Source organism: Streptosporangium sp. NBC_01639, from assembly GCF_045209755.1.
Classification (GTDB): Bacteria; Actinomycetota; Actinomycetes; order Streptosporangiales; family Streptosporangiaceae; genus Streptosporangium.
The window spans coordinates 8652359-8707815 of sequence record NZ_CP109272.1 but is presented as its reverse complement, the minus strand read 5'-3'; the positions used below and the strand labels follow the sequence as shown (position 1 = coordinate 8707815).

Annotated in this window: 59 protein-coding genes (2 of these 59 running past the window's edge); 36 read left to right on the top strand and 23 right to left on the bottom strand. The window is 68.4% G+C overall.

Going from position 1 to position 55457, the window contains the following annotated elements; genetic code table 11:
• Positions 1-499 carry the 3' portion of an amidohydrolase family protein gene (locus OHA77_RS39510; RefSeq protein ID WP_406314447.1) on the top strand. 455 nt of this gene lie to the left of the window's left edge, so only the last 499 of its 954 coding nucleotides appear in the window; its start codon lies off the left edge, out of view; it ends in the stop codon at positions 497-499.
• A gap of 181 nt (positions 500-680) precedes the next feature.
• On the top strand, positions 681-2126 hold the full coding sequence (locus tag OHA77_RS39505; RefSeq protein WP_406314445.1) for an amidohydrolase family protein: 1446 nt from the start codon (positions 681-683) through the stop codon (positions 2124-2126).
• 91 nt (positions 2127-2217) lie between these two features.
• Here the strand turns inward: OHA77_RS39505 and OHA77_RS39500 are convergent, their stop codons facing one another.
• Complete coding sequence (locus OHA77_RS39500; RefSeq protein ID WP_406314443.1) at positions 2218-2880, bottom strand: TetR family transcriptional regulator; 663 nt, start codon at positions 2878-2880, stop codon at positions 2218-2220.
• 427 nt (positions 2881-3307) lie between these two features.
• Here OHA77_RS39500 and OHA77_RS39495 point away from each other — a divergent pair, with 427 nt between their 5' ends.
• A complete protein-coding gene (locus tag OHA77_RS39495) occupies positions 3308-5050 on the top strand; it encodes a CocE/NonD family hydrolase (protein WP_406314442.1) in 1743 nt (580 codons plus the stop codon).
• Here the strand turns inward: OHA77_RS39495 and OHA77_RS39490 are convergent.
• Together OHA77_RS39490 and OHA77_RS39485 are read right to left on the bottom strand one after the other, a co-directional pair.
• Entirely contained in the window at positions 5020-5178 is a 159-nt protein-coding gene (locus OHA77_RS39490; RefSeq protein WP_406314441.1) for a hypothetical protein, read from the bottom strand. The two genes, OHA77_RS39495 and OHA77_RS39490, sit on opposite strands and share 31 nt — an antisense overlap.
• 15 nt (positions 5179-5193) lie before the next feature.
• Complete coding sequence (locus OHA77_RS39485) at positions 5194-6411, bottom strand: cytochrome P450 (RefSeq protein ID WP_326822757.1); 1218 nt, start codon at positions 6409-6411, stop codon at positions 5194-5196.
• Positions 6412-6702: 291 nt separating this feature from the next.
• Between OHA77_RS39485 and OHA77_RS39480 the strand changes: the two genes are divergently transcribed.
• Positions 6703-7161: a MarR family transcriptional regulator gene (locus OHA77_RS39480; protein ID WP_326822756.1), complete on the top strand. Its 459-nt coding sequence runs from the start codon at positions 6703-6705 to the stop codon at positions 7159-7161.
• Between the two features lie 46 nt (positions 7162-7207).
• On the opposite strand, the gene OHA77_RS39475 is transcribed toward OHA77_RS39480, so the two are convergent.
• Positions 7208-7570: a hypothetical protein gene (locus OHA77_RS39475; protein ID WP_406314439.1), complete on the bottom strand. Its 363-nt coding sequence runs from the start codon at positions 7568-7570 to the stop codon at positions 7208-7210.
• Positions 7571-7599: 29 nt separating this feature from the next.
• Here OHA77_RS39475 and OHA77_RS39470 point away from each other — a divergent pair, with 29 nt between their 5' ends.
• From OHA77_RS39470 to OHA77_RS39460, 3 genes are read left to right on the top strand one after another with little or no spacing between them, the layout of a single operon-like run.
• The gene (locus OHA77_RS39470) at positions 7600-7779 is read left to right on the top strand and encodes a hypothetical protein (RefSeq protein ID WP_406314437.1); all 180 of its coding nucleotides are present in this window, start codon (positions 7600-7602) and stop codon (positions 7777-7779) included.
• Entirely contained in the window at positions 7776-9827 is a 2052-nt protein-coding gene (locus tag OHA77_RS39465; protein ID WP_406314435.1) for a WD40 repeat domain-containing serine/threonine protein kinase, read from the top strand. The genes OHA77_RS39470 and OHA77_RS39465 overlap by 4 nt, the downstream gene beginning before the upstream one ends.
• The gene (locus OHA77_RS39460; protein ID WP_406314434.1) at positions 9824-10012 is read left to right on the top strand and encodes a hypothetical protein; all 189 of its coding nucleotides are present in this window, start codon (positions 9824-9826) and stop codon (positions 10010-10012) included. The genes OHA77_RS39465 and OHA77_RS39460 overlap by 4 nt, the downstream gene beginning before the upstream one ends.
• 88 nt (positions 10013-10100) lie before the next feature.
• On the opposite strand, the gene OHA77_RS39455 is transcribed toward OHA77_RS39460, so the two are convergent.
• A complete protein-coding gene (locus tag OHA77_RS39455) occupies positions 10101-10427 on the bottom strand; it encodes an STAS domain-containing protein (RefSeq protein ID WP_406314432.1) in 327 nt (108 codons plus the stop codon).
• A 6-nt stretch (positions 10428-10433) separates the two neighbouring features.
• Positions 10434-10838 carry a hypothetical protein gene (locus tag OHA77_RS39450; RefSeq protein ID WP_406314430.1) on the bottom strand — a complete coding sequence of 135 codons (405 nt, stop codon included), beginning with the start codon at positions 10836-10838 and terminating at the stop codon, positions 10434-10436.
• Between the two features lie 528 nt (positions 10839-11366).
• On the opposite strand from OHA77_RS39450, the gene OHA77_RS39445 reads away from it, so the two are divergent.
• Complete coding sequence (locus OHA77_RS39445) at positions 11367-12551, top strand: Ig-like domain-containing protein (protein ID WP_406314428.1); 1185 nt, start codon at positions 11367-11369, stop codon at positions 12549-12551.
• 73 nt (positions 12552-12624) lie between these two features.
• Here OHA77_RS39445 and OHA77_RS39440 read toward each other — a convergent pair whose 3' ends face one another.
• Positions 12625-13509, bottom strand: coding sequence for a radical SAM protein (locus tag OHA77_RS39440; RefSeq protein WP_326822750.1), 885 nt, complete (start codon positions 13507-13509; stop codon positions 12625-12627).
• A gap of 276 nt (positions 13510-13785) precedes the next feature.
• Here OHA77_RS39440 and OHA77_RS39435 point away from each other — a divergent pair, with 276 nt between their 5' ends.
• The 5 genes from OHA77_RS39435 to OHA77_RS39415 all read left to right on the top strand — a co-directional run bounded on the left by OHA77_RS39435 (position 13786) and on the right by OHA77_RS39415 (position 16262).
• The gene (locus OHA77_RS39435; protein ID WP_406314425.1) at positions 13786-14481 is read left to right on the top strand and encodes a hypothetical protein; all 696 of its coding nucleotides are present in this window, start codon (positions 13786-13788) and stop codon (positions 14479-14481) included.
• 153 nt (positions 14482-14634) lie between these two features.
• Positions 14635-14778, top strand: a complete 144-nt coding sequence (locus tag OHA77_RS39430; RefSeq protein WP_406314423.1) for a hypothetical protein — start codon at positions 14635-14637, stop codon at positions 14776-14778.
• 86 nt (positions 14779-14864) lie between these two features.
• Positions 14865-15191 carry a DMT family transporter gene (locus OHA77_RS39425; protein ID WP_406314422.1) on the top strand — a complete coding sequence of 109 codons (327 nt, stop codon included), beginning with the start codon at positions 14865-14867 and terminating at the stop codon, positions 15189-15191.
• A gap of 122 nt (positions 15192-15313) precedes the next feature.
• On the top strand, positions 15314-15874 hold the full coding sequence (locus OHA77_RS39420) for a GNAT family N-acetyltransferase (RefSeq protein WP_406314420.1): 561 nt from the start codon (positions 15314-15316) through the stop codon (positions 15872-15874).
• A 70-nt stretch (positions 15875-15944) separates the two neighbouring features.
• A complete protein-coding gene (locus tag OHA77_RS39415) occupies positions 15945-16262 on the top strand; it encodes a DUF952 domain-containing protein (protein ID WP_406314419.1) in 318 nt (105 codons plus the stop codon).
• Positions 16263-16431: 169 nt separating this feature from the next.
• Here OHA77_RS39415 and OHA77_RS39410 read toward each other — a convergent pair whose 3' ends face one another.
• From OHA77_RS39410 to OHA77_RS39400, 3 genes are read right to left on the bottom strand one after another with little or no spacing between them, the layout of a single operon-like run.
• Positions 16432-17235: an ABC transporter permease gene (locus OHA77_RS39410; protein WP_406314417.1), complete on the bottom strand. Its 804-nt coding sequence runs from the start codon at positions 17233-17235 to the stop codon at positions 16432-16434.
• A 4-nt stretch (positions 17236-17239) separates the two neighbouring features.
• Positions 17240-17983, bottom strand: coding sequence for an ABC transporter permease (locus tag OHA77_RS39405; RefSeq protein WP_406314415.1), 744 nt, complete (start codon positions 17981-17983; stop codon positions 17240-17242).
• Positions 17984-17999: 16 nt separating this feature from the next.
• A complete protein-coding gene (locus OHA77_RS39400; protein ID WP_326822742.1) occupies positions 18000-18920 on the bottom strand; it encodes an ATP-binding cassette domain-containing protein in 921 nt (306 codons plus the stop codon).
• Positions 18921-19118: 198 nt separating this feature from the next.
• Here OHA77_RS39400 and OHA77_RS39395 point away from each other — a divergent pair, with 198 nt between their 5' ends.
• The 5 genes from OHA77_RS39395 (at position 19119) to OHA77_RS39375 (ending at position 22262) form a co-directional block, all read left to right on the top strand.
• On the top strand, positions 19119-19709 hold the full coding sequence (locus OHA77_RS39395; protein ID WP_406314413.1) for an NUDIX domain-containing protein: 591 nt from the start codon (positions 19119-19121) through the stop codon (positions 19707-19709).
• 105 nt (positions 19710-19814) lie between these two features.
• Complete coding sequence (locus OHA77_RS39390) at positions 19815-20222, top strand: YciI family protein (protein WP_406314411.1); 408 nt, start codon at positions 19815-19817, stop codon at positions 20220-20222.
• Entirely contained in the window at positions 20219-21364 is a 1146-nt protein-coding gene (locus OHA77_RS39385) for an RNA polymerase sigma factor (RefSeq protein WP_406314409.1), read from the top strand. Before OHA77_RS39390 ends, OHA77_RS39385 begins: the two co-directional genes overlap by 4 nt.
• Before the next feature lie 131 nt (positions 21365-21495).
• Positions 21496-21762, top strand: coding sequence for a hypothetical protein (locus OHA77_RS39380; protein ID WP_326822736.1), 267 nt, complete (start codon positions 21496-21498; stop codon positions 21760-21762).
• A 53-nt stretch (positions 21763-21815) separates the two neighbouring features.
• Positions 21816-22262, top strand: a complete 447-nt coding sequence (locus OHA77_RS39375; protein WP_326822735.1) for an SRPBCC family protein — start codon at positions 21816-21818, stop codon at positions 22260-22262.
• A gap of 986 nt (positions 22263-23248) precedes the next feature.
• Here the strand turns inward: OHA77_RS39375 and OHA77_RS39370 are convergent.
• Complete coding sequence (locus OHA77_RS39370; protein ID WP_406314406.1) at positions 23249-24190, bottom strand: AraC family transcriptional regulator; 942 nt, start codon at positions 24188-24190, stop codon at positions 23249-23251.
• A gap of 101 nt (positions 24191-24291) precedes the next feature.
• Between OHA77_RS39370 and OHA77_RS39365 the strand changes: the two genes are divergently transcribed.
• The 4 genes from OHA77_RS39365 to OHA77_RS39350 all read left to right on the top strand — a co-directional run bounded on the left by OHA77_RS39365 (position 24292) and on the right by OHA77_RS39350 (position 26553).
• Positions 24292-25092 carry a phytanoyl-CoA dioxygenase family protein gene (locus OHA77_RS39365; RefSeq protein WP_406314405.1) on the top strand — a complete coding sequence of 267 codons (801 nt, stop codon included), beginning with the start codon at positions 24292-24294 and terminating at the stop codon, positions 25090-25092.
• Positions 25093-25181: 89 nt separating this feature from the next.
• Positions 25182-25517, top strand: a complete 336-nt coding sequence (locus OHA77_RS39360; RefSeq protein ID WP_406314403.1) for a hypothetical protein — start codon at positions 25182-25184, stop codon at positions 25515-25517.
• Between the two features lie 20 nt (positions 25518-25537).
• Positions 25538-25807: a hypothetical protein gene (locus OHA77_RS39355; RefSeq protein ID WP_406314401.1), complete on the top strand. Its 270-nt coding sequence runs from the start codon at positions 25538-25540 to the stop codon at positions 25805-25807.
• A 278-nt stretch (positions 25808-26085) separates the two neighbouring features.
• On the top strand, positions 26086-26553 hold the full coding sequence (locus tag OHA77_RS39350) for a hypothetical protein (protein WP_406314399.1): 468 nt from the start codon (positions 26086-26088) through the stop codon (positions 26551-26553).
• A 140-nt stretch (positions 26554-26693) separates the two neighbouring features.
• On the opposite strand, the gene OHA77_RS39345 is transcribed toward OHA77_RS39350, so the two are convergent.
• The gene (locus tag OHA77_RS39345) at positions 26694-27164 is read right to left on the bottom strand and encodes a hypothetical protein (RefSeq protein ID WP_406314397.1); all 471 of its coding nucleotides are present in this window, start codon (positions 27162-27164) and stop codon (positions 26694-26696) included.
• A gap of 247 nt (positions 27165-27411) precedes the next feature.
• Between OHA77_RS39345 and OHA77_RS39340 the strand changes: the two genes are divergently transcribed.
• A complete protein-coding gene (locus OHA77_RS39340) occupies positions 27412-28524 on the top strand; it encodes a tyrosine-type recombinase/integrase (RefSeq protein ID WP_406319952.1) in 1113 nt (370 codons plus the stop codon).
• Here the strand turns inward: OHA77_RS39340 and OHA77_RS39335 are convergent.
• A complete protein-coding gene (locus OHA77_RS39335) occupies positions 28510-28680 on the bottom strand; it encodes a hypothetical protein (RefSeq protein WP_406314395.1) in 171 nt (56 codons plus the stop codon). The two genes, OHA77_RS39340 and OHA77_RS39335, sit on opposite strands and share 15 nt — an antisense overlap.
• Positions 28681-28857: 177 nt before the next feature.
• Between OHA77_RS39335 and OHA77_RS39330 the strand changes: the two genes are divergently transcribed.
• A complete protein-coding gene (locus OHA77_RS39330; RefSeq protein WP_406314393.1) occupies positions 28858-29163 on the top strand; it encodes a DUF3817 domain-containing protein in 306 nt (101 codons plus the stop codon).
• A 51-nt stretch (positions 29164-29214) separates the two neighbouring features.
• On the opposite strand, the gene OHA77_RS39325 is transcribed toward OHA77_RS39330, so the two are convergent.
• The 4 genes from OHA77_RS39325 to OHA77_RS39310 all read right to left on the bottom strand — a co-directional run bounded on the left by OHA77_RS39325 (position 29215) and on the right by OHA77_RS39310 (position 36037).
• The gene (locus OHA77_RS39325; RefSeq protein WP_406314391.1) at positions 29215-30261 is read right to left on the bottom strand and encodes a DUF4037 domain-containing protein; all 1047 of its coding nucleotides are present in this window, start codon (positions 30259-30261) and stop codon (positions 29215-29217) included.
• A 229-nt stretch (positions 30262-30490) separates the two neighbouring features.
• Positions 30491-31228, bottom strand: a complete 738-nt coding sequence (locus OHA77_RS39320) for a GNAT family N-acetyltransferase (RefSeq protein WP_406314389.1) — start codon at positions 31226-31228, stop codon at positions 30491-30493.
• A gap of 5 nt (positions 31229-31233) precedes the next feature.
• A complete protein-coding gene (gene purB / locus OHA77_RS39315) occupies positions 31234-32664 on the bottom strand; it encodes an adenylosuccinate lyase (RefSeq protein ID WP_406314388.1) in 1431 nt (476 codons plus the stop codon).
• 127 nt (positions 32665-32791) lie between these two features.
• The gene (locus OHA77_RS39310; RefSeq protein ID WP_406314387.1) at positions 32792-36037 is read right to left on the bottom strand and encodes an efflux RND transporter permease subunit; all 3246 of its coding nucleotides are present in this window, start codon (positions 36035-36037) and stop codon (positions 32792-32794) included.
• 114 nt (positions 36038-36151) lie between these two features.
• On the opposite strand from OHA77_RS39310, the gene OHA77_RS39305 reads away from it, so the two are divergent.
• From OHA77_RS39305 to OHA77_RS39285, 5 genes are all read left to right on the top strand, one after another.
• Positions 36152-36625, top strand: a complete 474-nt coding sequence (locus tag OHA77_RS39305; protein ID WP_326822715.1) for a MarR family transcriptional regulator — start codon at positions 36152-36154, stop codon at positions 36623-36625.
• Positions 36626-36644: 19 nt separating this feature from the next.
• Positions 36645-37418, top strand: coding sequence for an SDR family NAD(P)-dependent oxidoreductase (locus tag OHA77_RS39300; RefSeq protein WP_406314385.1), 774 nt, complete (start codon positions 36645-36647; stop codon positions 37416-37418).
• 88 nt (positions 37419-37506) lie between these two features.
• A complete protein-coding gene (locus tag OHA77_RS39295; RefSeq protein WP_406314383.1) occupies positions 37507-38673 on the top strand; it encodes an MFS transporter in 1167 nt (388 codons plus the stop codon).
• Between the two features lie 213 nt (positions 38674-38886).
• Positions 38887-40593 carry an ABC transporter ATP-binding protein gene (locus OHA77_RS39290; protein ID WP_406314382.1) on the top strand — a complete coding sequence of 569 codons (1707 nt, stop codon included), beginning with the start codon at positions 38887-38889 and terminating at the stop codon, positions 40591-40593.
• The gene (locus tag OHA77_RS39285; RefSeq protein WP_406314380.1) at positions 40590-42320 is read left to right on the top strand and encodes an ABC transporter ATP-binding protein; all 1731 of its coding nucleotides are present in this window, start codon (positions 40590-40592) and stop codon (positions 42318-42320) included. The genes OHA77_RS39290 and OHA77_RS39285 overlap by 4 nt, the downstream gene beginning before the upstream one ends.
• A 74-nt stretch (positions 42321-42394) precedes the next feature.
• Here the strand turns inward: OHA77_RS39285 and OHA77_RS39280 are convergent, their stop codons facing one another.
• The gene (locus OHA77_RS39280; RefSeq protein WP_406314377.1) at positions 42395-43408 is read right to left on the bottom strand and encodes a GlxA family transcriptional regulator; all 1014 of its coding nucleotides are present in this window, start codon (positions 43406-43408) and stop codon (positions 42395-42397) included.
• 99 nt (positions 43409-43507) lie between these two features.
• Here OHA77_RS39280 and OHA77_RS39275 point away from each other — a divergent pair, with 99 nt between their 5' ends.
• A complete protein-coding gene (locus OHA77_RS39275; protein ID WP_406314375.1) occupies positions 43508-43903 on the top strand; it encodes a hypothetical protein in 396 nt (131 codons plus the stop codon).
• Between the two features lie 678 nt (positions 43904-44581).
• On the opposite strand, the gene OHA77_RS39270 is transcribed toward OHA77_RS39275, so the two are convergent.
• Both OHA77_RS39270 and OHA77_RS39265 read right to left on the bottom strand, forming a co-directional pair.
• Complete coding sequence (locus OHA77_RS39270) at positions 44582-45235, bottom strand: NADPH-dependent F420 reductase (RefSeq protein ID WP_406314374.1); 654 nt, start codon at positions 45233-45235, stop codon at positions 44582-44584.
• 406 nt (positions 45236-45641) lie between these two features.
• Entirely contained in the window at positions 45642-46391 is a 750-nt protein-coding gene (locus tag OHA77_RS39265; protein ID WP_406319951.1) for an SDR family oxidoreductase, read from the bottom strand.
• A 94-nt stretch (positions 46392-46485) separates the two neighbouring features.
• Between OHA77_RS39265 and OHA77_RS39260 the strand changes: the two genes are divergently transcribed.
• Positions 46486-47094, top strand: coding sequence for a TetR/AcrR family transcriptional regulator (locus OHA77_RS39260; RefSeq protein WP_406314373.1), 609 nt, complete (start codon positions 46486-46488; stop codon positions 47092-47094).
• Between the two features lie 424 nt (positions 47095-47518).
• On the opposite strand, the gene OHA77_RS39255 is transcribed toward OHA77_RS39260, so the two are convergent.
• Positions 47519-48304: a TetR/AcrR family transcriptional regulator gene (locus tag OHA77_RS39255; protein WP_406314372.1), complete on the bottom strand. Its 786-nt coding sequence runs from the start codon at positions 48302-48304 to the stop codon at positions 47519-47521.
• A gap of 121 nt (positions 48305-48425) precedes the next feature.
• Here OHA77_RS39255 and OHA77_RS39250 point away from each other — a divergent pair, with 121 nt between their 5' ends.
• Positions 48426-49949, top strand: a complete 1524-nt coding sequence (locus OHA77_RS39250; protein ID WP_406314370.1) for an FAD-dependent monooxygenase — start codon at positions 48426-48428, stop codon at positions 49947-49949.
• A gap of 99 nt (positions 49950-50048) precedes the next feature.
• Positions 50049-50513 carry a nuclear transport factor 2 family protein gene (locus OHA77_RS39245; RefSeq protein ID WP_406314368.1) on the top strand — a complete coding sequence of 155 codons (465 nt, stop codon included), beginning with the start codon at positions 50049-50051 and terminating at the stop codon, positions 50511-50513.
• A 314-nt stretch (positions 50514-50827) separates the two neighbouring features.
• Here the strand turns inward: OHA77_RS39245 and OHA77_RS39240 are convergent, their stop codons facing one another.
• Positions 50828-51913 (bottom strand): DUF5937 family protein, encoded by a 1086-nt coding sequence (locus OHA77_RS39240; RefSeq protein WP_406314366.1) that lies wholly within the window; start codon positions 51911-51913, stop codon positions 50828-50830.
• Positions 51914-52012: 99 nt separating this feature from the next.
• Here OHA77_RS39240 and OHA77_RS39235 point away from each other — a divergent pair, with 99 nt between their 5' ends.
• From OHA77_RS39235 to OHA77_RS39225, 3 genes are all read left to right on the top strand, one after another.
• Positions 52013-53287, top strand: coding sequence for an MFS transporter (locus OHA77_RS39235; RefSeq protein ID WP_406314365.1), 1275 nt, complete (start codon positions 52013-52015; stop codon positions 53285-53287).
• 81 nt (positions 53288-53368) lie between these two features.
• Positions 53369-53758 carry an MFS transporter gene (locus OHA77_RS39230; RefSeq protein ID WP_406314363.1) on the top strand — a complete coding sequence of 130 codons (390 nt, stop codon included), beginning with the start codon at positions 53369-53371 and terminating at the stop codon, positions 53756-53758.
• Positions 53759-53929: 171 nt separating this feature from the next.
• Positions 53930-54205, top strand: a complete 276-nt coding sequence (locus OHA77_RS39225; protein ID WP_406314361.1) for a helix-turn-helix domain-containing protein — start codon at positions 53930-53932, stop codon at positions 54203-54205.
• A 163-nt stretch (positions 54206-54368) separates the two neighbouring features.
• On the opposite strand, the gene OHA77_RS39220 is transcribed toward OHA77_RS39225, so the two are convergent.
• On the bottom strand, positions 54369-55457 hold the 3' end of the coding sequence (locus OHA77_RS39220) for an RHS repeat-associated core domain-containing protein (RefSeq protein ID WP_406314359.1). The gene runs 4947 nt beyond the window's last position; the window shows 1089 of its 6036 coding nt (coding positions 4948-6036); the start codon falls outside the window, past its right edge; the stop codon is at positions 54369-54371.

Below are 55457 nucleotides of genomic sequence, written 5' to 3'. Positions count from 1 at the left end.
CGCCGTCGTCTTCGTCCACCCCACCTCACCGCCCCACGCTGACGACCTCGCCCTGGGCCGGCCGCGGCCGATGCTGGAGTTCCTCTTCGACGCTGCCCGCACCGCGAGCGACCTGCTCTTCCGCGGCGTTTTCACCCGCCATCCGCGCATTCGCTGGATCCTGACCCACGGCGGGGGAGTGCTGCCGCTGCTGGCCGACCGCATGGACCTGTTCCGTGCCCTGCTGGATGGCGGACCCCGGGACGCGCCGAGTGCCACGGAGCAGCTCGGCCGCCTCTGGTACGACATGGCCGGAACGCCCTTCCCGCGCCAGATCCCGGCCTTGGACGCGGCGTTCGGCACCGGACGCCTCCTGTATGGCAGCGACCATTGCTGGACGCCCGCCGAAGCGGTGCTCACCCACGTCAAGTCCGTCGACTCCGTGGCGCAGCCGTCCACCACCCACACCTGGCGAGACCTCACCACCCGCAACGCCCACCACCTGTTCGCCGCGACATAGCCGCACGAATGTCGAAAAGTAAGGCCAGGCCGCAGCAGAGCGACCGCCGAAACCCTCTCGATATCCCATTGAGTGAAAAATGCCCCGAAGCGGGACAAAACGGAACAAGCATGTTTGTGGCAGTCCGGCGTGCACGCCGTAACGCGCAAGGCCGGGTGCCGTGATCACCTGAAGGAGCGACATGAGCAGGTACGTTGAGCCGTCCTCGATCAACGGACGCGTGTTGATAAGAGACGTCACGGTGGCCGACCCGCTGGACGGGCGCCGCACCCCCGGTCAGGACGTGGTCGTCGAAGGAAACAAGATCAAATCGGTGACCGCGACCGGGGCCCCGGTCGCGGGCGCGCACGTGGTGGAGGGAGGAGGCCGGTTCGTTGTCCCGGCGTTCATGGACATGCACACGCACGCCCTGAACACCCCGGAGGACGTCGACGGCGCCTATGCGCTGATGCTCGCCAACGGCGTCGTCGGCTTCCGACAGATGTCGGGCAGCAGGGCGCTGCTGAAGTCCCGGCACGAGGGCACGCTGCCCCAGCCGACCGGTGCGCCCGCGCTCAAAGCGACCGCTGGTGACCTGCTGACCCCACTGAACGCCGGCACGGTCGATGGCGTGGTGCAGGCCGTGCGGGAGCAGCATCGGGATGGCGCCGACTTCATCAAGGCCGGTGCTACCACCCGCACCACCTTCATGGCAGCCCTCAAGGAGGCGAACCGGCTCGGCATCCGCCTGGGCGGCCACCTGCCGGCCGATCTCGACCCCCGCGAGGCCGCGCGCGAAGGGGTGTGGTCGGTCGAGCATCTCGGCCCGGGTGTCACCGTATTCGCCGCAGTCTCCTCCCGAGAGGCCGAGGTCCGTGCCATGAACGCCACCCGGAAGCTTCCGCCGATCCCCAAGGTCACCTTCCCCGGTGCCGACAAGCTGGTGATGAAGCTGGTCAAGGGCATGGCCGTGAACCCCGCGACCGGCACCTCCGAACTGGAAGCGCATGCCTACGAACTCGCTGACGGCTCCTACGACCAGAACAAGGCGGAAGAACTGGCCGCCTTGTTCGTCGAACACACCACCTGGCAGTGCCCGACCCTGATCCGGGTCCACACTCAGCAGTTCGGTGACTCACCCCAGCACGCCGAAGACCCGCGACGCCGCTACATGGCCCCCAGGGAACTGCGCGCTTGGGACAAATCAGCGAAGAAGTTCTCCAAGCTCCCCGACGGCACCCGCACCGCCCTGCGCAACCACTGGACCGCGCAACTGCGGATGACCAAAACCTTCGCCGACGCGGGAGTCCCGATGGTCGTGGGTACCGACGCGTGCGGCGCCGCAGGCATTATCCCGGGCTTCGCCCTCCACGACGAGTTCGACCACCTCGCGGAAGCCGGACTCGACCCGCTGACCATCCTGAGGATGACGACGACCGAGCCGGCCCGGTTCCTGGGCGAGGAAGGCGCTTTCGGCCGGGTCATCCCCGGCATGCCCGCCGACCTGGTGCTTCTGAAAGAGGATCCCCTGGAGGACCACACCGCCCTCCGCAAGATCGCGGGAGTGATGAGGGACGGTAGCTGGTGGTCCCGCGCTGACCTCGACGCCGTTCTGCAGCGCGTCGCCGCCAAGCCCGGCGCCCACTGATCGCAGACCTCGTCCGCACGCCTCCAGCATGGAATTCCCCGCCCATCGCCGCCTGTTGAGACTGGGGACGCGCGTTGGGGAAACACCTCCGTCAGAGCCGGGGTGTGCCGCCACCGGGCGCGAGCAGCGCCTGCAACGCGGTGGCCGCGGTGGCCACGATCGAGTCCAGGCTCTCGTTCGCGACGGTCGGTACGCGGACGATGCGCCGGGCGACGATGATCCCCATCAGCATGGCCGAGGCGATGCCCACCCGCAGGCGCATGTCGTGGTCATCCTGCAGGTGCGCGTGGGCCCCCTTCAACAGCCGGGCCTCGATGAAGTCGCGAAGCTGCACGGCCGCCCGTTCCTGAGCGATCGCACCGCGCAGCATGGCCAGCAGCGGCTCGGATGCCTGCGGATCGCCTTCCCAGGCACCGAGGAAAGCGCGTGTGACGCGCTCCCCGATGCCGTCTTCGGGACCTTGCCATGCGTCGGTCATGCGCGCGAGCGCGGCCGGTGGCACGGACATGACAGCGCCGAAAAGCTCGTCCTTCGACGTGAAGAACTGCATGACCAGGGCAGCGTCGACCCCCGCGTCCGCTGCGATCCGGCGGATCGTCGTGGCCGTGAAACCGTCGGCGGCGAAGCGAGCCCGCGCTGCGTCGAGAATGGCCTGTCGCGTTTCACTCTGACCTGGCCGGCGGCCGCGCCGCCGGCGCGAGGAGGCGTCACCGTGGCCTGACGACATGCCCCCGGACGCATCGTCTTCCCGCATGGTGTCAACCCCCGGTGATATCGAGCAGGTTTGTGCCGTTGACGCACCCCAGAGGGGCCCATCGCCGCATGGACGGCCCTGGCGTGGAGCATATCAACGCCCGTTGACTTCGCCGGCCCGTCGGGCGCGCCCGTTCCCGTGGAGCCGATCTCCCGACCGCCGGTCCAGGCCGGCTCGGCGCAGCCGTACGGCGATCGTGACGCATCACACCCTCCACTGATATCAACGCGTGTTGATATCAGTGCCTGGCGGACATACGCTGTGGACGCCGGTGACGTCTTGACCTGCCCGAACAGCCCGAAAGCGCACGCGACCCCGCATGACGGCCGCGCGTGCGCACCGAACACCGGAACGCGGACGTCTCGGCCTCCGGAAGAAACGGCCCGATACGGAGCCGGTTACGGGACGAAAGACAGAGGAGCTCCCCATGAGCGAGGACCAGAAGGTGTACATGCCGTCCCACCCACTGGAGCCGGGTGACAGGTATGGCGTTTTGAGCGGGTTCGATCCAGGTACCCGAACCCTGCCGGCGGGTTTCCAGATCGCGCCCGCGTTCCGCCCCATCCCGGTCGACATCGTGCTGGAAAAAGACATCGCGGTCACCCTGCGCGACGGTGTGACGATCCATGTCGACGTGCTCCGTCCCGCTGGGGCGGACAAAGTGCCGGTCATCGTGGCCTGGAGCCCGTACGGCAAGGGCCAGGGGACCTCCGCCAGCGTGATGGGCGTGTTCGGACTGGTCGGGCTGGACAACGAGATCGTCTCGGGCCTGGAGAAGTTCGAGGGGCCGGACCCGGCCTACTGGTGCGCGCAGGGATATGCGATCTGCAACCCGGATGTCCGAGGCGTGGCCGACTCCGGAGGCGACAGTGTCCTGTGGGATCGCCAGGAGTGCCGCGACTGCCACGATCTGATCGAGTGGCTGGCCGTCCAGGAGTGGTGCACCGGCAAAGTCGCGATGAGCGGGACCTCCTACCTCGCGGTCTCGCAGTGGTTCACCGCAGCCGAACAACCGCCGCACCTGGCGGCGATCAACCCGTGGGAGGGTGTGAGCGACGTCTACCGCGACCTGGTGATGCGGGGCGGCATGCCCGACACCGGGTTCGCCAGGCAACTGCGGGACTACAGCTTCCGGGGCAACAACCGCAAAGAGGACATCATCGCGGAGGCGGAGCGCTACCCGCTCATGAACGAGTTGTGGGAGAACAAGATCCCGCGCTTCGACCGGATCACCGTGCCGGCCTACGTCGTGGCCAGCTACTCCAACACCCTGCACACCGCAGGAACGTTCCGCGCCTGGCGGCGGATGGCCTCACCGGACAAGTGGCTGCGCATCCACAACAGCCAGGAGTGGCCCGACTACTACGCCGAGGCCAACCGGGAGGATCTGCGCCGATTCTTCGACCACTACCTCAAGGGCGAGGACAACGGGTGGGAGCAGACGCCCCGCGTCCGCTACTCCGTCCTGGACCTCCACGGCGGTGACCGGGTCGACATCGCCGCGCAGGAGTTCCCTCCCACGGACGTCACCTCGGCGAAGTACTACCTCGACGGCCGCTCCCGCGCCTTGGTCACGGCAGCACCGGCGCAGGAGGCGACGGCGCTCTACGATGTCGGATCGAATCCGGATGCGGTGTCGTTCGTCACGCGGTTCGACCAGGAGACCGTGCTGGTCGGCTACCCGAAGGCGCACCTGTATGTCGAAGCACGAGGCGCCGACGACATGGACCTGTTCATCCTCCTGCAAAAGCTCGACGCCCACAGCACGCCGCTGCAGCAGTTCACCGTGCCCAACCAGGGCGCGCCGGCCCAGGACCTCACCGAACGCGGCGCCTCGATCCTGCGGTACAAGGGATCCGACGGACGCCTGCGCGTCTCCATGCGCCACCTGGACGAGACACTGTCGACCGATGCCGTACCCGCTCACAGCTTCGACCGGATAGAGAAGCTCTCACCCGGCGAGATCGTCGGCATCGACATCGACCTGCTCCCGATCGGTCTCGCCTTCCACCCCGGCCAACAGCTCCGCCTCGTCATCAGCGGCCGGCACCTCCTGGGGCCGATGATGCCCGGGCTGGTCGAGTACACCCCGGCCAACAGCGGACAGCACATCATCCACACCGGCGGTGAACACGCCTCCTACCTGCAACTGCCCGTCCAGACGCGGTAGCAGCGCCGCACCGGGTTGGTCTTCTCGCCCTCGATGGCCGCGTTGTCCTTGCGCAGCTCGTCCTGCCCGGCCCGCCCGCCCCGGCCCGCCCCGGCCGGGCGGTGGGGCGGTGGGGCGGGCACGGCCACCGGGCGCTGGAGCGCTCACCAGCGGACGGGCACCTCGCGCAGCCCGCCGACCAGCAGCCCTTCCACCCGCTGCAGGTCCTCGGCGGGGACGGCCAGCTCCAGGCCCGGCAGCTTGCGCAGCAGCGTCTCCAGCGTGACCTGCAGTTCGGTGCGGGCCAGCGCCTGCCCCAGGCAGGAGTGCGGGCCGGCGCCGAAGGTCAGGTGCGGGTTGGGGGTGCGGCCCAGGTCCATCTCCTCGGCGCCGTCGAAGACCTCCGCGTCGCGGTTGGCCGCCGGCATGCTGCACAGCACGGTGGTACCGCTCGGCAGCACCTCGTCGCCGACCTCGACATCCTCGGTGATGTAGCGCCTGAGCCCGAAGCCGATGTTGGTGTCGAAGCGCAGCGCCTCCTCCACCGCGGTGCGCACCAGCGACGGATCGGCCAGCAGCCGCTCCCACCGGGTGCGGTCGGCCAGCAGCATGGCGACCATCTTGCCGATCATGTTCGCGGTGGTCTCGTGCCCGGCGACCAGCAGTCCCATCCCGGTGGTCAGGAGCTCGGCGTCGGACATGCCCTGGCCCTCACCGTCGCTTTCCTTGATCAGCATGCTGAGCAGGTCATCGGCCGGAGCGGCACGCTTGGCGGCGATGTGGCCGGACATGTACTGGACGAAATCGGTATGCGCCTTGCGGGTCTCCTCCTCGGAGTAGCCGGTGAGGCTCAGCAGCGCGTTGGACCAGTAGGAGAAGCGGTCCCGGTCCTCGGCGGGCACACCGAGCATGTCGCAGATCACGTACACCGGCAGCGGGAAGCCGACCATGGCCTTGAGGTCGCCCGGTGCGCCGCGCCGCAGCATGTCGTCGATGAGCCGCTCGGCGATCTCGACCATGGAGGGACGCAGCGCCGTCATGCGCTTGGCGGTGAACCACTTGCCCACCATGCGCCGCCAGCGCTGGTGCGGCTCTCCCTTGTCGGGCAGCGTCATCGACGAGGAGCCGTTGGCGATGGCTCCGCCCGATCCGGTGGGCGCCACCCGGGCCGCGTTGTCCGCGGCGGTGGGGCGGGCGAAGCGGGGATCCGACAGCAACGCCTTGACGTCGTGATGGCGGGTCAGCAGCTTCGCATGGTCCCCGCTGGGCAGTTCGATCGTGGCCACCGGGCATTGGCCGCGCAGCCGCTCCCACTCCGCGGGCGCCTCCAGCGCCGTCTCATACGGCAGCGGGTACGGCAGGACCTGGTCGTTCTGACTCATCGAATGTCTCCCTCGAGACGGATCGTTGTCGGTGAAGGACGCGGCGACCGGTGCGGTCATGCTGCGCTCTTTTCTGCGCTCCTTTCTGCGGTGGAGGGCGACGAAGCGACGCCGGCTCCTGCCGGCGGGGCCGCGATCGCCCCGGCGTGCGCCGCCGGCGCAGAAACTTCCATGAAATGCACATTACACAGAAAGTGCATTATGCACCAAGAGAGCATGATGCATGCATTGAGCATCATGCTCATTGACGTATCGTTCAGGTGTACGGATACATGAACGGAGGTGGTCCCCATGGACGCGGAACAGGCAGCGGTGAACATCGAGCGTGAGCTGCTGATCCTTGTGCGCCATCGCGACCTGACCTCGCCCCAGCGCGTACCCGGCGGTGAAGGCTTGGAGCGCAGCGCCTACGTGCTGCTCAGCCGGCTCGAAATACAGGGCCCCATGTCGATCCCGGACTTTGTCGACGCCTTCGGGCTGGCCGCCTCCACCATCAACCGGCAGACCGCCGCCCTGCTGAAAGACGGGCTGGTCGAGCGGACCCTCGACCCGGACGGCGGAGTGGCACGCAAATTCCGCATCACGCGCAAAGGCCAGGAGTGCCTGGCCGTCGAACGCGGCAAAGTCGTCACCGGACTGGCCAAAGTGGTCGCCGACTGGCCGCCCGAGCGCCTGGCGAACTTCGTCGCCGACCTCCAGCAGTTCAATACCGACATCGAGCATCTCAGCGGGCGGCCCTGGCCCCGGTAGGGGGCAGACCACGTACGGGAGAAAGGGACAGTCGGCTGCTGAACTGCTAGTCAGAATCGGCCCGCAGGAGGCGGCCAAGCACATCGCCGGTGTCACCACCCGCGAGCTGTCCATGGTCCGCAACCGGCATGTCACCCTGAAGAAGCTGAACGCCGCGATCGCGGATGCGGTCAACGCCTTTGCCGCGTACGCTGGTCAGCTTGGCTTTTTTGGCTTGCCGTAGGTCGGCGGAGTCGGCGGGGTGGAGCTGGTCCAGATCGAGGCCGACGACCGCGGCGCGGCCCGGTCCCGAGGATGAGGTGCACAATCGCCCGGTCCCGCAGCGGCCGGGCAACCGGTGGAAGCTTTCGATCCGATCCAGCACGTTCTTGAGGGCCGTTTCCTGAAAAGATCTCGGATGGACCGACACGTGTGTTCTTCCGATAGGGGCGTGCGCCGATGGATCGCAAGCAGCCGAAGCTGACGACTCGACAGCAGGGCCACCTCGTCAAGGAACACCGCGGCGGCGAGCACACCATCGCCGACCTCGCCGACCTCGCCGAACTCTTCTCCGTCTACCGGGCGACGGTGTACCGCGTGCTGGGACGCTCCCAGGACATGAACATGGAGGTGCGATGAACTCCCCGCTCTGGCCGGAGCCCTTGCGGCTGGGTGATCCGCGCCAGGCGGGGGCCTATCGGCTGGAGGGGCGGCTGGGCGGTGGCGGGATGGGGCAGGTGTTCCTAGGGCGCTCTCCCGGCGGCCGCCCGGTCGCGGTCAAGCTGGTGCGGCCCGACCTGGCCGACGATCCCGGGTTCCGGCGCCGGTTCGCCCTAGAGGCCGAGGCCGCCCGCCGGGTCGGAGGGTTCTACACCGCCCAACTGGTCGACGCTGACCCCGATGCCGACCCGCCGTGGCTGGTCACCGCCTACATTCCCGGCCCGTCCCTGCACCAGGCCGTCGAAGCGCACGGCCCGATGCCCGCGGAGGCGATCACCGTGTTGGGAGCGGGACTGGCCGAGGGGCTCGGCGCGATCCACGCCTGCGACCTGGTGCACCGCGACCTCAAGCCCTCCAACGTGATCCTTGCCGCCGACGGCCCCCGTGTCATCGACTTCGGCATCACCCGCGCAGTGGACGCCACCTCCCACACCCTCTCCCGCGCGGTGGTCGGCACCCCGTCGTTCATGTCCCCGGAACAGGCACGAGGCCGCGAGATCGGCCCACCCAGCGACGTGTTCTCCCTCGGACTTGTCCTGGCGTTCACCGCCACCGGCCGCAGCCCGTTCGGCACAGGACAGGCCGAGGCGATCGTCTACCGCATAGCCCACGACGAACCCGACCTGACCGGCCTGACCGCCCACCTGACGGACCTGGTGAAGCGTTGCCTGGCCAAGGATCCCGGCGACCGCCCCAGCGTGGCCGACATCCTCAAGGAACTCACCGACCCCACCCAGACAACCACCCAATGGCTCCCGCCGCCGTTCGCGACGATGATCGCCGAACGCCAAGTGCAGACCTCACCGGCCCCAGCACCTTTCCCCTCTTCTGATCCCGGCACCCACAAGGGCAGGACACGAGACGATCCCGACCACGGTCGAGCCCTGGACACACCCGGCGACACGGAGCAGCACCCGCATGAGCCGGGTCACCGGGCACCCAGCGGCTCCGACATGCTCACCAGCAGGCGCCGCCTGCCCCGGCGTCTGTTCCTGCTCGGCGGTCTGGCTGCGCTGGGCGCTGCGGCCGTCCCGATCGGCTGGAACTTCTGGTCCCACCGCAACCGGCTGACCGACAAGGATTCGTACACGGTGGCGTTCAGCCCCGACGGGCGCACCATCGCGGGAGGCAACATCCACGGCGACGGCTGGCTGTGGGCCACCGACTCGCACGAGGTGATCGCCGACTTCTCCTCCGAGAATTCCCCCAACAGCGCCATGGCCTTCACCCCGGATGGCTCCGCACTGGTGACAGCTGGGATGAAGGTGCCGCTGAGCTTCCGCAACCCCTCCACCGGGAAGGTGACACACTCGCTCTCCTCGCCGGTCGGGGGCGCCCAAACGATGGCGTTCAGCGCGGACGGCACCCAACTGGTCGTCGCGGGAAACATCCCGGTCGGCAACCTGGAAGCCCCTGAGATCTGTGTCGTGTGGGATGTCGCAGCCAAGGAGCAGAAACACAAGCTGCCGTTCGCCACGAAGGCCAGTTCCCAGGTGAACTCGGCGGCGTTCGTCGACGGCGGCGACTCGGTCCTGCTGGCAGGGGAGGACCTCACTGAAGCCGACGGAACGGACGGATTCTGGCGCTGGAACCTCGACAGCGGTGACCTGAAGCCAATCGGCCCCGACGGGTACGGCTCGGCGGTCGCCATAAGCCCGAACGGGAAGCAGTACGCGCTCGGCGGCGCCCACGGCTGCTCCCTGACATCTGGTCACGGAACCGGGCTGCACACCATCAGCAACGCGGAGGTCGATGCCCTCGCCTTCAGCCCGGATGGTGCCACCCTGGCAGTGGCCGACAAGGATGGTATCCGGCTATGGGACGCGGCGACCGGTCGGGCAAATGCGACCGTGACCGACCGCAGGGCTGCTGCACTAGCCTTCCATCCCGATGGAACCTTCCTGGTCTCAGGAGGTTGGTTCGTGGATGCCGAAGGCTGCTGGCTGTGGCCGGTTGAAGACACGTGACCCGGCTACGGAAGGTCGTCTGCGTCCGGGATCCACCGCGCCCGGATCTGTCGGGCGACGTCCAGCGCGGCCCGTCCTGCCACCTGGCCGGACTCGTCATCGGTGGTGTCCAGCGCGACGTAGATCGCGGCTTCGACGCTCTTCCACTGGCGCCGGGCGCGAGGTCGGGCATAGCGAAGGTGTAGGCGCCGAGGCGGGCGTGGACGACTGTCCCTTTCTCCCGTACGTGGTCTGCCCCCCCGATAGGTCCGTGAGGCCGCCGGTGGATCGCGGTCAGTCGGGCAGGTCGAAGACCTGGTCCAGGGCGGTCACCTTGAACAGGTGGCGCAGGTAGGACGTCAAGGCGACGATCCGCATGGTGGACCCGTTCCCATGGGCGGCGTTGTAGACGTTGATCAAAGCCGCCACCCCGGAGGAGTCGACGAATTCCAGACCGGCCAGGTCCAGCTCCAGGTGGCGCAGATCCGCCGAGAACAGCTCCCCGGCCAGGGTGAACAGCTCAGCGGCCGTGTCATAGTCCAGGTCACCGGTGAGCACCAGCAAGGTGGTGCCGACAACGGTGCTTCGCACCTCGGCTCGGAACGGGGTCTTGTCGAGCATCTATCGTCAGATCTCCAAATCGGCACCGGCATCGCGCGCCGCCTCGGTCCCCTGGGCCAGCAGGTGGCAGGCACGGGGGAAGTCTCGCAGCTCCGCATGGAAAAGGCGCAATCCTCCTTTCGCCGGCCCGACCGGCGCCCCGCGCACGGGCAGCACGCCGGCGGCCCAGTCGGCGAAGCCGGTGGACACCTCGACGTCGTCGACGTGGCGGGCCGCGGCCAGGTGATCGGCGTCGTCGGCGGCGGATGCCCACGTGCCCACGCCCGACAGCGGGCGTCCTGCGGGAACGCCGTCTTCCCGCAGCGGCGGCGCCAGGGCGACCGCGCCGAATTCGCCGGCCCGGCCGAGGTGCGGCGGGGAGAACCCCCCGGCGACCTGAAAGCCGGCGCTCGGCAGCCCGGTGGCGCTCATCGGCCCGGACCGGCCGGTACGGCGGCGCGCAGCGGCTCCGCGCCCGGCGTTCGCACAATGTCGCCGAAAATGTCGCCGAAAATGTCGCCGAAGCCGGCGGAACCGCCGCGCCCGGCGTCACGGGAGGGTCGCGCTGTGGTCATCACCCGGGCCTTCCGTTTCGGGTCGGACATGCCAGCCTAGCTTTTCGGTCACCCGCCCGACGGAGGCCAGCCTCCTCCGGGCGGGGCGTCGCGCACCGTTGCCCCACCGCCTCCTTGCCCCGCAGCGCACTCCTGACTCCCGCACCGGTCGTCGCTTCGCGGCTCCCACCGAGGGCGACCTCGCTTCTGGTAGCGGAACGCGAGCGGGCCGTGTGCACCGGGATGGATCATCTGGACTTCCCCCGGCTCGTGACCGGCATGTTATCGGCCCTACAAAGTAACCTAAATGTGACCAAACTCCCCTGAACTATACGCACTCCATACACGTCTCCTATTAGGGTTTTAATGGCGGTTTGCCGTAGTGGGGGAGAGGACTGTGCTAGAGATGAAGCGCCAGAGCAAGAGGACACCATTGGCGGGGCTGGCGGTGGCCGCAGCCGCCATACTGGCCACCTCCTGTTCCGGCGGATCGGCTGCGACGGGCCCCGCCCAGGGCGGCAGCGCCGGCGCCCCGACCACCCCGGCCGCACCGGTGATAAAGATCAGCCCCACCGAGGGCGGCGCACCCGTGCGCCCCAACAAGAAGGTCGTCGTCACCGCGGCGGGCGGCGCACTGGAACAGGTCACCGTGGAGAGCGGCGGCAAGCCACTGACCGGCACCTTCGACACGAAACGCACCAAATGGGTGTCGAAAACCCCGTTGAAGCCTTCCAGCGAGTACACCGTCTCAGCACGAGCGGTCGGCGGCACGACCGCCAGCAGCTCGTTCACGACGCTCAAGCCCGAGATCGAGCTCGAAGTGGCCGACGTCACCCCGGCCCTGAAAGGGGAGAAAATCGGTGTGGGGGCGCCGATCATCGTCACCTTCAACCAGCCGGTCACCCAGAAAGCCGCCGTGGAACAGGCCCTGGAGGTGACGTCGGAAAAACCCTCCGAGGGCGCGTGGCGGTGGATCAACGACACGACCGCGATCTACCGGACCGCCAAATACTGGCAACCCCACCAGAAGGTGACCTTCACCGCCCACCTCAGCGGCGTGCAGAGCGCCAAGGACACCTACGGGGTCAAAGACTTCACCAAGCGCATCCAGATCGGCGCCGCCCAGATCGCCACCGTCGACACCCGCAAGCACAAGATGATCGTCAAGCGGGACGGCAAGACCGTGAAAACCATGCTGATCAGCGCCGGCAACGCCAGCACCCGCGAATACACCACCACCAGCGGCGTGCACCTGGCCATGGGCAAGGCCAACCCCGAACGGATGATCTCCCCGGGCCGCAAGAAGGGCGACCCGGGCTACTACGACCTGATGATCAACCACGCGGTGCGCTTCTCCAACAGCGGCGAGTACGTCCACGCCCTCAACAACGTGTGGGCCCAAGGCCGCCAGAACGTCAGCCACGGCTGCATCAACTCCCGCCCCGACCAGGCCAAATGGTTCTACGACCAGGTCCAGCGCGGCGACGTCATCACCATCACCGGCACCAACCGGGAGATGGAGTGGAACAACGGCTGGGGCTTCTGGCAGATGTCGTTCAAACAGTGGAAGAAGGGCAGCGCCCTGGCCTGACCGGCCTGACCAGCCGGAAAACCACCCACCGCCCCACCGGCGGCGACCCGTGACGGGACCGGCACCGGTCCCGTCACAACAGCGTCAACTGCCGGTGGGCGGGCAACGCCAACGGCAGCGGCTGCTCCAGACGGGTGAGGCTCAGACCATAACGGGCGGCCAACTGCAGCACCTGGCCCGTGACAGCACGCACATAACCGGACTCGGCGTCGACCCCCCCGCCGTACAGCTCGCCGTAGCGGGCCACCAACGCCGGATGGTGCTCACCCAACCAGTCCAGATACCACTCCCGCGCCCCCGGCGGCAGACGCAACACCCGCGGGGTGAGACTCACCGCACCGGCGTCGGCGACACGGCGCACCGTGGCGGCGAGCTGATCGGGGGAGTCGGTCAGCAACGGCAGGATCGGCGCCATCGCCACCCCGCACGGCACACCGCGCTCGTTGAGCTCGGCCACCAGCTCTAAACGCTTTTGCGCACTCGGCGCGCCCGGCTCCACGGCACGCCGGACCCGGTCGTCGACGAAAGCGATCGAAACCACCACCCCCGCCCCCGGTGCGGCGGCCAGCACCTCGGCATCACGCAGAATCAACGTGCTCTTGGTATGCACGGTGAACGGCGCCCCCGCCTCACGCAGAGCCGACACCACCCCGGGCATCAACCGGTAGACCTCCTCGACCCCCTGATAACAGTCGCCGGCCATACCCACGCTCACCGGCTCACCGTCCCACCTGGCCACCAGATCGGCACGCAGCCGCCCCACGATGTTGGTGCGCACCACGATCCGCGAATCGAAGTCGGCGCCGGCGTCCAACCCCAGATAACGGTGCGCACGCCGTACCGCGCAATAGCGGCAGGCCTGGGCACAACCCCGGTAAGGGCTCACGTTCCACCCCTGGGCGGTACGCTCCAGCGCCCCACGGGCCTGCACCTCATAACAGGTCAGAGCCCCATGCACGCGGACCACCGCGGCCCGCTCGACCCGCGGGCGGACCCGCGGCGGCCCGGAAAGCAGGGAAGGCGCGTCCCATCGCATGCCGATCAGTGGAACACGCTTTCGACACCGATCGCAAGTAGAACCCGCAACGCCCGGCTGTCGTCTGCCCGCACTGAACATGCCGGTTCGGCACCTTACCCGGCAGCGGCCGTGAATCCCTCGTACGTGCTGCTTTCGGTGTTGCTCATGGCAGATTCCTCCTTGACCATCGTGTTCTGGCGATCGTGAAAAGGGACCTTGTGGCCCTGTGCTCAGGTCGGTGCCACTGAGTGCGCCGAGCGGGCGGTCGAACTCGCCCACCGCACCGGCGACCCGCTCGTCGAATCCGCCGCACTCGACGCGCTCACCGCCGCCCAGAGCTGGGCCGGTGACACGTCCGCCACCGCCGCCACGGCCCAGCGCCGAATCACGCTGCTCTCCTCCGCGCCGGACACTCCGCTCGGCACCCACGAACTGATCGACGCGCTTGGTATGGCCACCCAGACCAGCCTCGGCGCGGGAAACCTTCCGGGCGCCCACCGATGGGGGCGACAACTCGCCGACCATCCGTCGCTGGCCGAGGTCGGCCACCGTGCCACGAGCTGGCTGCTGGTCGCCGACGCGCTGGCGGGCAACGTCGACGAGGTGCTCACCGGCAGCACCCGCTTCCTCGACGCGTGGCAGCGGGCCGGCAGCCCGGCCAGTTCGGCGCTCGGCCCGGCGGCGGCCGCAGTGGCAATGATCCACGACTTCCGCGGCGACCACCACGCCGAACGCGAATGGCGGGCGGTCCTGGAACACCTCGGCGACTCACCAGAGCGCGCCTACGGCTACGGGGCGGTCTTCGACGCGATGAGGATGCTCCACCATGGGCAGGTCGGAAAAGCCCTGGAGCGGATGGCACCCGAGTCGGCCGAAGTGTGGAAATGGGTCACCTGGATCTGGCTCCACTAGTACGTAGCACTCCGCGCCGAGGCCACCGCGCTCGCCGAAAGCCCCGACGCTCGCGGCCGCCTGGCCGACGCCCGGACCATCACGGCCGGCAACCCGGTCGCCAGCGCCATCGTGGAGCGGGCCGAAGCACTGCTCGACAAAGACCAAAAGCGAGTGCTCGCCACCACGGACACGTTCGACGCCGCCGGCTGCCGCTACCAGTCGGCGCGGACCATGGTGCTCGCCGACAGCGACCACGCCGCCCGCGGCGCCGCCGCGCTCGCCGATCTCCGCCTCGCCCCGATGCCCCCGCTCTGACACCCGTGCCGGGCGGCCACCCCCGGCTACTGGAGCACCTCACCCGCTACATTAGTCACCTTTGATCGAGTTTCCGGGGGAGTGTCATGGCGTGGCTGATCTTGGCAGGCGCGATCATCGCCGAGGTACTGGCGACCACCGCACTGAAACTGAGCGACGGCTTCGCGCACAAAGGCTGGGCCCTGGTCGTCGTAGCCGGCTACGCCGCCGCGTTCCTCCTGCTCGCCCAGGCCCTGAAACTGCACCTGGAAGTGGGCACCGCCTACGCCGTATGGGCCGGCACCGGCACCGCCGTGATCGCCGCGATCGGAGTGCTGTTCCTCGGCGAGACCCTCACCCTGGCCAAGGTCGCCGGAATCGCGCTCATCATCGGCGGCGTGCTGGTGCTCAACCTGGCCGGTGGCACCCACTGAATCGCCACCGGGCCGCCACCGGGCCGCCAGCGCCCTGCCCGTCCACGACCGGTGGCGGCCGCAGTGGGGGAGCACCGCGAAAACGGGTGGTCCCGCCCCGCGTATCCTCCTAGCCTGTCCGCATGCTGAAACCTTCCTACCCGATCCGCACCCAGCGGCTCATCCTGCGCCCCTTCACCTTTGACGATCTCACCGGCCTGCACGCCATCCATTCGCTGCCCGAAGTGGCCCGCTACCTGTACTTGGAACCCCGCGACACCGAACAGGTCAGACAGGCCCTCGAAAAGAAGACCACCCAGACGGCGCTGGAAGAGGAAGGCCAGGCACTGGCCATGGCGGTGGAACTGGCGGCCACCGGCGAACTGATCGGTGACAGCACGCTGTTCTGGCACAACGCCCTGCACCGCAGCGGCGAGATCGGTTACGTATTCCACCCCGGCCACGGAGGCGAGGGCTACGCCACCGAAGCGGCCGAAGCCCTACTGGAACTGGCCTTCGACGGCCTCGACCTGCACCGCGTCACCGGCCGCCTGGACGGCCGCAACCACGCCTCAGCCCGGCTGCTGGAACGCCTGGGAATGCGCCGCGAAGCCCACCTGGTGGAAAACGAGATGGTCAAAGGCGAATGGACCGACGAGGTGATCTACGCCATCCTGCAGCGGGAATGGCGCACCCGCCACTGACCCCTGCCGCCTGACCCCACCGCTGGTACGCCGACGCCGCCCCGGGCGGCTCCTAACCCAAGGAGATGCGATGACCATCCTGCACCTGGCACTGGCCACCGACTGGGACGCCGCCCGCACAGCGGGGGAGTATCGCCTGTCCACCCTCGGCCGCACTCTCGAACAGGAGGGCTTCATCCATGCCTGCACCGACCACGGACAGCTCAACGGCGTCGTCCAGCGCTTCTACCTCGACGTCACCGACCCGCTCGTCCTGCTGACCATCGACCCCACCGGCCTGGACGTCCGCCTGGAAACCGGCGCCGACTCAGCCGAGCTCTTCCCGCACATCTACGGACCGCTCCCACTCGCCGCAGTCATCTCCGCAGACGCCTACACCCCCGCCTGAACCCCGCGCGCATGCCCGGGACCGGGCCGTTGCCCGGTGCCGGCCGCGAGGAACTCGCGAGGGCACCGGAGGCACCGGAGGCGCCGGGGGAGTCGGGGGAGTCGGGGGAGTCGGGGGAGTCGGCGGGGAGGAGTCGGGAGAGCGGGGGAGCCCATCACACCCCAGACCCTCACTGGCACAGTGTCCGCTGGATGCGCCGCGCGGCGAACGCCAGCCCCGCGACCGTCATCACCAGCAGATACGCCGCGTTCCCCAGCAGGCCCCAGCCCAGCTCACCCAGCGCCAGCCCCCGCACCAACTCCACCGCGTGATACAGCGGAGTCAGCCCCACCAGGATCTCCACCACCAGCGGATAGTCCTGCACCGGTGAGAACGTCCCCGAAAACAGGAACAACGCGAACTGCCCCGTGGTCAGCAGATCGAAATCCTGCCACCCCCGCATCAGCGTGCTGACCGCCATCCCGACCCCGCCGAACGCCAGCCCCACCAGCAACGTCGCGGGGAACGCCGCCAACGCCCACCCCACGCTCGTCAGGCCCAGCGCCACCATCACCACCAGGAACGCGCCGGTGTAGACGCAACTACGCACCATCGCCCAGGCCAGCTCACCCAGCGCGATCTCAAACGGCCGGACCGGCGTCGCCAGGATCGCGTCGAACGTCTTGGCGTACTTCATCTTGAAGAAGAAGTTGAACGTCGTCTCCGACAGCGCCCCCGACATCGCCGACACCGCCAGCATCGCCGGAGCCACGAACACCGCGTAGTCCACCACCCGGCCACCCGGCAACGTCAGGTCACCGACCAGCGCCCCCACACCCACACCGATCGACAGCAGATACAGCACCGGCTCGAAGAAACCCGACACCAGCACCAGCCAGTACGACGGGCCCGAACGCAACGCCCCCACATTACGGTTGACCACCGCGCCCACCCGGGAGGGAGAAAACCGGGCCGCCAGCATCGCAGAAACCATGCCCCTAATCCTGAAGTCGCTTACCGAAGGCGGCGTACGCCCACCACAACCCGGCCGCCGAACACACCAGCAGATACCCTCCATGCGTCCACACCGGCCACGGGGGAGCCACCCCCAGCGTCGCGGCCCGGCTCAACTCCACCCCGTGCCACAACGGCGAGACGTACGCCAGCGGACGCACCAGATCGGGCAGTTGCGCCACCGGGAAGAACACGCCGGCGAACAGCGTCGAGGGGATCATCACGAACCTGAACAGCAGCGCGAAGTAACTGTCGTGCTCGATGGTCGCCGCGAACGCCATCACCGGCGCCGCGGCCGACAACGTCACCAACGCCGCGACCACCGGTGTCAGCACCGCCCAGACCGAGTGCAACGCGCCGAACAACCCCGTGATCCCCAGGAACACGATCGCCGCGATCTCCACCCGGAACAACACATACAACAACCGGCCGACGACCATGTCGCCGATCCCGACAGGAGTGGCACGCATCGCGTGATACGACCGCACCCACTTGAAATCGCCCAGCACCGAATACGTCGACTCGCCGATCGCCGTCTGAAAGGCCGTCGAGGCCATCACCCCCGGCACGATCCACGCCAGGTAGTCCACCCCGCCGACCTCGCCGACATAGCCACCGACCCCGACCCCGATGCTGAGCAGGAACAGCACCGGCAAGACGAACGAGGAGAACACCGACGCCCGCCACAACCGCCGATACAGAACAAGGTGCCGCTCCAGCACCGCCACCGTCGGATGAGCCATCTCAATCCACCAACGTCCGGCCGGTCAGCTGCAGGAACACATCCTCCAACGACGAACGGCGCACCAGCACACTGGACGGAACAAGCCCCCGCCGGTGCACCTCCGTCACCGCCGCGTCACCGTCGTCGGCATACAGCAGAATCCGGTCCGGCAACGGATCAACCCGCCCGATCCCCTCAAGCTTGCCCGCATAATCCGCCTCGTCGGGAAAACGCAGCTCCACCACCTCAGGAGTGGAGTACGTCGTGATCAGCGACCGCGGCGACCCCTCCGCCACGATCCGCCCGCCGTCCATCACCACCAGCCGATCACACAACTGCTCGGCCTCGTCCATGTAATGCGTCGTCAACACCAACGTCGCGCCCCGCTGCTTGAGCCGGAACAACCGCTCCCACAGCAGATGCCGCGCCTGCGGATCCAATCCCGTCGTCGGCTCGTCCAGCAACACCAAATCCGGCTCGTTCACCATCGCCCGCGCGATCGTCAACCGCCGCTTCATCCCACCCGACAGCGGCTCCACCTGACTGTCGGCCTTCTCCCGCAACTGCGCGAAATCCAGCAACTCCGTGGCCCGCCGCTGCGCCTCCACCTTCGACAACCCGAAATAACGGGCGTAAGTCGTCAAATTCTCCCGGACGCTCAGATCCGGATCCAGATTGTCCAACTGCGGGCACACTCCCAGCCGCGCACGGATCCGCGACCCTTCCCGCTGCGGGTCCATACCCAGAATACGCAGCTCACCAGAGGTCGGCATCGACACACAACTGATCATGCGCATCGTCGAAGACTTACCCGCCCCATTGGGCCCCAGGAACCCGAACGCCTCGCCCGGCGCCACCTCCAGATCGATCCCGTCGACCGCGGTGAAGTCACCGAAACGTTTGATCAGCCCACGCGCGTAGATGAGAGGTTGTTCAGACACGCCCTGGACCGTAACAGAGGACTACGACAGTTCCGCAAAGGGTTATTTCCGCCTGGCCACCCTCCATCCGGCCACCCCGAACCGGACATATCACCCCGACCGGTCCTGCCGCACCACCACCGGAAACCCCGACCCGACCACACCGACCACCGGCCGCCCACGACCGCCCACGACCGCCCACCACTAAACTCCCGCGCCATGACCGAACCCCACGAGCCAACAATCCGCACCCTCGACTCCACCACCATCTACACCAACACCTGGCTCACCCTGAAAGAAGACCGCATCCAACGCCCCGACGGCACCCACGGCACCTACAGCTTCCTCGACAAAACCGACTTCGCCCTCGTCATCCCCATGGAGAACAACGGCTTCCACCTCGTCGAGGAATACCGCTACCCCATCGGCCGACGCACCTGGAGCTTCCCCCAAGGCGGCGTCCCCGACAGCCCCTCACCCCAAGCCACCGCCCACACCGAACTCGCCGAGGAAACCGGCCTCACCGCCACCCACCTCACCCACCTCGGCCACCTCGACAACGCCCACGGCATCACCACCCAGCGCTTCGACGTCTTCCTCGCCACCGGCCTCACCCCCGGCACCCCCCACCGCGAACACACCGAACAAGACATGCGCCAGAACTGGTTCCCCCGCACCCAACTAGAACAAATGATCACCAATGGCACCATCACCGACAGCTGCTCCATAGCCGCCTACACCCTGCTCCTCCTCAACCCACCCCAACGACCCCCCACAACCAGGGACACCGGCAAGAAACGTGTCACCTGAAATCCACCAAAAAAACATCCCGGCAAGACGTCGAAAACCCGCACCCGGCTTCGTCCCCGAAGCGAACACACCCACAGTGGGCCGTACCGCACCAAGGAGAACACGATGGCCAAATACCTGCTGCTCAAGCACTACCGGGGCGCACCGGCATCGGTCAACGACACGCCGATGGACCAATGGACACCAGAGGAACTTTCGGCCCACGTGCAGTACATGCAGGACTTCGCCGCCCGACTCGAAGACACCGGCGAGTTCGTCGACAGTCAGGCACTCTCCCCACAAGGCACCTTCGTCCGCTACGACGGCGAAGGACGGCCACCGATCACCGACGGCCCGTTCGCAGAGACCAAAGACCTGATCGCCGGCTGGATGGTGATCGACGTCGAAACCCACGAGCGGGCACTCGAACTGGCCGGCGAGTTGTCCGCGGCACCCGGTGCAGGCGGCAAGCCGATCCACGAATGGCTCGAAGTACGCCCGTTCCTGGTCGAGCAGCCAACGGTGATCGAGTGAACGAGTCACTGCTGCAGGAACTGACACCCATAGTGATCGGCGTCCTCGTCCGTCGCGGAGCCGACTTCGCCACGGCCGAGGACGCCGTACAGGACGCCCTGCTCGAAGCCGTACACGTATGGCCGGACGACCCACCGCGAAACCCCAAGGGCTGGCTGATCACCGTGGCCTGGCGAAAATTCCTCGACACCACCCGCGCCGAAACCTCCCGACGGCACCGCGAAACACGCCTCGAAAGCGAGCCCACACCCGGCCCGGGCGAGGCGGCCGACGACACACTCCAGCTGTACTTCCTGTGCGCACACCCGTCCCTGACACCGGCTTCGGCCGTCGCACTCACGCTACGCGCGGTCGGCGGCCTGACCACCCGTCAGATCGCACACGCCTACCTCGTGCCGGAGCCGACCATGGCCCAGCGGATCAGCAGAGCCAAACGGACCGTCTCCGGCATCCGCTTCAACCAGCCCGGTGACGTCACCACCGTGCTGCGCGTGCTCTACCTGGTCTTCAACGAGGGCTACACCGGCGACATCGACCTCGCCGGCGAAGCGATCCGGCTCACCCGCCAACTGGCCACCAAGACCAACCATGAAGAGGCCGCAGGCCTGCTCGCACTCATGCTGCTCCACCACGCACGACGCCCGGCACGAACCGGCCCCGACGGCAGGCTCATACCTCTCACCGAACAAGACCGCAGCCGGTGGAACACCCGCCTGATCACCGAAGGCGTCGACGTGCTCCAGACCGCCCTCACCCGCGACCGCCTGGGCGAGTTCCAGGCCCAGGCCGCCATCGCCGCACTCCACGCCGACGCCCGGACGGCCGAAGAGACCGACTGGGTGCAGATCGTCGAATGGTACGACGAACTGGTGCGCCTCACCGACAGCCCGGTGGCCCGCCTCAACCGGGCCGTCGCCGTCGGCGAAGCCAACGGCCCGCAGGCCGGCCTGGCCGCCCTGACGGAGCTCGACCCCGCCCTGCCCCGCCACCCCGCCGTCGCGGCGTACCTGCACGAGCGTGACGGCGACCCGGTGACCGCAGCACGCCTCTACACCGAAGCCGCCCGACAGGCACCCAGCCTCCCCGAACGCGACCACCTCACCCGACAGGCCGCCCGGCTCAACGCCCAACTGCGCAACTGAGCAGCGAGCGCCAGGCATCCACCGACACCCTGCAGCACAACGGCAACCGGTGACACGTTCCCACCGGCTCCCCAACCACCACCGAAAAACACACCCTCCCGCACCGCCACCCCCGGCGTTACGCTCACCCCATGTCGAACCCGATCATCATCCTCCTGCTGACGGTGATCCTCACAGCAGCGATCATCGGCCTCATCGTGCTCACCGTACGAATCACCCAACGCCCCCGCAACGCCCTCATCCGCGGCGGCATCAGCCCCGAACTCATCGAACAGATCCTCCAACTCAAAGCCGCCGACCAACTCGACCAAGCCATCTTCCTCGTACGCGGCGAAACCGGCATGAGCCACCGCGCCGCCACCCGCTTCGTCAGAAAAACACGCCCACCCCGGCACTAACTCCACCGCACTGACCTGCGCATCCATGGATGGCCCAGCTCCAACCCGGGTAGGTGATCACACGCACCACCGGACCGGAGAACAGCGAGGACCCCATGAGCGAACACGAACGCTCCCGCACCATGCCCGCACCACCCCAACTCGTCTTCGACCAAGCCCGCGACCTCGACCGACTCGACCACTGGCTCCCACAAGACCTCCACGTACGACCCGACATCATGCCCGCCGTAACCGTCCACGAAGACAACACCGGCCAAGACGCCCGCGCTCTCATGCAAGCCGACCCCGACCAACTCCGCATCGAATGGGGGACCCGCGACACCGGCCGCTACGCCGGCTGGCTCCAAGTCGCCGACAGCGGCACCGGAGCAAGCGAAGTCACCATCCACCTCTCCTTCTTCGACAACGACCACACCCCACCCGACGACGAGATCGACCACACCCTAGAAGAAAGCCTCACCCGCCTCGCCGAAGAAGTACGGCTACGCACCGACAACTGACACCGGTGACCGGAAGACACCGCTGTCCAAGGGCCGGACAGGGAGAAGAGCAAACTGACCGATCCCCAGTCGAAAGCGATCCTTCTCCCGCGAAACCGACGAAGCGCGGATCAGCGGAAACGGGGGAGAAGGCGCACCTCGTCAAGGCCGGACATGAGGAGCGCCACGGCGAATCCACCCCCGGGCTCCAGGCGGCCAAAGGCACCTGGGACTGGGCACCGGACGTCTTCCGCCGCAAAACCGAGATGCCGAACGCGGTGAGAATTCGAAAAGGGGATTCCTGTGACGATCCGGTGGGCGGCTTCCGCCGACGGTTTCAGCGCGACGGGAATGACTTCTTCCGTCGGTCGCCGATCTGATCCAAGAAGACGAGTTCGAACCATGATGCAGCCGGAGAAGGAACCGGCAATTGTCACCACTGGAAGCGTGACGTAACGGTCATGTCGCGCAATGCAGTCAATCACACAATGCAGTCAGAGTTTAGGCCCGTAGGAGCCCGGCACGGCCAGACGGCCCGCGAAGCAGGCCAGCTTCGATGAGACGGCACCGATCGGACCGGCTCCAGTGAGACTGGACACGCGTTCCGCGAGACAGGACACACACCCCGAAGGCGGGAAAAGACGAGACGAATTATACCAGACAGAATTCAGCTTCTGTCTGGTATCGGATATTTGCTGCCTTATCGACCTATTAGGGCATCGCCTGAGTCACCTCGTCGATCACATCCCGTCCGTCTCGCAACAAACGCTTTCGAGCCGCGGAAACCCAGCATCCGGTTGCCCTGAAGGAAACACGCCCACCACGCCCACAGCGGCGACGTTGGAACGGCGACGGGACCAGACAGGACAGGCCATATTCGGTGATACGCACCCGACATCACGCCAAGGCTTTCGCATCAGCGGCGCAACAGACTGCGATAGGCGGTCGCGCCAAGGCCGGGGCCCTGTGCGAATGAGCCGGAGGTTCCTCGACTTCCCCACACCCCGCTATCGCCGGATAAGATCATCTGTCCGAACAGCGTGATTTTCATTGCCCGCCGGGGTTGCCGGGGCGCCGGGCTGGATGTGGGCGCCTGATCGGCTACGTCGCCGGTACTCGGTGGGTGTCAGCCCGACCAGCGTCCGGAAACGGCGGGCGAAGTACGTCGGGTCGTCCCAGCCGACGGCGGCGCCGACCTGGGCAACGGGCAGGGCGGAGTGTGCCAGCAACGTGGCGGCGCGCTCGGCCCGCACTCGGGCCAGGAAGCCCAGTGGCGTCACCCCCACATACCGCCCGAAAAGCCGGCCGAGATAGGCCGGATCCAGGTTGACCGTCCGGGCGAGATCATCCAGCCGCCACGGATCGGCGGGCGCCGCCTCCAGCCGGGCGACGGTGGTGGCGACAGCGGGGTGGATGGCGGACTCATGTGTCGCCTGTGCGGGACTACGGCCGTCGGCCAGGATGCCGAGCACGGTGACCAATCGGCCCAGTACCCGGCCCGGCCGGCCCGGATCGGCTCCGAGGTCCCGTTCGAGCAGGCCGATCTCCGCGATGGCCTCTTCGGCGGCGGCCGGATCAACGGTCGTGACCGCCACGCCGTGCGTGCCGGATGCCACCGGATCGGTCCACAGCATCCGGCGCAGCATCGGGATGTCGTACAGCGCCGCCAGTTCGGCCCGTGGTGCCTGGGTGGACAGGCAGCAGTTGGCGACGGTCAGGCCGGTGCAGTCTCGGAACCCGTGCCAGGCGCCGGGACGCAGCACGATGACTTCACCGTGCCGCAGCGGGCGTTCGCCTTGGCTGGTCGTGTGCCGGCCGTAGCCGGTTCCGATCACGGCGATCTCGAGAAAGTCGTGTGCGTGCGGTGCGATGTCGGGGCCCAGGTGGTGAACGGCGCCCCAGACAGGGCCCCCGTCGAACAGCGTGTGCTCGTGCAGCGTGGCAGGCATGTCGGGATCGTACGACTACTTGCCGGGATCGGCCTAGCCTGCGGCGGCATACCGCGACGATGCTGGTCGGTATCCAACGGCAAGAACCATGGAGGTCAGTGATGACAATGGACACGACGGGGCAGTTCGTCAGCGACGTCGGTGCGGACGGCCGGGTGCCGGACGAGCTTGTTGCGGCGTATCGTGAACACGGTTTCGTCCGAGTACGAGGTGTTCTCGAGCCAGGCCTGGTCGAGCGTTTCCGGACCGGCGCCGAGGCGTTTTTGGAGGCGCATCGTACCGAGAGTTTGGAAAAGCAAGGCGTTTTCAGTCAGTTGGTCAACGTCTGGCAGCGTGACCAGACACTGCGGGGGCTCACGCTCGACCTGCGGCTCGGCCGGATCGCCGAGCAGCTCGCCGGGTTCCCGCTGCGGCTCTGGCATGACCAGATGCTGGTCAAGGAGCCGCACAACAATGCCGCCACCGAGTTTCACCAGGATCGTCCGTACTGGCCGCACGCAGGTGACCGGCTCCCGCTGTCAGCGTGGATAGCGCTGGTCGATGTTCCGCCGGAGCGGGGTTGCATGACCTTCCTGCCTGGCACCCAGCATCGTGTCGGCCTGCGGCCGCAGGATCTCCACCACGAGGAAGACCTGTTCGCGGCGGATCCGTCGCTGCGATGGCTCCCCCGCGTCACTGTGCCGCTCCGTGCCGGCGACTGCACCTTCCACAGCGGCTACACCGGTCACATGGCGTTGCCCAACCGCACCGGCCAGGCCCGGCTCGCGCACGTCAACATCTATATGGATGAGGCGACCACCTACGGCGGGAGCGAGCACATCGTGACTGATCCTCTGGGACTCGCCGTAGGCGATCGGTTGGACGGTGACGCCTTCCCCCGTCCTTGGGCTTCTGGCGCCTGACCGCCTTTTTAGGACCTGTCCCGTGGATCTTGCCCGGTAAGTCGAAAACCCTATCGACCTTGGTCTTTGCACGGGCCTACCCTGGCCGCATGGCCCATGCGAAGACCTCCTACGTCTGCCTGTCCTGCCGAGCCTCATACAAGCAGCCCTACCCCGGCCCCGGTCACTACGAGCGGTCCTGCCCGCGCTGCGCCGGGCCGCTGATCCACGTCGGTTCCGCCTTCGCCGCGCCGCGTCGGCGGGACACCGCAGGCTGGCGGACGCTCTCGCTATTGCTGCACGCGGGTGTCCGCTTCCACAAGAGTTGTTGTGGCGGCCCCGGCTACCGCCCGCGCACGCTCAGCGAGGTGCGTGCGCGGATGGCGCACGCCCGGACCGCCGAGGAGCCGTTCGCCCGGGCGCTGGTGCGCCGCGAACTGCCCTAGGGAGGGCACCATCTCTACGGTTGATCGGGGTGGTTCGCCGGGTCGCCCTGGCGGTTGAGGTGGTCGTTCCTTCCGAGCGCACCTATCTGCTCTCGCTCGGCAGTCAGCAGGGCAGCACTCACCTGCACTGGCACATCGCCCCGTTGCCGCCCGGTACTCCTTACGAGGAGCAGCAGTATCACGCCCTGATGGCGGAGAACGGCGTGAGCCCCTGGTCGGTGCGGCAGGCCTTCGATCTTGCCGGTCGTCTTCGTGTGATCCTGGCCGGGGCCGGCAGCGGCGGCGGGTGACCTTTGTTTCTGGTTCGGCCGGCTGTTTCTGGTTCGGCCGGCCAGGACGAAAATGCTTGGCCGCTGAAGTTCTCTCATGGTTTCGGGTCGTGCCGCTTGGGGCGGGAGGTTCGTCTCGCTGGAGGGTGCTTTCCGGTGGTGGGGTGTGCCGCTCCCCCGGGTTCGGTTGTGTGGGTGGCTGCTCCTGGTGGGGTGGCGGCGCGTCGTGGGAAAACGGGCCGGCGGAGATTGTCGGTGCGGCATCCTACGATGAGCCGACTCCTGGAGGGATGCCGCCGATGCTGGATTCGCTGATAGTGCCGCTGCTGGTCACGACTGATCTGCCGCCGGATACGGATCTGACCGGGTTCGGGCGGTTGGTGGCGGACGCGGTGCGTCTGCTCGGGCGTGGTGAGACGTCTTATCCGGGGTGTTTGCACGGTGGGGTGTTCTGGCTGGATCGGCCTGGTGCGCCTCTGTCTGAGGGTGGGGTCGCGGTGCCGTCGGCTGATGAGCTGCGTTTTGCCGCGCTGATCGGTTATCTGTCGATCGCGGGGTCGGGGAGGTCGTCCAAGGAGGTGGTCGTCGATGCGCGTGAGGTGATCACGCGGGCGGTCGCCGGCCGGTATGGCGAGTTGGGGAGTCCTGCGGCGGTGATGGCGATCAGGGCCGAGGATGTGCGGGAGCGGACTCCGGTGGCGGCGCTGCCGGTCAGGACTTCCGGCGCCGATGCCGGGTTGGTCGCGGTGAGTCGCTCTTATGTGTAGGGGTGCCTGCGTGCCGGGAGGTGTCGGCCTTGGGGTTGGGTGGCGGGCCGGTGGTCATCGGAAATCCTTCCGGGTGGGCGACCGGCGGTGAAGCGGGAAACCTCACGGGTGACCGTGGGAATCCCCTCTTTCCAGGGATGTCACGTCTGGATGGAGTCGACGAAGTGCTGGGCGTCGGGTTCGCTCATGCCGGTTTCGCCGCGTACCAGCAGGACGGCCTGTCCGTCGCGGCCGGCGTCTTTGAGCAGGCGTACCCGGGTGGCCAGGTCGGCGCCGCGGCTGAGGGGCGGGGGTGTCGCTGGAATGTAGTGGTTGGGCGGGAGTGGTCGGGGGGTTCTTCCGGCGCGTAGGTCGTCGACGTGTTGTTTGGCGCTTTTGAGGTCGAGGCCGGTCTGTTCGCGGATGAGTTTGATCGCGAAGATGGGCTTGTTGGCGGCGATCAGGGCCATGACGTGGTGCTGCAGTCCCGCTGCGTCGAGTTGTTGCGGAGGTGTCGGGGTGGGTGAGCCGCGCCGTGCCAGTGTGATCGTCACGGTGGTCACCACGGCGGTCACCACGGTGAGCGCCATGACGAGCATGATCAGTAGTTCCACGGGCCCGAGGTTCGGCATGGAGTGATCGTAGGCTTTTGGGGTGGTGGTGCACCATCGGCTGCCGCTGGGTGTCTGCGGTGACGAGTGCTGAAACGGTGCCTGGTGGCGGTTGAGCTGGCAGGTGAGGGCGGGCGTGCTGCGGGCAGGGGTGGAGTGTCTTCCCAGGCGGGCCCTGCGGCGTGGTGCGGGCAGGCGGGTTGTGTCGGTGCGGGCCGTTACGGTCGGCATGACGGCTGGGAAGATCGAGGAAGGGTGTCCCCCGAACATGCGACCAGCGGATCTGAATCGTCTCACCGTGCAGGTGGCGGCCGATCGGTATGTGGAGTTGATCCGGGCCAAGATGCTGACCGGTGCGCTGTCGACGGCGACGGCGGAGGTCTACGCACGCGATGTGGCCACGTTCGTACGGCTGGCGGGTGAGGATCGGGTCTTGGATGACCTGACGGGTGAGGACGTGGATGCGATCTTGCTGGCTTTTGCCCGTAAGCCTGATGGGCGGCGGGCCGAGCCGGTGGCCGGTGGTGTGCAGTCGGCCTCCTCGCAGGCGCGTTTTCGCCGGTCGTTGTCGGCGTTGTTCAAGCACGCGGTGCTGACGGGCTGGGTGCAGATCAATCCGATGGCGTTGGCGACGGTGACGGCCAAGGAGCGAGGGGGGTTGCGGCCGCAGCGCCGGGCGTTGACCCGGGAGCAGGCCCAGGGGTTGATCGGTGCGGCGCGTGACCTGAGCGGCGGCGACAGCGGCGGCGACCGTGGCGGGGAGGGTGCGGGCGTCCCGGCTGAGCCCGCCGGTTCCGCTTCTGCGGGTGCGGCGGTCCGGGAGCGGGGCAGGCGGCGTGACCAGCGCACCGAATTGCGTGACGCGTTGATCGTGTTGCTGTTGTCGACGATGGGGCCGCGTGTTTCGGAGTTGGTGCGGGCGAATGTGGAGGATTTCTATACCAACGACGGAGTGCGTTATTGGCGGATTTTCGGCAAGGGCGGCAAGACGCGGGATGTACCGCTTCCGGGTGACGTGGCACAGGTGTTGGAGGCCTATCTGGAGCGGGGCCGGGGTGAGGCGGTGAAGGAGGGGGCGGACAAGGCGCTGTTGCTGTCGTGGCGGGGCGGGCGTCTGGCGCGGGGGGATGTGCAGGCGGTGATCGACCGGGTGCAGCGGCAGGTGGATCCCGATCGGCGGCGTTCGGTGACGCCCCATGGTCTGCGGCACACCACGGCCACCCATCTGCTGGCCGATGCGGTGGACATGGACGCGGTGCGGCGGGTGCTGGGCCACAGTGATCTGGCGACGCTGGGCCGTTACCGTGATGAGTTGCCCGGGGAGCTGGAGGTGGCCATGCGGGCCCATCCGCTGCTGCGGAAGCCTTCAGGCGGCCGGTGAGGTGGCCGTGTCGGCTGCGCCACCTCGGGCCAGGACGTTCAGGGAGATGCCCAGGGAGTGGGCGATGGTGGCGATGGTGAAGAAAGGCGGGGTCGGGACCCGGTGATCGCCGCGGCCGAGACCGTGCTGCGGGCCGGGCGGCCGTCTGGGCGACATCGGTCACGCCCCGGCATGGCCTCTCCGCCCTGACCGCTCCCCCGCTCCCCCGCTCCCCCGGCTCCTGTGGCGGGGCCGCCGGCCGCCCTTCGGGGCCGGGGAAGGGCTCCCGCCCTGGGCATACCCAGGGCCCTTTAGGCTGGAGGCGTTTTCCGGATCCGAGGAGAGGTGCCCGCTGTGCCGACCGCACTGCGTCTGTTTCGTTACGTGGCGATCGCCGAAGCGTGTTCCTGGGCGGGGCTGCTCGTCGGCATGTTCTTCAAGTACATCGTGGAGGCGGGTGACCTCGGGGTGAAGGTCTTCGGTCCGATCCACGGGTTGTTGTTCGTGCTGTATGTGATCGGGGTGCTGGCCGCGGCGCGGGTGGGTCGCTGGAGTGTGGGCACGATCGTGCTGGGTCTGGCGTGCGCGGTGCCTCCGTTCACCTCGTTGTGGTTCGAGCGGCGCATGCTGGGCGGCGTCCGCGAGCCGGTCACCGCCTGACCTGCCCGCCCTGGCCTGCCCGCGCATCGGGAGCGCTCGGGAGCGCCCCGTCTACGCCGCACTCTGCAGGCCGGTGGCCTGCTCCCCCAGTACGGCCCGCGTCACCGCCCGGCACCATCGCGGGCAGGTCAGCAGGTCGGCGGAGTCGCCGAACTGGTCGACCGAGCCGGTCGGTGGCAGGGCCCGCACCTGCGGATCGGTGATGGCGGCGCCGAGCGCGTCGGTGAACCGTTGCGCGCCGATGACCTGGAACGGCCGGTCGTAGAAGCCCCGGGTCGTGGTCTGCAGCGGTTCGGTCAGTCCCAGCCGGTTGTGCAGCGCGGCGACCCGTTCGTAGGCGCGGCCCAGCTGGCGCTGCCGTTCTCGCCATTCTTTCGCGGCGACCGCCTCCGTCAGGGCGTCCCCCAGTTCGGCCGTGCCCGTCAGGCGGGCGAAGGCGCTGCCGAGCCATTTGCTGTACGGCGGGTAGCGGCGGCGCATCAGCAGGACCAGGCGCATCAGGTCGCGGGCCAGTTCGGCTGTCAGCACGGCTGAGCCGAGATCGTCGCCGACTTCTCCGCACCGGCCGGGGAAGGCCTCCAGCTGGGCCAGTCGTCTCCATTGGCAGGCCAATATGTAGCGCCACAGGTCGCCCGGATACCAGCGGACGGCCGAACGGGCCTGCTGCAGCACGCCCAGTCCGTCGTGGAAGACCTCACCGCACGTCACCTCGGCCAGCCGCTGCCAGGGGGTGGCCAGCCAGTCCAAGGTGGTGACTCCTCGCAGCGGATCGAAGCCGAGCCGGTCGTCGAACCAGGCGGCGGCGTCGACGACTTCGACCCCGTGGCCGGCGCCGAAGGTGGTCGGGTAGCCGCCGAAGGTCGGCGGCAGGCCGGTGGTGATGGTCTCCCGCAGCGGACCGGTCGTCTCGGGGGCGGCGAACAGCACCACTCTGGGCCCCCAGTCGTGGTCGGTGGAGCGTTCGGTGTCGAACTCCAGCACTTCCGAACCGGCGCCGATCAGTGCCGCGCTGTGTGTGACGTCGGCGGTCAGCGGCTGCACGATCTGCGCGTAGAAGGCGCGCGAAAGCTCAAGACCAGGCACAAAACTGGACATCATTTCATCCACTGTGCCGGGCGTGCCCGCCCTGCGCACCAGGTTTTCCGTCCTTGCCGGCGTCACCGGGACGAGCGGGCCGCCGGCGGCGGGACGGTGACTTACACGGCGGTGACTTACACGGCGGTGACTTACACGGCGGTGACTTACACGGCGGTGACCGGCAAGACGCTTCGCGCCGGCGCCGGCCCGCGCAAGACACCGATGAGAGGTACCCGACGGGGGTGGGAGGTCACCGGCTCACGGCCGCCGCGGCCACCGGCCGCACTCTCATGCCCAGGCGCCCGTAGACGCCGATCGCGGCATGGTTGTCGGTGTCGACCATCAGCGCCACCCGCCCGTGCTCGGCGGCCAGCGCCGCGAAGACGAACCGGCACACCGCCTGCCCGTACCCGCGGCCGCGTGCGGCCGCGGCGGTGGCGACCCCGGCGACGAAGCCCACCTGCGGGCACGACCAGGCATCGGCGGCGGTGGCCACCAGTTGCCCGTCCCCGGCGCGCAGCCCCGCCCAGCGGCGGATCTGCGGCAGGCCCGGCACCGCCCAGGCCGACGGTGCCGCCCGCGCCAGCAGGGCGCCCACCTCACCGTCGGCGTCCTGCAGCCACCCCGCCGCCGTCTGGTCGCCGTCTCCCGGGACGGGCGGTGTCCGGTCGGTGTCCATCCATGCGAACACCTTCGGTTTCCGGACCTGTTCCATCCGCGCCGCCAGCTCTTCGACCAGCGGCCGATCCCCCAGCAGCCGATACTCCGGGCCCACCTGCGGCAACGCCAGCCGTACCAGCCGGGTCACCTCGCGCGGGTTCCCGCGCACCGTCAGGCGGTCTCGGCGGTTCAGATCCGGGCTGGCCACCGCCACCGCACCCCCCAGGGTCCACGCCCGCATCCCGTCGCGCATCCCCTGGGCCGCCCACACCAGCAGCGGGTCGTCATCGCAGGCGGCCGCCACGTCCGCGGCGGTGGTCAGCTCCACGACACTCACAAGATCGCTGCCGGGGTGTAGGCGGCCGCGGCCGGATAGCGGGCGGTGACCTCGGCGATGCGCGCCACGACCGCCTCGACCTGCTCGGCCGCCGCACCGGTGAACGCGATCCGCTGCGCCAGCAGGTCGGCCAGCGCCGCACCGTCCAGCGGGAAGCGTTCGTCGGCGGCCAGCCGTACCAGCAACTCGTTGCCGGCGCCGCGCTCGCGCATCGCCAGTGCCGCCGCGACCGCGTGCTCCTTGATCAGCTCGTGGGCGCTCTCGCGGCCCATGCCGGCCCGCACCGCGGCCATCAGCATCTTCGTGGTCGCCAGGAACGGCAGATACCGGTCGAGTTCCGCGGCGATGACCGCCGGGAACGCACCGAACTCCGCAAGGACGGTCAGTGAGGTCTCCACCAGGCCGTCGAAGGCGAAGAACGCGTCCGGCAGCGCCACCCGCCGCACCACCGAGCAGGACACGTCCCCTTCGTTCCACTGGTCGCCCGCCAGTTCACCGACCATGGAGGCGTATCCCCGCAAGATCACCGTCAGTCCGTTGACGCGTTCGCATGAGCGGGTGTTCATCTTGTGCGGCATCGCCGACGACCCCACCTGCCCCTCGGCGAACCCCTCGGTGACCAGCTCGTGCCCGGCCATCAGCCGGATCGTCTTGGCCAGTGAGGAGGGAGCGGCGGCCAGCTGCACCAGGGCCGTGACCACCTCGTAGTCCAGTGACCGCGGATACACCTGCCCGACGCTGGTCAGCCGGTGCGCGAACCCCAGATGAGCCGCCACCGCCCCTTCCAGCTCGGCCAGCGCGGCCGGGTCGCCGCCCAGCAGGTCCAGCATGTCCTGGGCGGTACCGACGGGGCCTTTGACGCCCCGCAGCGGGTAGCGGGCGATCAGCTCCTCCAACCGGGCGAAGGCCACCAGCAGCTCATCGGCCGCCGAGGCGAACCGCTTGCCCAGGGTGGTCGACTGCGCCGCCACGTTGTGCGAACGTCCGGCCATCACGGTGCCCGAGTGTTCGGCGGCCAGCGCCCCCAGCCGGGCCAGCAGCGCCACGCACCGCTCCCGCATCAGCAGCAGGCTGTCGCGGATCTGCAACTGTTCGACGTTTTCGGTCAGGTCCCGCGACGTCATGCCCTTGTGGACCTGCTCGTGCCCGGCCAGGGCGTTGAACTCTTCGATGCGGGCCTTCACGTCATGGCGGGTGACTCGTTCACGCTCGGCGATGGAGGCCAGGTCCACCTGCTCGACGACCTTCTCGTAGTCGGCCACCGCTCCTGCGGGAACCGCGACCCCGAGCTTCGCCTGCGCGGCCAGCACCGCCAGCCACAGGCGGCGTTCGGCCACCACCTTGTACTCGGGAGACCACAGACGGGCCAGCTCCGCGGAGGCGTAGCGGGCGGCCAGGACATTGGGGATACGCGGCTTGGCAGTCACGTTGCATCAGTCTATTGGCCCCGGTCACCACACCTGTGCGGGGGTCGCCGGCGGGGGTGGGCCGCGTCCGATCGCCGCCCGGCCGTAGACGCGGCCGGGCGGCGATCGGCGTACTGCGGCGCCGGACCTACCGCGCCGAGGCCAGCTCGGCGGTGCCCTTCGTCTCGGCTTCGTGCTTGCCGGTCTTGGGCTTGCGGCCGAAACGCTCCTTGGTCCGCTCCACCGTCACATACAACGTCGGCACCAGCACCAGCGTCAGCAGCGTCGACGACAGCAGGCCGCCGATCACCACGATCGCCAGCGGCTGGGAGATGAACCCGCCCGACCCCGTCAGGCCCAGCGCCATCGGGATCAACGCGAAGATCGTCGCGACCGCGGTCATCAGGATCGGCCGCAGCCGGCGGCGTCCTCCTTCGATCACCGCCTCCACCACGCCCAGTCCCTGCTCCCGGTACTGGTTGATCAGGTCGATCAGCACGATGGCGTTGGTCACCACGATTCCGATCAGCATCAGCATGCCGATCAGCGCCGGAACACCCAGCGGGGTCCCGGTGGCCAGCAGCAGAGCGATCGCACCGGTCGCCGCGAACGGCACCGACACCAGCAGCACCAGTGGCTGGACGAAACTACGGAACGCCGCCACCATGATCATGAAGACGATCGCGATGGCCGCCAGCATCGCCAGCCCCAGTTGCCCGAACGCCTCGTCCTGGTCGGCGCTCACACCGCCGACGGTGAAACTCGCCCCCGCCGGCAGCGACACCCCTTCCAGCTTGGCCGTCAGCGCCGTGGTGACGCTGCCCAGGTCGCTGCCGGTGGCCGTACCCGACACCGTCGCGCTGCGCTCGCCGTCGATCCGGGTCACCTGCGTCGGCCCGTCGACCTTGGCGACCTTCGCCACCTCCGACAGCTTGACCTGACCGGATGCCGTCGCCAGCTTCAGCTCGCCGACCGCCTTCACCGTCTGCGGTGCCTCGTCGGCGCGCAGGATCAGATCGCCGGCCCGCCCGTCCAGGGTGACCTGGCCCAGCGGGGTGCCACGGAATCGCTGCGCGACGACCTGGCCGATCTGCGTCTCGGTCAGGCCCTTGGCCGCGGCTTTCTCCCGATCCACCTGGACTTCGACGCGGGGCGCGCTGGCTTGCAGGTTGGACGCCACGTCTTGCAGTCCGTCCAGTTTCGCCATCGCGGCACGTACCGCCTCGGCCGCGGTCTGCAGCGCGGCGTTGTCGGGTGCCTGCACGATCACCTGGAGCTGGTTGGTCGAGCCGCCGCCCGGACCGCCCTGCCCGCCTCCGATGGTGACCTCACCGACGCCGCTCAGCCCCTTGAGCCGCTCGCGCAGGGTCTCCTGCACCACGGCCGCTTCGGCGCTTTCCGACACCGTCACCGAGTAGGAGGCGCGGTCACCGCCGCCCGACCCTCCCATGAACCCGCCGCCGGAGCCCACGGTGACCTGGTAGTCCTGCACGTCCGGCAGTGAACCCAGCACCTCCTCCACCTTCTTGGCCGCCGCGTCGGTGGTGGCCAGGTCGGTGCCGGGGGGCATTTTCTGGCTGACGGAGAGCGTGTTCTGCCCTGAGGCGTCCAGGAAGTTGGTGTCCAGCCGCCCGGCCAGCCCCATCGTCCCCACGAAGATCACCACACCGACCAGGACCGTGATCAGCCGCCGCTTGGTCGCGAACCGCAGTACGGGCAGGTAGGCGCGCTGCAGCGGGCTGCGCAGTTCCTTGGCCTCGGCTTCCTCGCGGACCACTCGCGCCTGGTCCGCGTTCAGCACCGGTGCCTTCAAAAACCAGTAGGCCAGTACCGGGATCACCGTCAGCGACACCAGCAGGGACGCCAGCAGCGCCACCGTCACCGTGATCGCGAACGGCGCGAACAACTGCCCCACCATGCCGCCGACCACCGCGATCGGCAGGAACACCGCCACCGTCGTCAACGTCGAGGCCGTCACGGCCCCGCTCACCTCACGCACACCCGCGAGCACCGCGTCGCGTTTGGCCTCGCCGTACTCCAGGTGCCGTTTGATGTTCTCCAGCACCACGATGGAGTCGTCCACCACCCGTCCCACCGCGATGGTCAGCGCTCCCAGCGTCAGCAGGTTGAGGGAGTAGTCGCCCAGCCACAGCGCGATCAACGCGATGACCACCGACAGGGGGATGGACATCGCCGTCACCAGTGTCGAACGCACCGACAGCAGGAAGATCAAGATGACCAGCACCGCGAACACCAGGCCCAGCAGGCCCTCGGTCGTCAGGTCTTCGATTGAGCGCTCCACATACGGTGCCTGGTCGAACACGACCGTCACCTCGGAGGCGTCACCTATCGCGGTGACGAGGTCGGGCACTTTCGCGCGCACCGCGTGAGAGATCGACACCGCGTTGCCGTCCGGTGTCATCGTGACCGACACCCCCAGGCTCGGCTCCCCGTTGGTGCGCGTCAGCGACGTGCTGTCGGCCAGTGACCGCTCGACCGTGGCGACGTCCCCCAGCCTGACCGGTTTCGGCGCCGCGGGGCGCGGCAGCTGCTGGGCGCGGGCGGCGTTCTGCGCCGTCGGCGCCACCGGCGTCTGCCGGCCCTGCTGCGCCTGCGGCGACTGCTGGGCCGGCTGCTGGGTCTGCGGTGCGACGGCGGGAATCAGATACAGGTCTTTCAGTTCCTCCACCGAGGAGATCCGGTCACCCACCTGAACCGTCAGCGACACCTTGTCCTGCACCAGGCTGCCCGCCGGGACCGGCTGGCCGTTGGCCCGCAGCGCGTCGGCCACGGCGGTCGGCGCCAGTCCTCGCGCGGCGAGCTTCTCGGCGTCCGGGGTGATCACCACCGTCTCGTCCCGGACACCGGTCACCGCCGCCTCGCGGACCCCTTCGACGCTCTGCAGCTCCGGCACCATGATCTGCTGCAGCTTGTCGGCCATGGCCCGCTCGTCGTCACCGGCCTCCACCGCCAGCACCAGCACCGGGATGTCGTCGGTGCTGCCGACCAGCACCTGCGGGTCGACCCCGTCGGGCAGCTGGGTGTCGATCCGTGACAGGGACTGCTGCATCTTCGCGACCGCCGCGTCGATGTCGGTGCCGTACTCGAACGCCACCTGGACCTGCGACATCCCTTCCCGGGAGGTGGAGGTCACCTCCGTGACGCCCTCCAGGCCCTGGAAGCTGTCCTCGATCGGCTTGGTGACCTGATCTTCCACGATCTCGGGGGAGGCCCCCTGGTAAGGGGCGATCACCGAGGCGCCGGGGAAGGAGAGGGAGGGCAGCAGCTGCTGTTTCAGCGACGGGATCGCGAAAGCGCCGAACGCGCTCAACACGACCGCGATCATTATGACGAGGCTGCGGTTGGCGAGGCTCAACCTGGCCAAGGCGGTCATGGGGGCGGGCTCCTAGGGGGACGACACGATAAGTTCGGCCCACACTAACACTTCGCCTTGTACGAATATTTAGCGGCGCCGGGTAATCCTGATAACCTTCTCAGGAAGCGAGAGGTGAGTGTGGACAACGAACGTGACCGGCTGCTCCACCAGATCAGTGAGATACAACGCGATCTGGGGCGGCTCTTCGCCCAGAACCACCCCTCCTCCCCCGTCTTCGACTCCAACCTCACCATGCGGCAGCTCAAAGTCGTCATGATCCTGTCCTTCCAGGACTCCGCCTCCGGGCAAGACCTGGCCCACCACCTCGGTGTCGGCCTCGGCACCGTCACCGGCATCGTCGACCGCCTCGTCGGCCACGGTCTCGTCACCCGCCGCGAAGACCCCCACGACCGCCGGGTCCGCCGCATCGAGCTCAGCCCCGCCGGCCACACCCTCACCGAACAGATCGCCGACGCCGGCCTGGCCAACTTCCGCTGCCTGCTGGGGCTCCTCGACACCCCCACCCTCCACGACCTCTCCACCGTCATGGACAAGATCCAGGCCGCCGCCCGCGCCCTCACCGCCGAAAAGGCCACCCAAACATAGGATGATAGGTTCCCTCGGTATGACCGTCTACCTCGGGGACCTCTTCTCCCTCTCCGGCCGGGTCGCCCTCGTCACCGGCGGCAGCTCCGGCATCGGATACGCCATCGCCGAAGCCCTCGGCCGCGCCGGCGCCACCGTCGTCATCACCGCCCGCCGCCCCGCGCAACTCGCCGAAGCCGCCACCCGCCTTCGCGACCACGGCGTCACCACCGCCACCATCAGCGCCGACCTCGGCGACCCCGCCGACGTCACCCGCGTCTGCGACCAGGCGGCCACCTTCCATGGCGACATCGACATCCTCGTCAACAACGCCGCCAACAACATCCGCCGCCCCATGAACGACCTCACCGCCGACGACTACCAGCAGACCATGGCCGTCAACCTCACCGCCCCCTACCTCCTCGGCCAGCACTTCGGCCCCCGCATGGCCGGCCGCGGCTGGGGCCGCATCATCAACATCGGCTCCCAGCAGTCCATCAGCGCCTTCGGCGACAGCGGCGTCTACGGCGTCTCCAAAGCCGCCATCACCGGCCTGACCCGATCCCAGGCCGAAGCCTGGTCCTCCCACGGCGTCTGCGTCAACACCATCATCCCCGGCTTCGTCCTCACCCCCCTCACCGAACCCGCCCAGGCCATCCCCGGCCGCACCGAAGCCCTCGCCGCCCGCACCATGGCCGGCCGCAACGGCATCCCCGCCGACTTCGCCGGCGCCGCCGTCCTCCTCGCCGGCCAAGCCGGCGCCTACATCACCGGCCAGACCCTCTGCGTCGACGGAGGCTTCTCCGTCCACTGAACCCGTCCACTGAACCCGTCCACTGGGGCCCTTCACCGAGGCCGGCCGTGATTGAATACACACGCACGCCGAACTCCCAAGGGCCCCCATGAACAACCCCACGACCCGGCAGGCCGCAGGCGCCCGCCGCGCCGTATCCTTCTTCTTCATCCTGCTCGGCGCCACCTCCGGAGCCTGGGCCGCCCGCATCCCCGCCGTGAAACACGACCTCCACCTCAGCGACGGGCAACTCAGCTACGGCCTGCTCGCCATCGCCGCCGGCCTCGTCACCGGCATGCGCTTCGCCGGACGCCTCACCGACCGCTTCGGCAGCGCCCGCGTCGTCACCCCCGCCGCCGTCGCCACCGCCCTAGCCATCATCCCCCCCGGTTACGCCCCCACTCTCCCCCTCCTCATCGCCGCCCTCTTCCTGTACGGCTTCATCAACGCCTCCCTCGACGTCGCCATGAACGCCCACGGCGTCGAGATCGAACGCGCCTACGGCCGCCCCATCATGTCCTCCTTCCACGGCATGTTCAGTCTCGGCGGCCTCGCCGGCGCCGCCCTCGCCGGCCTGTTCGCCTGGCTCGACCTCAGCGCCAGCGCCACCCTCGCCACCGCCGGACTCCCCCTCGCCGCCTTCTCCCTCTACGCCGGACGCCACCTCCTGCCCCCCACCACACCCCCCACCACCGCCGCGGCCCCCGCCCGCGCCCGCTGGTCCGCCTGGATCATCCTGATGGGCGTCGTCGCCTTCGCCAGCCTCGTCGGCGAAGGCGCAGCCGTCGACTGGACCGCCGTCTACCTCTTCGAAGACCTCCACGCCTCCCAGGGCGTCGCCGCCCTCGGCTTCGCCGTCTTCTCCACCGCCATGACCATCGGCCGCTTCGCCGGAGACCACCTCGCCCTCCGGTTCGGCCCCGTACGCCTGGTCCGCTACTCCGGCTTCCTCGCCGCCGCCGGCCTGCTCACCGCACTGCTCATCGGCCGCGTCCCCGTCGCCATCGCCGGCTTCGCCCTGTTCGGCCTCGGCCTGTCCACTATCGTCCCCCAGGTCTTCTCCGCCGCCGGAAACCACGACCCTGCCCGCGCGGGGCAGGCCATCGCCCAGGTCGCCACCGTCGGCTACGCCGGACTCGTCGCCGGACCCGCCATCATCGGCGGCGCCGCCGAGATCATCACCCTCCCCGGCGCCCTGGTCATCCCCGCCCTGCTGGCCGCCTTCATGGCCGCCTCATCCGGCGCCCTCCGCCCCCGCACCCCACCCACTCCCTGACCACCGGGCCCCCTCCCACGACACCAACCCCCGGCGGCACACACCCCCGACGGCCGAAAAAGCCCTGAAAAGCTCCCCACATAACCGGTTGCCCGCCAGGCAGACCACCTGTTCTACTCATGATCGGCAATCCCGCCCGCGAAGGAGGCGCAATGAGGCACGCGTTCATGTCCACCCCCACCACCCCGGTCACCCACACAAAGGACATGACGCTTGCCGACCTCGCCGACCTCGGGGAGGGCAGCCTCCAGTAGGCGCGTTCTCCGCTCCCTCCTGCCAGAACCCCGCTCCGCCCTACCCCTGGCCCTCGCCGTCGCGGCCACCACAGCCCTGCCGCTCGCGGCACCGCAGTTCACCCGCCGGTTCGTCGACGACGCGGCCGGCGGCGCGGACCTCCACCACCTCACCCTCGTCGCACTGGGCTACCTCAGCCTGTCCGTCGCCGGGCAGACCGCCCGGCTGATCACCGCCTGGCTGGCCGGCAGAGCGGCCTGGGACGGGACGAACCGGCTGCGCGAACACCTGACCGGGCACACACTCAGCCTGGACATGGCCTTCCACAGCAGAAACACCCCCGGTGAGATGATCGAACGGGTGGACGGCGACGTCGTCGCCATCGCCGACTTCATGGTGGCGTTCCTCCTGGACGTGGTAGCCGGCGTACTCCTGCTCAGCGGCGCGATCACGGTGGTGTTCTTCATCGAGCCGGGCATCGGCGCGGTACTGCTGACCTACTGCGCACTCATCGGCCTCGGCATGATCCGCGCACAACGCCTCGCCGTACCCTCCGCCACACAGGCACGCGCGGCGAGCGCCACCCTGTTCGGTTACCTGGAGGAACGACTGGCCGGAACAGAAGACGTGCGCGCCAACGGCGCAGGCGAGCACGCCGTACGCCGCTTCCACCAGGCCAGCGCCGCACTGTGGCGGGCCGATCTGCGCAGCGACATCATGGGAAGCGCCATCCTGGCCGGAACGAGCGTCGCGTTCGCGGCAGGCACGGCACTCCTGCTGGCCCTGTCGGGCACACTCAGCACCGGCACCGCGGTACTGCTGTTTCAATACACGCTCCTGATCCGCACACCGTTCGAACGGCTGATCGACCAGCTACGCCCCTACCAGACAGCCCTCGCCGGACTGGAACGCATCGGCGACCTACTGGCCGAACACCGCACACTGCCGACGCCCACACCGTCCCGGGCCAGGCACCTGCCCGCGACCGGACCGCTCCGACTGGAGTTGGACGCCGTCTGCTTCGCCTACGACGACGACCCGGTACTCAAAGACGTCACCCTCAGCCTGGCACCGGGCGAGACACTCGGACTGGTGGGCCGCACCGGCAGCGGCAAAACCACCATCGCCCGCCTGATCACCCGCCTGTACGACCCGACGGCAGGCGCCGTCCGCATCGAAGGCCTGAACCTGCCAGACATCGACGCCACATCGCTCCGCAGAAGAATCGGCGTGCTCACCCAGGACGTGCAACTGTTCGCCGCCACCATCCGAGACAACCTCACCCTGTTTCGGCCCTACCCCGACGACGACCGCCTGCGGGCCGCCCTGACCGAAGTCGGACTCACCGGCTGGGACCTCGACGCCCAACTCGGCACGATCTCAGCCGGAGAAGCACAACTGCTGGCCTTCGCGCGAACCCTCCTCACCGACCCCGGGCTCATCGTGCTCGACGAAGCCTCCAGCAGACTCGACCCGGCCACCGAACGCCGCATCGACCACAGCATGACCCGGCTGCTGACCGGCAGGACCGCCATCCTCATCGCGCACCGGATCGCGTCGCTGACCCGCGTCGACCAGATCGCCGTCGTGTCCGACGGACAGATCATCGAATACGGCAGACGCCAAGACCTCCTCACCGACCCGGCCAGCCGATTCGCGCAGATGCTCGCAAAGGCGAACCGATGAAACCCCTCATCACGGTGGCCACCGCACTGGCCCGCTTCGACCTGCGCCGCTACCTCATCGGCGGCCTGCTGTGGATGCCGGCCAGCGTCCTGCCACTCGGCAGCGGACTGATCTTGCGGCAGGTGTTCGACCACCTCACCACCCACCAGGTGCCACTACTGCTGTGCGCGGCCTTCGTGGCGACAGAGCTGATCCGCGGCCTGACGATCGTCATCGCCTGGACCTACGGCGACTACTGGTGGAGCGCAGCGGCAGCCCTGCTACGCGCCAACGTCCTGCGCTCCATCCTGACCGGCCGGGGACAGGTGCCGCACTCCACCGGCGAAGCACTCGCCCGGCTGCGCGACGACGTGAGCGACGTGGTGGAACTCGTCGACGACACCGTACCGCTGGCCGGAGCCACCCTCTTCAGCACCGCCGCACTGGCCATCATGGCCTCCATCGACCCGGTCATCACACTCGTCCTGGTGATACCGACGATCGCGATCGGGGTGCTGAGCCGGCTGATGAACCAGATGATCAAGCGCCTCCACCAGCAGGCCCGAGCACTCGGCGCGGCCGTCACCGGCTACCTGGGCGAGATCTTCGGCGGCGTACTGGCGATCAAGACCACCGGAACCGAAGAAGCGGTACTGGAGCGTCTGCGCCGACACAACCGCCTGCGCCGCGAAGCAGCGGTGAAAGACCGGATCGCAACCGACCTGCTGAACACCGCGACCAGCGCGACCGTCGAGATCAGCATCGGCCTGGTCCTGCTGCTGGCCGCCCCCGCCATGCGCCGCGGCGACTTCACCGTGGGCGACCTCGCACTGTTCACCACCTACATCGGCTGGCTCACCGCCCTACCGCAGACCATCGGCGCGATCCTCTCACGGACCCCCCAAGCAGGCGTCTCCACCGAACGACTCACCCAGATGATGGGCCCGAAAGAAGACCTGTCCCACAACAGCGGCGTCTGGCTGCACCACGAACACCCCGCCGCGGCACCCCCCGCCCCCGGCGACCCGCTGGAAGTCCTGCAAGCCCGAGGACTCACCACCCGGTACGGCCTGCACGGGGTGGACCTGGAGATCAGACGAGGATCGTTCACGGTGATCACCGGCGAGGTCGGCTCGGGAAAGACCACCCTGATACGCGCCCTACTCGGACTGCAACCGCTCACCGCCGGGACGATCTGGTGGAACGACGCCCGAATCGACGACCCCGGAAGCTTCATGGTGCCCGGCCGGGTCGCCTACACCGGACAAGTACCCCGGTTGTTCTCCGCCTCACTACGAGAGAACCTGCTACTCGGCTGGCCCGACGACCAACTGGAGCAAGCGGTGGAACTCGCCGCCTTCGACCGGGACCTGGCCGCAATGCCCGAAGGACTGGACACGGTCGTCGGCTCCCGGGGAGTACGGCTGTCGGGCGGTCAGGCGCAGCGGGTCACCGCCGCACGGGCACTGGTCCGCTCGCCGGACCTACTCGTGGTGGACGACCTGTCCTCGGCTCTGGACATGGAGACCGAACAGCAGCTGTGGGACCGGATCACCGGCGTCACCACCCTGCTGGTCGTCTCCCACCGGCCCGCCATACTGGCGCGCGCCGACCAGATCATCGTCCTCGATCAAGGACGAGTGATCGGCCGGGGACCACTGGATGAGCTGCTGACAACCTGCCCGCAAATGCACTGCTCCCCTACCCGCAGCACTACAGCCACTCGTGAGACAGACACTTCCCCATGACGCCCATCAACAAGCTGTACGGAAAAGACACGCACAACGCCGGTACCGCGCGACGCGCACGGTACCCGCGGAATTCAGAGGCGTTCGAGCTCACCACCGGCCGACTCCCTCCTCAAGCCCGCACCAATGGCCGAACTCTGCGTCAACCGGTAGCGCGAAGGCGGAATCCCATACCGATCCACAAACGCCTGCCGCAACGTCTCCGCCGTCCCGAACCCGCACCGGACCGCGACGGCCACCATCGGCAACGACGTAGAGACCAACAGGTGAGCAGCCGCCTCAGTGCGAGCCTGCCTGACGAAACGCCCAGGCGTCTGCCCCAGATGCTTGAGAAACAACCGAGTAAGGTGCCGCTCACTGACACCCGCCACACCTGCCAGCACGGGCGTGGTCAAATCAGCACCAAGATGCCCCGTAATGTACTCAACAATTCGCTTCATCAAGCCACCGGCAGGCGAAGACACACTGACGAACATACTCATCTGCGCCTGATTCCCCGGCCGCTGCAAATAAGTGACAAGGTTACGAGCCACCATCCGAGCCAACTCGGCACCGTTGTCCTCCTCGACGAACGCCAAGGTGAGATCAAGAGCAGCGGTGGTCCCAGCGGACGTGACGACATTCCCATCACGAATGAAGATCGGATCAGGGTCGACGACAACCTCGGGAAAACGAACGGCCAGCGCCTGCGCCTGCTGCCAATGCGTGGTCACACGCCGCCCACCGAGCAGGCCGGCGGCAGCGAGAACATACGCCCCCGTACAAACAGACGCGACACGACGACTCTCACGAGCCAGCCTACGAACATGAGCGACGATCAGCGGATTGGCGGCAGCGTCCTCATGACCGATCCCACCGGACACCACAAGCGTGTCAAGCGGCCCGGCGATCCGCTCCAGCGCCCGCTGAGCCTGGACGGTCAGCCCCGTGCCACAGGTGACGGCACGCCCGCCCGGGGTGGCCACCCGCACCTCATAAGACGGAGAGGCACCATGCCAGTTGGCCTCCTCCAGCGTCGAGGTGACACAGGCGATGTCAAGCAGCCCCGCCGCCTCGTACGCCACCACGACCACCCGCCGGACCTCCATGCCCCGACTGTAGATCCGATGGACAAAGAACCCAAGTTTCCAGACCTCTCCGGCCGTCCACCTTGGCGCACGCCCATGACCCCGAACAGAGTCAAGGACATGACGAAGACAGACCGCCGCTGGGGCAGATTCACCCTCCACTACGTCGAGATGATCATCGCGATGTTCGTCGGGATGTACGCCCTCGGCGCCCTCCTCGACCTCCTCGGCCTCAGCGTTTCTCACAGCCGAAATCCCGAGCTGAGTTACCTGGTCATGGCGTTCAACATGTCGATCGGCATGACCGCGTGGATGCGAATCCGCGGCCACGGCTGGGCTTCGACCCTGGAGATGTGCGCGGCGATGTTCGTCCCGGTCGTGCCGCTCTTCCCGCTGCTGTGGCTCGGCCTCATCGGCGGCGACGCACTGATGCTGGTCGCGCACCTGGCGATGTTCCCGCTCATGCTGGCGGTGATGCTGCGCCGTCTCGACGAGCACGCCGGCCACGCCCGGTGAACGCCTTACGTAACCGTCAAGGACGCCCTACCCCAGCAGGTCGCCGTACCCGGCCCACGCCGGCCGCAACGCGAGCTCGACCACGAAGAACCACGGCGACTCGACACCCCAGCTTGAACCGGTGCAGACGGGCATGGTCCGACGGCACCTGTTTGACCGGGGCATAGTGCGCGACAGGGGGCCGACGCCCGGGGTGGCGGCCTGCAATGAATCGCCACTCAACCAGCGCAGACAATCACACTTCAGACGCCGGCAAGTCCTTTGGCCGGCACGGTGCCCCTTTCCGGCTCGCCCCGGCTCCTTCTGTGGGCGAGGAGTCTTTAGTTCCTTCTAAATGATCTTGAAAAGGAACGTCCGCCTTTACAATGTAGATTTCTAGAGAAGGTGTGAAGACAGGTAGCCGGTCGCGCCGGTACTGCTCGGCCAGGCGGACCAGCCGAGCGGCCGTGCTGTCGAGGGCGAAAGTGACAGCCGAGGCCGGCCAGTGGCGCGATTGGCCGACGGCCTCCTGATCGGTGCGCGCCGCGGTCCGTCGCACTTCCGCGCGCTTCCGCTCAGGGCTGGCCGTAGGCCTGATAGGAGCATGCTGGGCAGCGGCGAGCCTCCGCGTGAGGGACCTGTTTGGCATCAGCTCGTGCGGACTGCAGGTCGTGGCGGAAGTCAGCTCCAGGGACAGACTCACCTCAAGATGATCCGTCGCGCCCTGGCGAGGTTGGCAATCAGTTCGGCACGGGTCTGGTGCTCGTGCGCGACCCACGCGGGTTGACCGGGACCGCTGCGCCACGACTCGCTGAGCGGGCTGTTGTCGACGGTGTCGAACCCGAACTGATCGTACAGTCGCGTCACGAGTTCCACGGCTTCGGGAAAGTCGCTCGAAGCCGACAGCGCCAGACGGCCGGGGGCGCCCGCCGCCTTACCCGCGGTGGTGATGCGGGGAGCTTGGATATGGGTGAAGGCCTTGACGATCTTGGATCGCGGAAGGTGCTCTTGGCGTAGCTCATGAACTGTCTTTTCACCCGAGTCGAGGACCGGGATATGGCCATCGCGCCAGACCATGTAGTTGTTCGTGTCAAGCACGATCTTGCCTGCCAGTTCCTCCGCAGGCATGTCGTTGACCACCTTGAGGGGGACCGCCACGACTGCGAACTCACCTGCGGCAGCAGCGCCGGCAGCGGTTGCGGCACGCGATGACGGGCCGAGCTCGTCAATGAGGTCTTTCAAAGTCTCGGGTCCTCGTGAATTGGCAATGACGACGTCGCAGCCGTTCGCGATCGCTGCACGCGCGATCTGGCCGCCGACCTCACCTGCGCCAATGATGCCGATTACGCTCATGGGTCCTTACCTCTCTGGTCAGAGCATTGCGCCGTCGGCCGGCGTGGCTTCGCTCGTATGTTGTATGGAGTCGGGCGAGGACGCCGCAGATGGGGTGCACGTCGGAACCGTTCCTTGATCAGGGTGATGGGTCGCCCTGATCGTGGCCGTCTTGATCGTCCAGACCTACTTGACGCGCGGACTTACCGCTCATTGGTCGGACCCTTCCTGCTGGCGCTCTCCTGCGGCACCGTGTCCGGTGCCAGCGGCAGGAAGCCGCTGGTGCACTGAATCACCTCGCGCTGCTGCGGCAGGCGTGACCTCTGTCCGCCCGGCCGGCTTGCGATCGAGGCTGCCGGGCTCACCCGCCTGAGCGAGCCCCGCCGGCCAGGAGCCGCCATCCTCGCCGGATGCGCGGCCAAGGAACTCAGATCTGGTTCAGGCCGCCGTCGACGTACAGGCTCGAACCGGTGATGAAGCTGCTCTGCTCGGAGGCGAGGAAGGTCACGGCGGCGGCGATCTCCTCCGGCCGCCCGAGCCGGCCCAGCGGCACCTGCGTGGCCAGGTGCCGCCTGAGGCCGGCGGCCTGTTCCGGGTCGGGCGCGAGGCCCGACAAACCAGGGGTGTCGGTCGGGCCGGGCGTGATGGTGTTGACCCGGATGCCGCGTCCCTTGAGTTCGTTGGCCCAGGTCCGGGCGAACGATCGGGTGGCGGCCTTGGTCGCCGCGTACACGCCGAACGCCTCCGCGCCGACGTCCACATTGGTAGAGCCATTCAAGATCACCGAGGCGCCGTCATTGAGCAGGGGCAGCGCCTTCTGAACGGTGAACAGCGTGCCCCGGACGTTGATACCGAAGAGGGTGTCGAAGTGCTCCTCGGTGACCTGCTCAAGCGACACGAACGCGGCGACGGAGGCATTCGCGAACAGTACGTCCAGGCCCCGTCCCCGGCTGCGGATCGTCTCGTAGAGCCGGTCCAGGTCGGCCAGGTTCGAAATGTCACTGATCACCGCGGTAGCCGCTGAACCAATCACTTCGACGGCCGTGTCGAGTTCGGTCTTGCGCCGGCCGGTGATGAACACGTGTGCGCCCTCGGCCGCCAGCCGTACGGCACTGGCCAGGCCGATTCCGGTGCCGCCGCCGGTGACGAGAGCGGTCTTACCCTCAAGTAGTCCCATGTGAATAACCTCTTTCGACTTCTGCAGCGATCGCTGCTGAAGTCGAACGGTAGCACTTCTGCAGCGACCGCTGCAGAAGGGGTAGGCTGCGGGGGTGGCGATCAAACAGAGCGGTCCCATCGGCCGACCGCGAGGATTCGACGCCGACGACGCTCTTGAGCGCGCCATGCTGGTTTTCTGGGAGCATGGCTATGAGGGGGCCAGCCTGGCCAACCTGACCGAGGCGATGAGCATCTCCGCCAAGAGCATGTACGCGGCCTTCGGCAACAAGGAAGAGCTGTTTCGCAAGGCCCTGGAGCGCTACACCGAAGGCCCGAGCGCATACCTAGCCCGGGCCATGGAGGAGCCGACCGCCCTCGGCGTCGCCACCGCGATCCTGACCGGCACCGTCCGAACCACCACCCGACCGGCCCATCCTCACGGGTGCCTGGGCGTTCAGGGCGCCCTGGCCGCCAGCGACTCCGGGCGTGGAGTCCGTGACCTTCTCATCGCCTGGCGCAACGACGGCTGCTCCCGCGTCCGAGAGCGGTTCCAGCGAGCCGTCGACGACGGCGACCTGCCTCCGGAGACCGATCCGGGGCTCCTGGCCCGCTACGTCACCACCTTGGCATTCGGCATCGCCGTGCAGGCCGCGAGTGGCGTCGGCCGCGACGAACTCCAAGGAATGGCCGACGCCGCCCTACGCAACTGGCCGCTCCCTTGAGAATCACCCGACGTTCGTCGTCGCGAGCAACCGCTCGCTGCAACCTAAAGGGCGAGTGCGCGCCGCCGACCAGCTCATATCCACCGGATTCGGAGCTGGCGTCACGTCAACCGAAGAAATGGTTGTGATCTAGTGTCTCGTAATCCCGTGGCTGTTACTTCCGCAGCTCACAACGCCGCTGGCCAGCAGCCCTGCTAGGTGGGCACGCGAGGCACGCGATCAAGATCACGAGACACCGGCCCTTTGGGCTGTGCGCCGCGCGCCTGGCACCGGTTCTCCCTGTCGTCGATCCGCGCCTGAAGCCAGCCGCCTGGAGCGGTGTTCAATCCCCGGTTGTCTGGCTTTTGGGCTGTTTGGAGTCGGGTCGGCGGCCCGTCGGGAAATCGTCGAATCCCGACACTTTCGGGGTGTGCCCAACGAAGACCTACTTGGGGCTGGGGAGGCGCTCGGGAGCAGGGGGCCTTGGTGTGGCGGGTGGACGGAGAGTGGTGATGCCGGTGAGGACGAGGTCGATGCCGGTGAGGAATTGTTCGCGGTCGTCGTGCTCGCGCATCTGCTCTGCGATGGCCTGGATGAACGGGTAGTCGTCGGGGTCGAGCTCTTGCCATGCCCTGGATGCGGTGTTGAGGAACTCGGCGCGGTCCGCTTCGGAGCCGGGGACGGTGTCGTCGCCGGTGTTGTGAGAGGCCTGGGCGGTGGCGCCGAGAAGGTAGTGGACCAGTGTCGAGGTCGTGGTGAACCAGTCGCCTTGCGGCACGCCCAGCGTGCGGACCGGCCGGCCGATGCTTTCGAAGATCCGCAATGTCACCGGTCCCCAGGGGTTGCAGGTGAGCTGGACCGCGAGCTGCGCGGCGAGCCATGGGTGTTCGGTGACCGCGTCGAACAGGCCGAGTGCGACGGCGCGGATCTCGTCCTGGGGCGCGCCTACGGCTTCGCCGGCTTCGATGGTTCCCGCGGGCTCGGTGGGCTGGGTGGGGCGCGCGTCCAGGGCGGTGGCGACGACGGCGTCGGTCGCGGCCTCCAGCAGCTCGTGCATGTTGCCGATGTGCCAGTAGATCGCGCCGGGCCCGGTGGCCAGGCGGCTGGTCAGCGCCCGAACCGTCAGGGCGCCCTTGCCCACCTCGTCCAGCAGCTCGACAGCGGTCTCGACGATGCGCTCCCGGGTGAGCACCTGCCTGCGTCGCTGTGACTGACGTGTCCGTATGGCCATGCCTGACATTTTGGCATGGTTGGAGCGTCGATCCAACATGGAGTAACATTCCATTATTGGATCGACGCTCCATAAGCTGCTTGGGGTCACGCCGGACGGTCCTGATCGAAGGAGGCTCGACGTGTATGACGTGGTGATCGTGGGTGCGGGCCCGGTGGGCCTGTTCCTTGCCGGTGAGCTCGCGCTGGCGGACTGTTCGGTCCTGGTGCTGGAGCGGGACCAGGAGCGGACTTCGCCGTGGAAGGCACTCCCGCTGGGGATGCGGGGCCTGAACGCCGGATCGGTCGAGACGTTCTACCGCCGCGGGCTGCTGGAAGAGCTGCTGAAAGCCTCAGGCGCCGACGGGAAACAGGTCGGCGCGGATCCCGACGTGCACGAGCCGCCGCCTCCTCGTGACGTGAGCCACTTCGCGGGCATGCGGCTCGACCCGGCCGACATCGACATCGCCGCCCTCCCGTTCCGGCTGCCCGGCCCGGCAATGGAGAGCATCATGACCAGCCTCGACGCGGTCGGGACTGTACTGGCCGAGCGGGCGGCCAGGCTCGGCGTGCAGATCCTGCGGGGCGTTCCCGTCGAGGCCGTGACCCAGGACGGCGATACCGTCGTCACACGGGCCGACGGACGCCACTACCAGGCGCGCTGGCTCGTGGGATGCGACGGCGGACGCAGCACGGTGCGCGAACTGGCGGGTTTCGACTTCGTCGGCACCGAACCGCTGTTCACCGGCTACGTCGCCCGCGTCACCTTCGCCGATCCGCAGAAGCTGGACCTGGGCTTCAATCTGACGCTGACCGGCATGTACCTGCGGACGCCCTTCGAGGGTCACCTGGGCATGATGGACTTCGACGGCGGCGCCTTCGACCGCTCGCAGCCGCTGACGCGCGAGCACCTCCAGACGGTCCTGCGCCGGGTCTCCGGCACCGACGCGACACTCACCGAGGTCCATCTCGCCTCCAGCTTCACCGACCGCGCGATGCAGTCCACGACCTACCGGAACGGCCGCGTCCTGCTCGCCGGCGACGCCGCCCACATCCACTCCCCGCTCGGCGGCCAGGGCCTCAACCTCGGCATCGGCGACGTCATGAACCTCGGCTGGAAACTCGCCACCACCATCCACGGCACCGCACCAGACGGCCTGCTCGACACCTACACCGCCGAACGCCACCCCGTCGGCGCGGCGATCCTCGACTGGTCACGCGCCCAGGTCGCGACCATGAACCCTGGTCCCAACGCCCCGGCCCTGCGACGGCTGATCCACGACCTGCTCGACACCCGCGACGGGGCCACCCACGTGTTCCGCAGTACCTCAGGACTGTCCCACCGCTACGACCTGGGCAGCGACCAGCCACTCGTCGGCCGGACCGCTCCGGACTTCCGTCTCACCGACGGCACCCGCCTCGGCGACCTACTGCGAGAAGGACACGGCGTCGCACTCGACTTCACCATCGACCGGCGCCTGCACGACGCGGCGATGAGCTGGAAAAGCCGGATCGGCTACGCGGCCGGGCCGGTGAGCAACGACCTCGGATTCGGCGCGCTGCTGATCCGGCCCGACGGCATCGTGGCCTGGACCGACGACCACGACCCCGATCACGCGGCGTTCCGGAACGCCGCGGCCCGTTGGTTCGGCGACCCGGCACCCTGACAGGACACCTCAAGCCGACCAGCGCGCGGCGGACGAACCAACCCCGAGCGCCCCGGATCCACCCCGATTCCGGACACCTTCGAAAGAGCGGGAACTTCCATGCCGAGTGAAAACCCGACCCAGTCCGAGCTGAACAAGGAAGTGGTCCGCCGCTTCTACGAAGCCGTTCTCCGAGTACCCGGCGGCCCGGACTTCGCAACGATCAAAGACCTGACCGACGAGCAGGAGATCGAGCTCAACTGGGGCCACCCCGGCAGCGGCGTCCACAGGGGAGCCGCCATCGGGCCGGCGCGGCATCGGATGCACGAGCTGACCGGGTTGGACATCCGGGCCATCAGCATTGACGAGCTCATTGCCGACGGTCCCACTCGCGTGGTGGTGGTGGCCACGAACAGTGGCACCGACATCCACGGCAACCCATGGAGAATGACCGTTCTCGAACTGGTCGACGTGGCGAACGGAAAGATCACCAAGAAGCGTTCGTTCTACCAGGACACCGCACTTCTACGGGATATCTCACTCGAACGCGAGGCGGCACTCGCGCAGAAGGCCGGAGAGGCCTGATCGCCCAACATTCGTCCCCAGGCCCCAGCCCGTACAGGCACAACAGCCGTCTCTGCAGCACGGCCGGGTCGATGACGGTGCGCGGGGCCACCGAGGTGAAGGCGTCGGTGCAGTCGGTGACGTGAGCCGCGTCCTTGAGCACGTCCAGCAGGTCGATCACGCCCCATCGTCCGCTACCTGCCGCTCCCAAGATATTGCGGAGCGTTACTTTGAGGCTGGTCGCGCCGACCCGAGTGGGGACCTTCTGGCAGGCCGAAGCCGCTCACCGAAGCCGCTCAGCGAAGCCGCTCAGCGAAGCCGCTCAGCGAAGCCGCTCAGCGCAGTACGGCCGCCAGCAGGTCGGCCCCCAGCGCCGTCAGATCAGCCAGATTGAGGGTGTAACGGACGTAACGACCGTGCCGCTGGGCCGTGAGCAGGCCCGCGCGGCGCAGGACAGCGAGGTGGCGGGAAACCTCCGGAGGTGAAAGTTCCCAGGCGTGGGCCAGCTCACCGGTGGTGTGCGGGCCGCGGGCCAGGGTGCGCAGCAGCCGCAGCCGTATCGGATGTGCGAGTGCCTCCAGCCGTAGCGTTATCGTTTCCAGCGATACCGGCTCCGATGGACTCGCCTCGGCCACAGGGTACTGCACCACCGGCTGCCACCCGAGCGCGTGGACCACCACCAGGTGCGGGCTGCCGAAGACGCTGGGGATGAAGGTGACCCCGGTGTCGTGCGCGGCGGTCGCCTTGTCCTGCAGCTTGTCCACGATGATGCAGTCGCCGTCCGGCGCCAGGGTGACGGCGCCGGAGACCGATGCGAGTGCCGCCCCGATGCCCTGGCGCTTCAGCAGGTCGTTCTTCAGGCGCAGGTCGGTGGCGAGTTGCACGGCGGCGCCCGTCCAGGCGGCGTCGAAGAAGGCCTCGGCGCACTGTTCGAGGGTCTGGCGCACCCGCGCCCGCACGACGGCCGGGTCCGCGAGCAGCCGTTCCGCGAAGGCCTCCTGGAGCGCGCCGCGGGCCTGGGCCAGGTCCAGTGCCCGCTCGCGCGCCGTCGCGTCGGTGAGCGGCGACGGCGCGGCGAAGTGGACCCGGTTGCCGCCGCACGTGGTGATGAGCGCGGCGGTCACATAGGTTTCATCGTCGATCCGGTCGACATCGTCCAGCTCCTCGGCGAGGGTCGGCCGAGGACGAGCGGGGACCAGGAAGTCGGCTCGTGAGGAACGCCAGAGGAACTCCGCCTCCCGCAACCGCTCGGCCAGCTCCGGCCGCAGCCCGGCCCAGACGTCCCCGGCCCAGCCGGCGAGCTGCGGGTGATGCCCGGGTTCGGCCAGCACATGCAGCATCGCGGTCAGCTCGGCCAGCGGGGAGGCGGCGAACCGCAGTCGCCCGGACGGCAGGCCGCCGATGTCGATCCTCAACGTCACCCCCTCATCATCGCTGGTCGGATGGCCGACGACCGCGTCGATTGACGGTGTCCGTCAACCGACGCAGCCGGCCCGGCGGCCGAACGCATCGTTGACGCCATGGCAACCACCACCAAGATCCGGCCCCGCGCCCTCGTCCGCGCCTCCGGAGGCCCCCGCTACGCCGTCGCCCTGGCCGTGGACGCGCTCGGCACCGGCTTGCTTCGGCCCTTTCTGCTGCTCTACGGGGTGACGGTGCTGCGGCTGTCCGCACCGGTCACCGGCGTCGCCATGACGGTCGGCGTCGTCATGGGTCTGGTGTGCATGCCCGCGGTGGGCCGATGGCTGGACCGGGGCGCACGCAGCACGGTCGTGGCAGCGTCGATGCTGGTGCGGGTGCTGGGCGTGGCGCTGCTGCTGGCCGCCCCGGCGGGGCACGTCTGGCTGTTCGCGACGGCGGCGCTCTTCCTCGGCATCGGCAACCAGGCATGGCCGGCCGCCCACGCAGCTCTCGTGGCCACGGTCGCCCACGGCCGGGAACGCGACGCCGCTCTCGCGGGAGGCCGCGCCCTGCGCAACGCCGGCCTGGGCACGGGCGCGCTCCTCGCCACCGTGTGCCTGGCGGGCGGCACCACCGCGTTGCAGGCGCTGGCAGCCGTCACCGGGCTCGCCTATCTCGCTGCGGCGGTCTTGGCGTGGTCGGTCCACCTGCACGCGCATCCGGCCGCCACCCCGACCAAGGACAGGACCGACGGGCCCGCACCCCGGATGCGCACGCTGCTGGCCGCCAACGTGATCTACGTCTTCTGCCTCAACGTCCCCGAAATCGCGCTCCCGCTGGTTCTGATGACACAGCTGCACGCATCCCCGGTGTGGTCGGCAGCCATCTTCGTGGCCAACACGGTGCTGGTGGTCACCCTGCAGGTTCCGGTCACCGTCCTGATGTCCCGCCTCTCCCGGCGGACTGTGCTGGCTCTCGCCGGCGTGGTACTCGCCGCGTCCTATCTCGGCTTCCTCGCGGCCACCTCACTGGGGCACGGCTGGGGTGCCCCGGCGGTCGCCGCGGTGTCTGTGCTCTGCACCATCGGCGAGATCATCTATGCCGGCAGCGCCACCGCGCTCGTCACCGCCCTCGCCCCGGCCCATGTCCTGGGACGCGCCCTCGCCCGCTTCCAGCTCTCCACGGGCTTCGGCCTCGCCGTCTCCCCGGCGGTCATCACCGCTCTCGCGCTCCACGGCCCGGCCGCCCTCTGGGGCAGCCTCGCCGCTACGACGCTTCTCTCCGCCTCCGCCGTTGCCGTATCCGGCGGTTCCACGGCTTCCGGCAGGTCACGATCGCATTCCTCTCCATCGGCAGACGTCATACCGCTGACGCATCAAACCAGTGAGAGGTGACCGCGAACGCACCCGGTCACCTCTCCTGCGGACCATCCGTCATGCCGGCGACCGACACTCACTCACAAAGGGTTGCCGACGATGAGCAGGACGGATGTCCACGGAACGGTCGCGGACGGCTTCGAGCAGGTGCGCGAGGAGTTCGCCGCGGTGGTGGCCGAGCAGGACGGCCAGGTGGGCGCGCAACTGACGGCCACCGCGGGCCTGCCCGTCATCGGAACCGGGCTCGGCATCCCCGCGGCGGACCTGGACTGGGTCCTCACCGCCTACGCCCTGGCCTTCGGCGGCCTGCTGCCGGTCGGCGGCCGCGTCGGCGACCTGTTCGGCCGGCGCGGGCTGTTCCGCGCCGGCCTGGTCGTCTTCCTGGCCGCGTCCCTGCTGGGCGGCCCGGCCGGCATCGCCGTCACCGCCACCACGAGCCGACCGGCCGGCACTCCCCCGCACGACGCGCTTAGCTGCGAGGCCGACTGAACATCCCAGGAGGGGCCATGAGCTTCAGCGCCCTGATCGGGTCGGGTCATGACGCGACCGTATGCCGCAAGGACGGGGAGCCCAAGTTTCTGGACCTGTCCCGGTGCCGTCCTTGGCACACCTCCCGGACCGCTGTGACAGTCGGACCACGACTCGGACGAGGGGAGTGCCATGCTTGCCAGGAGACCAGAGGACGACCGGAGCGATCCCGAAAGGGAATACCAGAGCCTGGGGACGCTCATCCGGGCCTGGCGTGACCGCGCACTGCTGACCCAGGAGCAACTCGCCGACCGGGCGGGTGTCAACGTACGCACCATCCGCAGGCTCGAAGGTGACGTCGTGGGACGCCCCCGGAGCGCGTCGATCCGGTTGCTGACCGAGGCATTGGGCCTGGACGCGCGGGAACGCGCGGAGTTCACCGCCGCGGCCGTACGGGACGGCCGGTGAGCCCGGAGGCGTTTCCGCTGGAGGAGCCGCGGTCCCCACCTGTGCGTCCGGACAACGACTGTGGCCGATCCCGGTGATCGGAGCCGGTGAGTCGGTGGCGTTCGTCCCCACATGCTCCGGCGGCTGATCGCCGCCGGAGCACGGCCTCCCCGCTATTCCAGGGCTAGCAACTGCCCGCTGCCGACACGGCCGACCCGAGGGCCGCGATGGCTCCCCCCGTGATGGTGAGCGACGTGCCGCCGGTGGCCGGTGCGCCGGCCACCGTGCCGATCACCCCTAGGACGGCGCCGGCGGTCCCTATGACTCCGCCGATGCACCCCATGGCCTCCTGCCAGTTGTCGAAGGCCACGGTGCGCACGCCGGCCGGATTGTAGATGGTGTGGTTGATGGCGTCCATCCGGTAGGTGAGCAGCCAGTCGTCCCCGGCCCACGGATTCGTGACGTAGACGCTCTCGTCGATGAGCTTCCCCTCGACGTAGGTGGTCTCCCGCTTCTTGTCCGGGCCGAGATTCTCGACCACGACTACCGTGGGCGCGCCGCCCACGTGGCCGCGCGGGCCTCCCGGGCCGTTCCAGTCGTGCTGCGCGGCGCGGCTCCGCGCGGCCACCACGGCGGGCAGCCTCTCGCAGTAGTCCTTGCCTCCTTCGCATCGGCCGCCGAAGTCCTTCATCCGCGCGATGGAGATCGGCCGTTTGGCCGGGCCCCGCAGCTTCGGGGCCTTCCTGGCCGGCTTCCTGAGCTTGCGCACCGGCGTCTTCACCTTTCCGACCGGTTTCTTGGCCGTGGGCTTGTTGTGGCTGCCGCGCGGGTTGTCGCCCTCCAGGTGCCGGAGCCCGTCGGGGTCGCTCATCGTCGCGGGGTTGTTGTTGCCGTAGGCGTAGGCGTTCATCTGCTGCGGGTCGTACGGGTCGATGATCGGGTCGACGGACAGGAACCTGCCCGCCACCGGGTCGTACTCGCGTGCGCCCAACCGGGTCAGCCCGGTCTCCGGGTTGTCCGTGCCGCCGACGAAGCCGCGCTCACCGGCCGGCCACCGGCCCGTCCCGCCGCGCACGGCGCCGAACAGGTCCTGCCGCCGCGAGGTGGTGGCCAGGGTGCCGGCGTCGACGGCGGTCAGGGAGGTGCCGTGGTGGTCGGCGACCGTCCAGGTGAAGCCGTCGCCGGTACGGGTTCCGAGGCCCTCGTAGTAGCGGGTGCCCCGGGTCGAGCCGGTGGCGGTGTCCAGGCGCACCTCGCCGTCGCCGACGAACAG

Bases quoted from the DNA above. Each gene is read 5' to 3' on its own strand.
- OHA77_RS39270 (WP_406314374.1), bottom strand. From the start codon at position 45,235: ATGAGCGTAATCGGCATCATTGGCGCAGGTGAGGTCGGCGGCCAGATC.
- OHA77_RS39345 (WP_406314397.1), bottom strand. From the start codon at position 27,164: ATGCCGAACCTCGGGCCCGTGGAACTACTGATCATGCTCGTCATGGCG.
- OHA77_RS39275 (WP_406314375.1), top strand. From the start codon at position 43,508: ATGACGAAGACAGACCGCCGCTGGGGCAGATTCACCCTCCACTACGTC.
- OHA77_RS39365 (WP_406314405.1), top strand. From the start codon at position 24,292: ATGACAATGGACACGACGGGGCAGTTCGTCAGCGACGTCGGTGCGGAC.
- OHA77_RS39280 (WP_406314377.1), bottom strand. From the start codon at position 43,408: ATGGAGGTCCGGCGGGTGGTCGTGGTGGCGTACGAGGCGGCGGGGCTG.
- OHA77_RS39485 (WP_326822757.1), bottom strand. From the start codon at position 6,411: ATGAGTCAGAACGACCAGGTCCTGCCGTACCCGCTGCCGTATGAGACG.
- OHA77_RS39235 (WP_406314365.1), top strand. From the start codon at position 52,013: ATGGCAACCACCACCAAGATCCGGCCCCGCGCCCTCGTCCGCGCCTCC.
- OHA77_RS39230 (WP_406314363.1), top strand. From the start codon at position 53,369: ATGAGCAGGACGGATGTCCACGGAACGGTCGCGGACGGCTTCGAGCAG.
- OHA77_RS39300 (WP_406314385.1), top strand. From the start codon at position 36,645: ATGACCGTCTACCTCGGGGACCTCTTCTCCCTCTCCGGCCGGGTCGCC.
- OHA77_RS39310 (WP_406314387.1), bottom strand. From the start codon at position 36,037: ATGACCGCCTTGGCCAGGTTGAGCCTCGCCAACCGCAGCCTCGTCATA.
- OHA77_RS39360 (WP_406314403.1), top strand. From the start codon at position 25,182: ATGGCCCATGCGAAGACCTCCTACGTCTGCCTGTCCTGCCGAGCCTCA.
- OHA77_RS39495 (WP_406314442.1), top strand. From the start codon at position 3,308: ATGAGCGAGGACCAGAAGGTGTACATGCCGTCCCACCCACTGGAGCCG.
- OHA77_RS39445 (WP_406314428.1), top strand. From the start codon at position 11,367: ATGAAGCGCCAGAGCAAGAGGACACCATTGGCGGGGCTGGCGGTGGCC.
- OHA77_RS39500 (WP_406314443.1), bottom strand. From the start codon at position 2,880: ATGCGGGAAGACGATGCGTCCGGGGGCATGTCGTCAGGCCACGGTGAC.
- OHA77_RS39325 (WP_406314391.1), bottom strand. From the start codon at position 30,261: ATGATGTCCAGTTTTGTGCCTGGTCTTGAGCTTTCGCGCGCCTTCTAC.
- OHA77_RS39340 (WP_406319952.1), top strand. From the start codon at position 27,412: ATGCGACCAGCGGATCTGAATCGTCTCACCGTGCAGGTGGCGGCCGAT.
- OHA77_RS39395 (WP_406314413.1), top strand. From the start codon at position 19,119: ATGACCGAACCCCACGAGCCAACAATCCGCACCCTCGACTCCACCACC.
- OHA77_RS39350 (WP_406314399.1), top strand. From the start codon at position 26,086: ATGCTGGATTCGCTGATAGTGCCGCTGCTGGTCACGACTGATCTGCCG.
- OHA77_RS39425 (WP_406314422.1), top strand. From the start codon at position 14,865: ATGGCGTGGCTGATCTTGGCAGGCGCGATCATCGCCGAGGTACTGGCG.
- OHA77_RS39455 (WP_406314432.1), bottom strand. From the start codon at position 10,427: ATGCTCGACAAGACCCCGTTCCGAGCCGAGGTGCGAAGCACCGTTGTC.
- OHA77_RS39465 (WP_406314435.1), top strand. From the start codon at position 7,776: ATGAACTCCCCGCTCTGGCCGGAGCCCTTGCGGCTGGGTGATCCGCGC.
- OHA77_RS39370 (WP_406314406.1), bottom strand. From the start codon at position 24,190: ATGCCTGCCACGCTGCACGAGCACACGCTGTTCGACGGGGGCCCTGTC.
- OHA77_RS39285 (WP_406314380.1), top strand. From the start codon at position 40,590: ATGAAACCCCTCATCACGGTGGCCACCGCACTGGCCCGCTTCGACCTG.
- OHA77_RS39265 (WP_406319951.1), bottom strand. From the start codon at position 46,391: ATGGGACTACTTGAGGGTAAGACCGCTCTCGTCACCGGCGGCGGCACC.
- OHA77_RS39245 (WP_406314368.1), top strand. From the start codon at position 50,049: ATGCCGAGTGAAAACCCGACCCAGTCCGAGCTGAACAAGGAAGTGGTC.
- OHA77_RS39380 (WP_326822736.1), top strand. From the start codon at position 21,496: ATGTCGAACCCGATCATCATCCTCCTGCTGACGGTGATCCTCACAGCA.
- OHA77_RS39335 (WP_406314395.1), bottom strand. From the start codon at position 28,680: ATGTCGCCCAGACGGCCGCCCGGCCCGCAGCACGGTCTCGGCCGCGGC.
- OHA77_RS39255 (WP_406314372.1), bottom strand. From the start codon at position 48,304: ATGGCCATACGGACACGTCAGTCACAGCGACGCAGGCAGGTGCTCACC.
- OHA77_RS39410 (WP_406314417.1), bottom strand. From the start codon at position 17,235: ATGGTTTCTGCGATGCTGGCGGCCCGGTTTTCTCCCTCCCGGGTGGGC.
- OHA77_RS39295 (WP_406314383.1), top strand. From the start codon at position 37,507: ATGAACAACCCCACGACCCGGCAGGCCGCAGGCGCCCGCCGCGCCGTA.
- OHA77_RS39390 (WP_406314411.1), top strand. From the start codon at position 19,815: ATGGCCAAATACCTGCTGCTCAAGCACTACCGGGGCGCACCGGCATCG.
- OHA77_RS39470 (WP_406314437.1), top strand. From the start codon at position 7,600: ATGGATCGCAAGCAGCCGAAGCTGACGACTCGACAGCAGGGCCACCTC.
- OHA77_RS39505 (WP_406314445.1), top strand. From the start codon at position 681: ATGAGCAGGTACGTTGAGCCGTCCTCGATCAACGGACGCGTGTTGATA.
- OHA77_RS39225 (WP_406314361.1), top strand. From the start codon at position 53,930: ATGCTTGCCAGGAGACCAGAGGACGACCGGAGCGATCCCGAAAGGGAA.
- OHA77_RS39420 (WP_406314420.1), top strand. From the start codon at position 15,314: ATGCTGAAACCTTCCTACCCGATCCGCACCCAGCGGCTCATCCTGCGC.
- OHA77_RS39480 (WP_326822756.1), top strand. From the start codon at position 6,703: ATGGACGCGGAACAGGCAGCGGTGAACATCGAGCGTGAGCTGCTGATC.
- OHA77_RS39450 (WP_406314430.1), bottom strand. From the start codon at position 10,838: ATGAGCGCCACCGGGCTGCCGAGCGCCGGCTTTCAGGTCGCCGGGGGG.
- OHA77_RS39415 (WP_406314419.1), top strand. From the start codon at position 15,945: ATGACCATCCTGCACCTGGCACTGGCCACCGACTGGGACGCCGCCCGC.